41 protein-coding genes (1 of these 41 cut by a window edge) are annotated in these 46,118 nt (G+C 71.2%); 25 read left to right on the forward strand and 16 right to left on the reverse strand.

All coding sequences use genetic code 11. From position 1 onward, the window contains the following. Both M8J74_RS01100 and M8J74_RS01105 read right to left on the reverse strand, forming a co-directional pair. Nucleotides 1-167, reverse strand: the 5' portion of a protein-coding gene (locus M8J74_RS01100; protein WP_249834572.1) for a hypothetical protein. 349 nt of this gene lie to the left of the window's left edge; only the first 167 of its 516 coding nucleotides appear in the window; the start codon lies at nucleotides 165-167; the stop codon falls past the left edge of the window. Between the two features lie 184 nt (nucleotides 168-351). Then, nucleotides 352-2,010, reverse strand: a complete 1,659-nt coding sequence (locus tag M8J74_RS01105; RefSeq protein ID WP_249834573.1) for an FAD-dependent oxidoreductase — start codon at nucleotides 2,008-2,010, stop codon at nucleotides 352-354. Between the two features lie 192 nt (nucleotides 2,011-2,202). On the opposite strand from M8J74_RS01105, the gene M8J74_RS01110 reads away from it, so the two are divergent. Next, nucleotides 2,203-2,349 (forward strand): hypothetical protein, encoded by a 147-nt coding sequence (locus M8J74_RS01110; RefSeq protein WP_249834574.1) that lies wholly within the window; start codon nucleotides 2,203-2,205, stop codon nucleotides 2,347-2,349. Between the two features lie 108 nt (nucleotides 2,350-2,457). After that, nucleotides 2,458-4,629, forward strand: coding sequence for a DEAD/DEAH box helicase (locus M8J74_RS01115; RefSeq protein ID WP_249834575.1), 2,172 nt, complete (start codon nucleotides 2,458-2,460; stop codon nucleotides 4,627-4,629). A gap of 3 nt (nucleotides 4,630-4,632) precedes the next feature. Here the strand turns inward: M8J74_RS01115 and M8J74_RS01120 are convergent, their stop codons facing one another. Further along, entirely contained in the window at nucleotides 4,633-5,547 is a 915-nt protein-coding gene (locus M8J74_RS01120; RefSeq protein WP_249834576.1) for an SMP-30/gluconolactonase/LRE family protein, read from the reverse strand. Nucleotides 5,548-5,675: 128 nt separating this feature from the next. Here M8J74_RS01120 and M8J74_RS01125 point away from each other — a divergent pair, with 128 nt between their 5' ends. Then, nucleotides 5,676-6,116, forward strand: a complete 441-nt coding sequence (locus tag M8J74_RS01125) for a MarR family winged helix-turn-helix transcriptional regulator (protein WP_249834577.1) — start codon at nucleotides 5,676-5,678, stop codon at nucleotides 6,114-6,116. Nucleotides 6,117-6,119: 3 nt separating this feature from the next. Here the strand turns inward: M8J74_RS01125 and M8J74_RS01130 are convergent, their stop codons facing one another. Further along, nucleotides 6,120-7,334, reverse strand: a complete 1,215-nt coding sequence (locus tag M8J74_RS01130; protein WP_249834578.1) for a serpin family protein — start codon at nucleotides 7,332-7,334, stop codon at nucleotides 6,120-6,122. A gap of 144 nt (nucleotides 7,335-7,478) precedes the next feature. On the opposite strand from M8J74_RS01130, the gene M8J74_RS01135 reads away from it, so the two are divergent. From M8J74_RS01135 to M8J74_RS01160, 6 genes are all read left to right on the forward strand, one after another. Beyond that, nucleotides 7,479-8,639: a DUF4190 domain-containing protein gene (locus M8J74_RS01135; protein WP_249834579.1), complete on the forward strand. Its 1,161-nt coding sequence runs from the start codon at nucleotides 7,479-7,481 to the stop codon at nucleotides 8,637-8,639. Nucleotides 8,640-8,786: 147 nt separating this feature from the next. After that, complete coding sequence (locus M8J74_RS01140; protein WP_058923447.1) at nucleotides 8,787-9,539, forward strand: GntR family transcriptional regulator; 753 nt, start codon at nucleotides 8,787-8,789, stop codon at nucleotides 9,537-9,539. A 303-nt stretch (nucleotides 9,540-9,842) separates the two neighbouring features. Further along, the gene (locus tag M8J74_RS01145) at nucleotides 9,843-10,043 is read left to right on the forward strand and encodes an SPOR domain-containing protein (RefSeq protein ID WP_249834580.1); all 201 of its coding nucleotides are present in this window, start codon (nucleotides 9,843-9,845) and stop codon (nucleotides 10,041-10,043) included. 25 nt (nucleotides 10,044-10,068) lie between these two features. Beyond that, complete coding sequence (locus tag M8J74_RS01150; RefSeq protein ID WP_249834581.1) at nucleotides 10,069-10,461, forward strand: (deoxy)nucleoside triphosphate pyrophosphohydrolase; 393 nt, start codon at nucleotides 10,069-10,071, stop codon at nucleotides 10,459-10,461. A gap of 128 nt (nucleotides 10,462-10,589) precedes the next feature. Beyond that, nucleotides 10,590-10,997 carry an ATP-binding protein gene (locus M8J74_RS01155; protein ID WP_249834582.1) on the forward strand — a complete coding sequence of 136 codons (408 nt, stop codon included), beginning with the start codon at nucleotides 10,590-10,592 and terminating at the stop codon, nucleotides 10,995-10,997. A gap of 258 nt (nucleotides 10,998-11,255) precedes the next feature. Continuing rightward, nucleotides 11,256-13,949, forward strand: coding sequence for a SpoIIE family protein phosphatase (locus tag M8J74_RS01160; protein WP_249834583.1), 2,694 nt, complete (start codon nucleotides 11,256-11,258; stop codon nucleotides 13,947-13,949). Between the two features lie 76 nt (nucleotides 13,950-14,025). On the opposite strand, the gene M8J74_RS01165 is transcribed toward M8J74_RS01160, so the two are convergent. Next, nucleotides 14,026-15,411 (reverse strand): hypothetical protein, encoded by a 1,386-nt coding sequence (locus M8J74_RS01165; RefSeq protein ID WP_249834584.1) that lies wholly within the window; start codon nucleotides 15,409-15,411, stop codon nucleotides 14,026-14,028. Nucleotides 15,412-15,505: 94 nt separating this feature from the next. Here M8J74_RS01165 and M8J74_RS01170 point away from each other — a divergent pair, with 94 nt between their 5' ends. Next, entirely contained in the window at nucleotides 15,506-16,600 is a 1,095-nt protein-coding gene (locus M8J74_RS01170) for a glycoside hydrolase family 18 protein (protein WP_249834585.1), read from the forward strand. Continuing rightward, nucleotides 16,597-17,592, forward strand: coding sequence for a phosphotransferase family protein (locus tag M8J74_RS01175; RefSeq protein WP_249834586.1), 996 nt, complete (start codon nucleotides 16,597-16,599; stop codon nucleotides 17,590-17,592). The genes M8J74_RS01170 and M8J74_RS01175 overlap by 4 nt, the downstream gene beginning before the upstream one ends. On the opposite strand, the gene M8J74_RS01180 is transcribed toward M8J74_RS01175, so the two are convergent. Genes M8J74_RS01180 through M8J74_RS01195 form a run of 4 tightly spaced genes read right to left on the reverse strand, consistent with a single transcriptional unit; the run spans nucleotide 17,567 to nucleotide 21,458 of the window. Further along, a complete protein-coding gene (locus M8J74_RS01180; RefSeq protein ID WP_249834587.1) occupies nucleotides 17,567-18,343 on the reverse strand; it encodes a succinate dehydrogenase/fumarate reductase iron-sulfur subunit in 777 nt (258 codons plus the stop codon). The genes M8J74_RS01175 and M8J74_RS01180 overlap by 26 nt on opposite strands. After that, entirely contained in the window at nucleotides 18,340-20,283 is a 1,944-nt protein-coding gene (locus M8J74_RS01185; RefSeq protein WP_249834588.1) for a fumarate reductase/succinate dehydrogenase flavoprotein subunit, read from the reverse strand. The genes M8J74_RS01180 and M8J74_RS01185 overlap by 4 nt, the downstream gene beginning before the upstream one ends. A gap of 23 nt (nucleotides 20,284-20,306) precedes the next feature. Further along, on the reverse strand, nucleotides 20,307-21,128 hold the full coding sequence (sdhC, locus tag M8J74_RS01190) for a succinate dehydrogenase subunit SdhC (RefSeq protein ID WP_249834589.1): 822 nt from the start codon (nucleotides 21,126-21,128) through the stop codon (nucleotides 20,307-20,309). Between the two features lie 33 nt (nucleotides 21,129-21,161). Then, a complete protein-coding gene (locus M8J74_RS01195; RefSeq protein ID WP_058923438.1) occupies nucleotides 21,162-21,458 on the reverse strand; it encodes an Rv0250c family protein in 297 nt (98 codons plus the stop codon). A gap of 336 nt (nucleotides 21,459-21,794) precedes the next feature. Here M8J74_RS01195 and M8J74_RS01200 point away from each other — a divergent pair, with 336 nt between their 5' ends. The 9 genes from M8J74_RS01200 to M8J74_RS01240 all read left to right on the forward strand — a co-directional run bounded on the left by M8J74_RS01200 (nucleotide 21,795) and on the right by M8J74_RS01240 (nucleotide 33,893). Next, nucleotides 21,795-23,987: an ABC transporter family substrate-binding protein gene (locus M8J74_RS01200; RefSeq protein WP_249834590.1), complete on the forward strand. Its 2,193-nt coding sequence runs from the start codon at nucleotides 21,795-21,797 to the stop codon at nucleotides 23,985-23,987. A 125-nt stretch (nucleotides 23,988-24,112) separates the two neighbouring features. After that, entirely contained in the window at nucleotides 24,113-24,736 is a 624-nt protein-coding gene (locus M8J74_RS01205; protein WP_249834591.1) for a hypothetical protein, read from the forward strand. Nucleotides 24,737-24,877: 141 nt separating this feature from the next. Beyond that, complete coding sequence (typA, locus tag M8J74_RS01210) at nucleotides 24,878-26,785, forward strand: translational GTPase TypA (protein ID WP_058928198.1); 1,908 nt, start codon at nucleotides 24,878-24,880, stop codon at nucleotides 26,783-26,785. 642 nt (nucleotides 26,786-27,427) lie between these two features. Next, nucleotides 27,428-29,053, forward strand: a complete 1,626-nt coding sequence (locus M8J74_RS01215; RefSeq protein ID WP_249834592.1) for a peptide ABC transporter substrate-binding protein — start codon at nucleotides 27,428-27,430, stop codon at nucleotides 29,051-29,053. A gap of 138 nt (nucleotides 29,054-29,191) precedes the next feature. Then, on the forward strand, nucleotides 29,192-30,124 hold the full coding sequence (locus tag M8J74_RS01220; RefSeq protein WP_058923435.1) for an ABC transporter permease: 933 nt from the start codon (nucleotides 29,192-29,194) through the stop codon (nucleotides 30,122-30,124). Then, nucleotides 30,117-31,067, forward strand: a complete 951-nt coding sequence (locus M8J74_RS01225) for an ABC transporter permease (RefSeq protein WP_249834593.1) — start codon at nucleotides 30,117-30,119, stop codon at nucleotides 31,065-31,067. Before M8J74_RS01220 ends, M8J74_RS01225 begins: the two co-directional genes overlap by 8 nt. 11 nt (nucleotides 31,068-31,078) lie before the next feature. Further along, on the forward strand, nucleotides 31,079-32,128 hold the full coding sequence (locus M8J74_RS01230; RefSeq protein ID WP_249834594.1) for an ABC transporter ATP-binding protein: 1,050 nt from the start codon (nucleotides 31,079-31,081) through the stop codon (nucleotides 32,126-32,128). After that, nucleotides 32,121-33,266 carry an ABC transporter ATP-binding protein gene (locus M8J74_RS01235; RefSeq protein WP_249834595.1) on the forward strand — a complete coding sequence of 382 codons (1,146 nt, stop codon included), beginning with the start codon at nucleotides 32,121-32,123 and terminating at the stop codon, nucleotides 33,264-33,266. The genes M8J74_RS01230 and M8J74_RS01235 overlap by 8 nt, the downstream gene beginning before the upstream one ends. Before the next feature lie 237 nt (nucleotides 33,267-33,503). Then, the gene (locus M8J74_RS01240; RefSeq protein ID WP_249834596.1) at nucleotides 33,504-33,893 is read left to right on the forward strand and encodes a VOC family protein; all 390 of its coding nucleotides are present in this window, start codon (nucleotides 33,504-33,506) and stop codon (nucleotides 33,891-33,893) included. Here the strand turns inward: M8J74_RS01240 and M8J74_RS01245 are convergent. The 7 genes from M8J74_RS01245 to M8J74_RS01275 form a co-directional block, all read right to left on the reverse strand. Then, the gene (locus M8J74_RS01245; protein WP_249834597.1) at nucleotides 33,886-34,875 is read right to left on the reverse strand and encodes an ABC transporter ATP-binding protein; all 990 of its coding nucleotides are present in this window, start codon (nucleotides 34,873-34,875) and stop codon (nucleotides 33,886-33,888) included. The two genes, M8J74_RS01240 and M8J74_RS01245, sit on opposite strands and share 8 nt — an antisense overlap. Continuing rightward, a complete protein-coding gene (locus M8J74_RS01250) occupies nucleotides 34,872-35,870 on the reverse strand; it encodes an ABC transporter ATP-binding protein (protein WP_249834598.1) in 999 nt (332 codons plus the stop codon). The genes M8J74_RS01245 and M8J74_RS01250 overlap by 4 nt, the downstream gene beginning before the upstream one ends. Beyond that, nucleotides 35,867-36,778 carry an ABC transporter permease gene (locus tag M8J74_RS01255; protein WP_249834599.1) on the reverse strand — a complete coding sequence of 304 codons (912 nt, stop codon included), beginning with the start codon at nucleotides 36,776-36,778 and terminating at the stop codon, nucleotides 35,867-35,869. Before M8J74_RS01255 ends, M8J74_RS01250 begins: the two co-directional genes overlap by 4 nt. After that, the gene (locus M8J74_RS01260) at nucleotides 36,775-37,806 is read right to left on the reverse strand and encodes an ABC transporter permease (protein WP_058923427.1); all 1,032 of its coding nucleotides are present in this window, start codon (nucleotides 37,804-37,806) and stop codon (nucleotides 36,775-36,777) included. Before M8J74_RS01260 ends, M8J74_RS01255 begins: the two co-directional genes overlap by 4 nt. 7 nt (nucleotides 37,807-37,813) lie before the next feature. Then, a complete protein-coding gene (locus M8J74_RS01265; protein WP_249834600.1) occupies nucleotides 37,814-39,685 on the reverse strand; it encodes an ABC transporter substrate-binding protein in 1,872 nt (623 codons plus the stop codon). 228 nt (nucleotides 39,686-39,913) lie between these two features. Continuing rightward, a complete protein-coding gene (locus tag M8J74_RS01270; RefSeq protein WP_249834601.1) occupies nucleotides 39,914-40,654 on the reverse strand; it encodes a class I SAM-dependent DNA methyltransferase in 741 nt (246 codons plus the stop codon). 97 nt (nucleotides 40,655-40,751) lie between these two features. Then, nucleotides 40,752-41,045: an amidohydrolase family protein gene (locus tag M8J74_RS01275; protein WP_249834602.1), complete on the reverse strand. Its 294-nt coding sequence runs from the start codon at nucleotides 41,043-41,045 to the stop codon at nucleotides 40,752-40,754. Nucleotides 41,046-41,159: 114 nt separating this feature from the next. On the opposite strand from M8J74_RS01275, the gene M8J74_RS01280 reads away from it, so the two are divergent. From M8J74_RS01280 to M8J74_RS01300, 5 genes are all read left to right on the forward strand, one after another. Further along, the gene (locus M8J74_RS01280) at nucleotides 41,160-42,797 is read left to right on the forward strand and encodes a peptide ABC transporter substrate-binding protein (RefSeq protein WP_249834603.1); all 1,638 of its coding nucleotides are present in this window, start codon (nucleotides 41,160-41,162) and stop codon (nucleotides 42,795-42,797) included. A gap of 6 nt (nucleotides 42,798-42,803) precedes the next feature. Further along, a complete protein-coding gene (locus M8J74_RS01285) occupies nucleotides 42,804-43,727 on the forward strand; it encodes an ABC transporter permease (RefSeq protein WP_249834604.1) in 924 nt (307 codons plus the stop codon). Further along, the gene (locus M8J74_RS01290) at nucleotides 43,720-44,700 is read left to right on the forward strand and encodes an ABC transporter permease (RefSeq protein ID WP_249834605.1); all 981 of its coding nucleotides are present in this window, start codon (nucleotides 43,720-43,722) and stop codon (nucleotides 44,698-44,700) included. The genes M8J74_RS01285 and M8J74_RS01290 overlap by 8 nt, the downstream gene beginning before the upstream one ends. 9 nt (nucleotides 44,701-44,709) lie before the next feature. Further along, nucleotides 44,710-45,684 (forward strand): ABC transporter ATP-binding protein, encoded by a 975-nt coding sequence (locus M8J74_RS01295; protein ID WP_249834606.1) that lies wholly within the window; start codon nucleotides 44,710-44,712, stop codon nucleotides 45,682-45,684. Beyond that, nucleotides 45,677-46,118 (forward strand): ATP-binding cassette domain-containing protein (locus tag M8J74_RS01300; protein WP_249834607.1); only part of this gene is annotated, 442 nt, incomplete at its 3' end. The genes M8J74_RS01295 and M8J74_RS01300, both read left to right, overlap by 8 nt.

The following is a 46,118-nucleotide window of genomic DNA, read 5'->3' on the forward strand; positions in this document are numbered from 1 at the left end:
TCGTGCTCCTTGCCGGTGGAGGAGGACGAGTCGTGCTCCTTGCCGGTGGAGGAGGACGACGAGCTGTCCGGACTCCAGCCGCCGTCGGCCGCGTAGGCGCCGGGGGCGGTGATCGCCAGGACGGCCGAGGCCGCCGCGGTGGCCAGGAGCATGCGAGCAGAGCGCATAGGTGGTTTTCCTTCCGTCGTGGCCTGGGCAGCTGGCGTGGTGTCAGCTGAGGTGACCCGGCCCCGACGTGAACCACCGTCAGCGCGGTGGCGCTCGGCCACCACTCAAGACGATCACGCGGGTGAACGGCATGGGCCGGCCGGGCGGTGTCGCACCGCCCGGCCGGCCCTTTTTGCCCCGAGCTCAGGTCAGTGCCGTCACCGCCGTCAGGACATGACGCAGCGTCGACTCGGCGTCGTCCACCGGTCCCGCCGAGCGCCAGGCCACGAACCCGTCGGGGCGGACCAGTACGGCGCCCCCGTGCTCCGTGCCGTGGCACTGCGCCCAGTCCGCGCCCTCCTCGGGCACCAGCTCGGCCTCGGGCCCGGTGCCCACGCGGTACGACACGAGGGGGGCGGGCGTCCGCGCGGCGAGCCGTACGGCCGCCTCGTGCCAGCCGCCCGGCTCACCGGCCCCGCTCAGCAGGACCAGGGACTTCTCGTACAGGTCGAGGGTGGAGATCCGCTCGCCGTGGTGACGCAGCCACATGTGCGGGGCGCGGCTGCCGGGTTCACCCGTCAGGACGAGGCCCTCCGGGACGACCGGGGCGGCGGGCTCGGTGCCGACGACGGCGCCCTGCGGATAGCGGTAGCCGAGGGCCACGTTCAGGATGCCCCGCTGGGGGCCGCCGGCGCCCGCCCCGGGCGGCGGCGCGAAACCGGGGTGGCTGTGCTCGGCCGACCGCGCGGCGGCCCGGGCGCTGGTCGCCTCCGCCACCGGCCGCCGCTCGGCGTCGTACGTCTCCAGCAGCCCCTCGCCCGCCCAGCCGCCGAGCACCGCGGCCAGCTTCCACGCGAGGTTGTGCGCGTCCTGGATACCGGTGTTGGAGCCGAACGCGCCGGTGGGGGACATCTCGTGGGCCGAGTCGCCGGCCAGGAAGACGCGGCCCGAGCGGTAGCTGCGGGCGACGCGCTGGGCGGCGTGCCAGGGCGCCCGCCCGGTGATCTCCACGTCCAGGTCCGCCACGCCGACGGCGCGCCGGATGTGGTCGACGCACCGCTCGTCGGTGAACTCCTCCAGGGATTCGCCGTGTTCGGGGTGCCAGGGCGCGTGGAAGACCCAGTTCTCGACGTTGTCCACCGGCAGCAGCGCCCCGTCCGCCTCCGGGTTGGTCAGGTAGCAGACGATGAAGCGGCGCTCGCCCACCACCTCGGCCAGCCGGCGGGAGCGGAAGGTGACGCTGACGTTGTGGAACAGGTCGCCCGGGCCGCTCTGGCCGATGCCGAGCTGTTCGCGGACCGGACTGCGCGGGCCGTCGGCGGCGACCAGATAGTCGGCGTGGACGGTCGTGTGCTCGCCGGTCTCGCGGCTCTTGACCACGGCGGTCACGCCGTCCGGACCGGCGTCGAAGGACATCATCTCGGTGGCGAACCGCAGATCGCCGCCGAGGCGCCGGGCGTGCTCCAGCAGGACCGGCTCCAGGTCGTTCTGGCTGCACAGGCACCAGCCGCTGGGGCTGAACCGGGCCAGGCCGCCGCCCGGGTCGATCTGCCGGAACAGCCACTCGCCCGCGTCGCCGACCAGGGTCGGCGTCTGCAGGATGCCGTGGTTGCCGGCCAGGGTCGCCGCCGCCCGGTGGATCGCCGGCTCGACGCCGGCCACCCGGAACAGCTCCATCGTGCGGACGTTGTTGCCGCGGCCGCGCGGGTGGATCGAGGTGCCGGCGTGCCGCTCGACCAGCGTGTGCTCCACCCCCAGCCGTCCGAGGAACACAGACGTCGACAGACCGACCAGGGAACCGCCGACGATCAGGACCGGCGTCCTGTGGACGCGGGCACCCGTGTGTTGCGCTTCTTCGTTCATCACTCGCCTCCGGCGCGTCGTCTCCACCGACTCGGCCGTGTTGGGGTCGGCCCTCCATCCATGCCCCGCACAACTGACAACGGGTCAGATTTCACCCGTCCGCAGGCGCGCACGCCGGGCCGGCGCGCGCTCCCCGCACCACCGGCCGGTGGTCCCGCGATCTTCGGGGTTCCGTGGGCAACGCTTGCCCAAGTGGGTTGTCCGGTAACGGTGTTCAGGCGGCGCGGGTGCGACCCGACCCAGGGGGCCGACGAGGACGGCGTCCGCACCGGCGGCATCGTCGAGATCGCCGTGGTCGCCGTGGTCGGCAGGGCCTTCCTTGTGCCGCGCCGGAGTTGATCGCACGGCCCGGGCTCCCCTGCCTCCCGGGCCGCCTGCGCCGTCGGAGTCCGGTGCGAGGATGTGGGCACCTGGGACGGGCGGAGCGGGAGGGGTGGCGCGGTGGGCGTGGGGGAGGAGCCGGCGGCGCCCGTGGGGCGGCGGGCCAGGGAGGTCTGCGAGCGGGGCACGCGGCTGTACGAGGCGGCGCGTGCCGTACTCGACGATCACGCCCGCGCCCTGGAGGCGGTGCGCTCCGCCCTGGCGCCGCTGAAGGACGAACTGGTCGCCCGGGAGCTGGAGTCCATCCCGGTGGCCCGGCTGAAGGACGCCACCGAGGGCAGGCTGCGGCTGGCGGCCGTGGAGGCGGCCGGGTTCACGACGGTGCGGGCGGTGCACGAGGCGAGCCGGTACGAACTGCGCCGGGTCCCCGGGGTCGGCGCCCAGACCGCCGACCAGGCCCTCGCCGCCGCCCACCAGATCGCGGCGGCCGTCGCGGAGACCGTCTCCGTCCGCATCGACGTCGACCGCCCCGAACCCCGCACCACCGCCCTGGTCGTCGCGCTGCACCGGCTCGTCGAGGCCGGACCGGAACTGCGCAGGGCCGTCGACACCGCCGGTCGACTGGAGGGCGAGCTCGCCGAGTTGCTGCCCGCCGCCCGCCCCGCCACCGGCCGGCTCCGCCTGGCACTCGCCGGCCGGTCCCGCAGGGAGGCCGCCCTCGCCGCGACGACCCGGCTGTCCGCGCTGGCGGCCGAGGCGGAGTCGGCGGGCACCGGCCTGGAACTGGCGCAGGCCTCGACCGACCTGCTGCGCGGACCGGCCTCCGAGATCGAGGCCTGGGTCGACTTCGAGCTGCGCTCCGCGGAGTACTACAGCCAACTCGCCGAGGTCTCCGCCCACCGCACGGACGAGGCGGCCGCCGAGGGCTTCCTGCCCTCGGAGGTGGCCGAGCGGGTCCGCGCCCAGCCGCTCGACGACACCCACCGCCGGGTCTCCCTGCGCGGCTACCAGTCCTTCGGTGCCCGCTTCGCCCTCGCCCAGCGGCGCGTCGTCCTCGGCGACGAGATGGGCCTGGGCAAGACGGTCCAGGCCATCGCCGCGCTCGCCCACCTCGCGGCCGAGGGGCACACCCACTTCCTGGTGGTGTGCCCGGCGAGCGTGCTGATCAACTGGACGCGCGAGATCCGCTCCCGCAGCACCCTGCGGCCGGTGCCCGTGCACGGCCCGGACCGGCGGGACGCGTACGCCGAGTGGCGCGAGCGCGGCGGCGTCGCCCTGACCACCTTCGACCTGCTGCACACCCTGCCCGCGCCGGACGGCGACGGGCCCGGGATGCTCGTCGTGGACGAGGCGCACTACGTCAAGAACCCCGACACCCGCCGCGCCAGGTCGATCGCCGCCTGGACGGGAACCTGCGAGCGCGTGCTGTTCCTCACCGGGACCCCGATGGAGAACCGCGTCGAGGAGTTCCGCACGCTCGTCCGCCAACTGCGGCCCGAACTGCTCCCCGGCATCCGCGACAGCGACGCGGTCGCCGGCCCGCACGCCTTCCGCAGAGCCGTCGCCCCCGCCTATCTGCGCCGCAACCAGCAGGACGTGCTCACCGAGCTGCCCGCCGTCCTCCACGTGGACGAGTGGGAGGCGTTCGGCGCGGCCGACGAGGACGCCTACCGCGCGGCGGTCGCCGCGGGGAACTTCATGGCGATGCGCCGGGCCGCCTACGCCGCCCCGGAGAAGTCCGCGAAGCTGCAGCGGCTGCGCGAACTCGTCGCGGACGCGGCGGCGAACGGCCTGAAGGTGGTCGTGTTCTCGTACTTCCGCGACGTGCTCGCGGCGGTCGGGTCGGCCCTGGACGGCACGGCCCTCGGCCCGATCGCGGGCAACGTGCCCGCCGCCCGCCGTCAGCGCCTGGTCGACGACTTCACGGCGGCCGACGGCCACGCGGTGCTGCTCGCGCAGATCGAGGCGGGCGGCACCGGCCTCAACCTCCAGGCGGCCTCCGTGGTGATCCTGTGCGAACCGCAGGTCAAGCCGACCCTGGAGCACCAGGCCGTGGCCCGCGCCCACCGCATGGGCCAGGTCCGCCCGGTCCAGGTGCACCGCCTGCTGTCCCCCGACAGCGTCGACGAACGCCTCCTGCGCATCCTGAACGACAAGAGCCGTCTGTTCGACGCCTACGCCCGCCGCAGCGACACCGCCGACGCCACCCCGGACGCGATCGACGTCTCGGACGCCGACATCGCCCGCCGGATCGTGGAGGAGGAGCAGCGCAGACTGGCGGCCGAACCGGCCGGCTGACCGTCAGATCCCGTCCACCCAGGCCACGGTGAACGGCTCGTCGGGCACGCCCGGACCCATCGGGCCGCCCTTGTCGAACTGCGACCGTACGACCAGCAGCCGGCCGTGGAGACGGGCGAGCGTGGTCGGGATCTGCAGCGCGGAGTCGCTGAACCGCCGCTCCAGCCGGGCCGAGGAGCCGTCCCGGGCCAGCCGCCACCGGCTGAGGGCGTCGACGGCGTTGTGCGCGGCCCACAGGGTGCCGTGCGTCAGCTCCAGGCCGTCACCGTGGGTCAGGTCGCCGCCGGTCATGCCGACGACGAACAGGTACCGGCCCGACGGATCGACCACGATCCCGTTGAGGAACAGGCCGTCCGGGGCCGCCACGCCGCTCAGGTCGTAGGCGGCGTCCAGCGTCGCGCCGCCGCGGCGGGCGCGGGCGAGGTCGGCCGGGGTGACGCGGTAGACCACGGGGCGGGAGCTGTCGGTGAGGTAGGCGGTGCCGTCCGGCCCGATCGCCAGGTCGTTGACGAAGGACGGGGCGTCGCCGGGGACGGTGAGCCGGGCGAGCGGTGTGCGGCCGGGCAGGTCGTACACGTCCACCCCGGCCGTGGAGTCGACGACCCACAGCCGCCCGGCCCGGTCGACCTTCAGGCCGTTGGCGGTGGTGCGGCCGTCGGCGCCGGCCGCGAGGAAGACCTCGGCGGCGCGGCTGCCGCGCGCGGCCCGGTACACCGCGCCGGTCGTGTACGAGCCGACGTACGCGTCGCCGGTGCGCGGGTCGAGTGCGATGCCCTCGGGATAGGCGCGGTCGTCGGGGAGCGTGAACGCCGTGGAGATCCGCGGCGCGGCGGCCGCCCGGGCCGGGCCCGCCACGGTGACGGCCAGCGCCGCGGTCGCGGTGGTCAGAAAGGTACGGCGATGGATCGAACGGGACACGTCGGTGCCTCTCACTTCGGATACTCACTACCTTCAGCGCACGAATCTAAGTTAGAGCTCTAATGCTCGTCAATGCATTAATCACACAGCGTGATCTCATCGCAGAAAGAGGCCGTTACCATGCGCAGATGACGTCCATGCCCGTGTCCGAGCGCCTCGGCTCCCACATCAAGCGGGCCGAACAGGCTCTCAGCGCGACGAAGGCCGCCGTCCTGAGACCCGCGGGCGTGACCGTCGCCCAGTACTCGGCGCTGCTGCACCTCTCCGAGAACCCCGGCATCTCGGCGGCGGCCCTGGCCCGCCTGTGCGGAGTCACCCCGCCGACGATGAACACCGTCCTGAACAACCTCCAGGACCGCGCCCTCATCGAGCGCACCCCGCACGAGTGGCACAGGAACGTGCTGGAGACCCGTCTCACCGACGCGGGCCGCGCGGTCATGGCCGACGCCGACGCCCGCGCCGTACGCGTGGAGCGGGCGCTCGCGGCCGAGTTCACGGACGAGGAACGCGCCGCCCTGGCGGGCCTGTTGGGGCGGTGCGTGGAGCTCCTGGAGAGGGAGCGGCCCTAGACCCTAGCGATACTCCTCGATGTCCTCCGGGTCCTCCTCCGGATACGGCTCCGGGTCCGTCACCCACCCGGCCGCCAGGACCAGCCGTGAGTGGCGGTGCAGCGCGAGGAAGCCGAAGGGGCGGTCGTAGACGGCCTCGACGACGGTGGTCGCCCAGCGGAGCCGCGGCATCGCGCCGCCCGGCATGCCGAAGGCCGTCACCGCCGCCGCCTCGAAGCCACGGGCGTGGAAGCGGGCCATCGCCGACTGCCGGGCCGACGCGACGAACAGCGGGTAGGCGCTGACACCCGGGAAGGGACCGGGCTCGCCGTCCTGCGTCGCCGTAGCCAGGCCGAACACCTCGGGCCGCTCCAGCAGATCGTGCTCGGCCGTCAGCTCGAACGCCACGGTCTCCACGTCCAGCGACGGGGGATCGGGCGTGGCGGACCGCTCCTTCACCACGCGCAGCCCGGGCCCGGCCTCCCCGTACGGCAGCGCCGGCCCCGGCAGCACCGGACACCTGCGTGCCAGCACGTCCACGCCCGCCGCGAGGACCTGACCGGGTGTCATCCGCTCCTCCCCGAGCAGCAGATGGACGTCGACGGCGTTGTCGCCCAGCACCTTCAGCTCGGTGACGTGCCCCCAGCGCGTGTCGGCCACGCCGATCCGGTCCAGCACCTCGGTGCGCCGGCACAGCCCCAGCAGCGTCCGCCCGAACCACGGACCCGCCGCAGGCTCCGTCACGATCTCGGTGAACGGGCGCAGCCAGCGGGTCCGCAGCGCCAGCGCGCTCGCCAGCACCAGTTCGGTGTCCTCGTACAGCGCCACCGGCATCCGCTCGATCAGCCCGCCCGTCCGCTCGGCCGCCCACGCGTCCAGCGCCGCCTTGTCGGCCACCAGGTCGGCCGTGAGCACGCCGTGCGCCCCGACGGGCAGCCCCGCCTCCCAGCTTTCCCGCAGCTCCAGAGTCCGCCGGGTCCACAGCCCGAGCGCGCTGTCGACCCCGCGCATCGCCCCGAGCGCCCCGAGCAACTCCCGTGCCGCCGCGCCCGCTTGCCCGTCGGGCACGCCCAGCGCCTCCACCAGCTCCGTCCGGGCCGTACCCCCGGCCCCGTCGGCCAGCAGGCCGAGCAGCGGCCACACCCCCGCCGCCGAGAACACCGTGCCGGCCGGCGCCACCGCCGCCCACCGCGCGGTCAGGTCGTTGACCGCCCGGATCGTCCGATTCGTGATCCGCATTCCACCCCCGCCGGCCCCGCGCTTACCATGCGCCCAGCCGTACACCGCTCCCGCCACCGCTCCCGCAAGGCCGGTCGCCGCGTACGTCTCCGCACCCCTCCGCGCAGCTCCGGCCGCGCCGCCCGAACCAGGAGCACGGTACCCGTGTCCATACCGCCGCCCCCGGGGCCCCATCAGCCCCAGGAGCCCCGCACCCCCGCGCAGCCGCCGTACCCGTACCAGCCCTGGGGTCAGGGCTACAGCCCGTACAACCGCCCCGCTCCGGTCAACTCCCTCGCCATCGCCTCCCTGGTGCTGGGCATCGTGTGCTGCGTCCCCGCCCTCGGGCTGCTGTTCGGCCTGATCGCGCTCGGGCAGATCCGCAGGAAGGGCGAGCGGGGCAAGGGCATGGCGATCGCCGGGTCGGTCCTGTCGTCGGCCGGACTCGCCCTGTGGGTCCTGGTCCTGGCCACCAACGGCATCTCCTCGTTCTGGTCCGGCTTCAAGGAGGCGGCGCACGACCGCGGCAGCGCCTACACCCTCACCAAGGGCGAATGCTTCGACGCGCCGGACGGCTCCCTGGAGGGGGTGGCCTACGACGTCGACAAGGTGCCCTGCGCCGGACAGCACGACGGCGAGGTCTTCGCGGCCTTCAAGATGCCCGGGCCCGCCGCCTACCCCGGCGACGAGAAGGTCACCGACGTCGCCGACACCCGCTGCTACGCGCTGCGCTACTCCTACGCCATGGACGTGTGGGCCGTGCCCGACGACGTCGACGTGTACTACCTCACCCCGACCCGGGAGAGCTGGCGCTACGGCGACCGGGAGGTCACCTGCGTGTTCGGCAACACCGAGGACGGCGGGAGCCTGACCGGCTCGCTGCGCAACGACGGGCGGTCGCTGGACGCCGACCAGATCGCCTATCTGAAGGCCGTCGACATCGAGAACAAGGCCCTCGACACCCAGCCCGTGGACGACCCCGACGACGACCTGCGGGCGAGCACGGACTGGGCCGTGCGGATGGCGGGGGCGCTCGCCGAGGAGTCGCGCCTGCTGCGCGCCCACACCTGGCCGGCCGATGCCAGGGGCCCGGTCACGGCCGTCGCCAAGGAGGTGGAGACCATCCGCGAGCAGTGGACCCGGGCCGCCGCGGCGACCGACGCGGACGGCTTCTACACCGCCTACGACCGGATCATGGTGCTGTCGGCCCCCGGCAGGTCGGTCACCGCCCGCAAGGCTCTGGGCCTCGCCACCACCCCGCCCTCGGACGGGGCGGGCGACGGCGGTCGGGACGGCGGGGGAGACGCTTCCGAGCTCGAGGTGTGAACGCGGCTATAGCGGGGAGAAAGTGCCTGCGTAAAGCCCTCACCCGATACATGTCATCACATCGAGTGATTCCCTGGCCTTTGCTTGCACGGCGGAACCCACGGTTGCCAGGCTGTTGCTGTCTGTACAACCTGATGGGAGTGGCCAGTGACTTTCGGTGAGCAGCCGGCGTACTTGCGTGTCGCGGGTGATCTCCGCCAGAAGATCGTCAACGGTTCACTGCCACCGCACACCCGTCTCCCCTCCCAGGCGAGAATCCGCGAGGAGTACGGCGTCTCGGACACCGTCGCCCTGGAGGCGCGCAAGGTGCTGATGGCCGAGGGCCTGGTGGAGGGCCGCTCGGGCTCGGGCACGTACGTCCGCGAGCGGCCCGTGCCCCGCAGCATCGCCCGCTCCGGCTTCCGTCCGTCGGGCGGGGCGACGCCCTTCCGGCAGGAGCAGGCCGACGGCGAGTCGCGCGGCACCTGGGAGTCCCGCAGCGAGCAGACCGAGGCCGGGGGCGCGATCGCCGAGCGGCTGGCCATCAAGCCCGGCGACCGGGTGATGTGCACCCGGTACGTCTTCCGGGAGGCCGGCGAGGCGATGATGCTCTCCACCTCCTGGGAACCCCTCGCGGTCACCGGCCGCACCCCGGTGATGCTGCCCGAGGAGGGCCCGCTCGGCGGCATGGGCGTCGTCGAGCGCATGGCGGCGATCGACGTGATCGTGGACAACGTCACCGAGGAGGTCGGCGCCCGCCCCGGCCTCGCCGAGGAACTCCTCGCGCTCGGCGGCGTCCCCGGCCATGTCGTCCTCGTCGTCCAGCGGACCTTCTACGCCTCGGGCCGCCCCGTCGAGACCGCCGACGTGGTCGTCCCGGCCGACCGCTACCGGGTCGCGTACCACCTCCCGGTGAAGTAGCGCACACCTTTACGGCTGTTACCGCCGGAAGCACCCCCTCGGGGACCCTCTCCGGCGGCGCTCACGACCGCCCGCACGCCGGTGGAATCTGGCCGTTCTCGCAGGTGGTCCCGTACCTGCCCGGAATGCCCCTGACCGGATGCGTCGCCCCGCACGGACGGCGCATCCGGCGTCGCGCGCCCCCTTCGGTCTGGCCGGTTGCGTACCTCTTTGTGAAAAGCCGTATTCGCTGCGTGAAGCGAAGGCGTAGGCTCGGGCATATGCGGATTGCGGTTTCCTTAGCGGGCGGGGCGGTGGAGCGCGGTGAACGACGGCACGATCACTCTTCCCTGGCTCGTCATACGACAGGACGACAACGGCAATCGCTACCGAGTGGGCCGGTACGCGACCCGCGCCGAGGCCCAGAAGATCGCGGACAGCCTCGACGACCGCGGCCACAAACAGCTCTACTGGGTCGAGCGGATCGGCCAGAACGGCCAGCACGGAGCGAGCACGGTGAACTGATCGCCGGTGCCGTAGGCTCCCGCGCATGACGGATCGGATCGTGGTGGTGGGCGCGGCCCTGCTCGACGGCCCCCGCCTCCTGGCCGCCCGCCGCAGCGCACCCGCCGCCCTCGCCGGGCGCTGGGAACTCCCCGGCGGCAAGGTGGAGCCGGGCGAGACGCCCGACGCGGCCCTGGTGCGGGAACTGCGCGAGGAACTGGGCGTGGACGCACAGGCCCTGGCGCGCGTACCGGGCGAGTGGCCGCTGAAGCCGCCGTACGTCCTCCAGGTCTGGACGGCCCGTCTCGCCCCCGGCTCCCCGGCACCCGAGCCGCTCCAGGACCACGACGCACTGCGCTGGCTCGGCCCGGACGAGATCTGGGACGTCGACTGGCTCGACCAGGACGTGGAGGCCGTCCGCGAGGTGACCGGCGGCTGAGCCGCACACCACCGCTACGCCGTTCGTGCCACCGTGCGCCCCGCGGGACGGTACTCGCTCCTCGATATCGGGTATGTGCCCATTAACCCCAAGAAAACCTGACATGGGGTGAGCGTCCGGCCCGGGAAGTGATCGGCGTGATCGACACCGAAGGCGCCTGCGCCGAGTGGAGCTTTCCCGCCCGGCCCGGCGCGGTCAGAACCGCCCGCAGCGCCGTCCGCGGCCAACTGCACACCTGGGACCTGGACACCCTGGGCGACCTCGCGGCCCTGCTGGTCAGCGAACTCGTCACCAACTCCCTGCGGCACGCCACCGGCCCCATCGGGGTCCGCCTCGTCCGGCCCGCGGCCCTGCCCGGCGTGCTCCTGGTCGAGGTCTCCGACCCGCTCCCGGACCTGCCCCGCGAGCGCGTCGCCCGCCCCGAGGACGAGAGCGGCCGGGGACTGCAACTGGTCGCTCACTCGTCCCGCCGCTGGGGTACCCGGCCCGGAGGCGCGGGCAAGACGGTGTGGTTCGAGCTGGCGGTGCCCGGATGAGGGTCCCGACGCCGTACGCGGCCGCCCGGGGTGCCGACCGCGGGACCGGGGCCTCGCGGACCGGTGGCGGAGAGTGTGGTTCGACGCCGTGTCCGCTGGTTAGAAGACTGGAAGTGTTGTCACGGCCGGGACCGAAAACCGCCGGGAACGTGCTGTGATCGTGAACACCGTGTTGCGCGGCGCCGTAGTGCTGGATACTGCGGGCAGCCGCCCCCGGTGACCGGTACCGGGCGCGGTGAGCTGGAGGGGACGGTTCGCGTGAGCGAGATACCAGCGAAGGCCACGGAGTCCGAGGACCCGTCGGACGGCGCGAGGAGGAGTGCCGCGGGCGATCCCGCGGCGGACACGTCCCGCGCGTCGACGGACGGGCCCGAGCTGTCGTCGTCACACAGGGCGACCCGAGACACCGGTCTCGGTGACGAACCCTCCGCCGACGCCATGTGGCAGAGCAGCCCGCCCGGCTCGATCTACGACTACATCAAGGTCGCCTCCTTCTCCATCGGCCCCGACGGCCTCGTCGACCAGTGGAGCCTGCGCGCCGAGCAGCTCTTCGGCATCCCCGCCCGGCGCGCCCTCGGCATGGACCCCATCGAGGCGTTCGTCGACCCCGACCTGCGCGAGCAGGGCCAGCGCAAGATGGCCGAGATCCTCGACGGCCGGGAGTGGACCGGCGTGGTCCCCTTCCGGGCACCCGGGACGGCCGGGGAGGGCGAGAAGGAGGGCCTGGCCGAGGTCTACGTCATGCCGACGCGGACCGAGGAGGGCGAGAAGGCCGCCGTCTGCATCGTCGTCGACGTGCGCACCCTGCGCAGCATCGAGACCGACCTCGCCGCCTCGCAGTCGATTTTCGGTCAATCCCCTTTCGGTTTCCTGCTGATCGACCCCGATCTGCGGATCCGCCGCGCCAACCAGCAGTTCGCCCAGACCTTCGGCGGCGCCTACGGCAGCTCGCCCGAGGCCCACCGCGGCCGCGGCGTCCACGACTACCTGCGCAGCCCGGAGGCCGAACGCGTCGCCGCGACCCTGCGCCGGGTCCTGGAGACCGGCGACTCCATCACGGACATGCACGTCACGGGCTTCCTGCCGGGCTCGGAGGAACGCCGGCACTGGTCGGTCAACCTCTACCGGGTGCACAGCGGCTCCGGACGCCCCATCGGCATCGCCTGGCTCGGCATCGACATCACCTCCCGTCGCGCCGCCGCCCGGGAGGCGGCCGCCGCACGGCGCAATCTCGCCCTGCTGAACGAGGCCGGCGCCCGCATCGGCAACTCCCTCGACCTGGAGACCACGGCCCGCGAACTCCTCGACGTCGTCGTCCCCGGCTTCTGCGACCTCGCCACGGTCGACCTCTACCAGGGCCTGCTGGCCGGCGACGAGACCCCGCCGGGCCTCGCCGACGGCAGCGCCCAGCTGCGCCGGGTCGCCTTCGCCAGCGCGGTCTCCGACGCCCCCTTCATCGGCTCCGGACCGCCCGTCGCGGTCGGCGCCGTCCACCACTACCCCTTCAACTCGCCCTGCGCGGACGCCCTGCGCACCGCCCGCCCCCAGCTGGTGCCCGCCGAGGAGGGCGGCCTCGTCCAGTCCACGCTGGCCGTCCCGATGGTCGCCCACGACACCGTCGTGGGACTCGTGCAGTTCGCCCGGACCAAGGGCAGCGAGCCCTTCGGCGACCGGGACCGCGATCTGGCGGTGGAGCTGGCGGCGCGTGCCGCGGTCTGCATCGACAACGCCCGCCTGTACCGCCGCGAGCACGAACGGGCCCTGATACTGCAGCGCTCCCTGCTCCCACCGGGCGACCCGGTCGCCGCCGGCCTGGACATCGCCTGCCGCTACCTGCCGGGCAACTCCTCCGCCGACCGCCCCAGCGAGGTCGGCGGCGACTGGTTCGACGTCATCGAACTGCCCGGCCACCGCACGGCCCTGGTCGTCGGCGACGTCATGGGCCGCGGACTGCGCGCCGCGGTGGCCATGGGCGAACTCCGCTCCGCGGTCCGCACGCTCGCCCTCCTCGACCTCGAACCGGCCGAGGTGCTCAGCGCGCTGGACGAGATCGCGCGGGGCCTCGGCGCTCCGGGCGGGGTCCAGCAGGCCACCCGCGCGGCCCGGCGCCCCCGCGAGGCCGACCTCTCCGAGGTGTACCTGGCGACCTGCGTCTACGCGGTCTACGACTCGGTGACGCGCCGCTGCACGTTCGCCAACGCCGGGCATCTGCCGCCGGTGCTCGTCGAGCCGGGCGAGGACGCTCTGATGCTGGACGTGCCGCCCGGGATGCCACTGGGCGTGGGCGGGGAGCCCTTCGAGGAGGTGGAGGTCGAACTCCCCGAAGGCGCCCTGCTCGCGCTCTACACGGATGGACTGGTCGAAAGCCGCGATCACCCCCTCGACGAGGGCCTCCAGGCGTTCGTCGGCGCGCTCACCGATCCCACCCGCCCCCTGGAGGACGTCTGCGACCACGTCCTCAACACCCTCGACACCCACCACGGCGAGGACGACATCGCCCTGCTGATGGCCCGCGTCCAGGGCCTGCCGACCGACTCGGTCGGCGACTGGACGCTGCCGCGCGAGCCGCGCAGTGTCGGGCGGGCACGGGAGTACGCGCGCGGACAGCTGCTGTCGTGGGACCTGGAGCCCCTCGTCGACACCACGGAACTGCTGGTCAGCGAGCTGGTGACGAACGCCCTGCGGTACGGCGAGGGGGAGATCCGGCTGCGGCTGCTGCTCGACAGGACCCTGGTGTGCGAGGTCTGGGACTCCGGCCTGGTGCAGCCGCGCCGCCGGCGCGCCCGGGACACGGACGAGGGCGGCCGCGGGCTGCAGCTGGTGGGACTGCTGAGCGCGGCCTGGGGCTCGCGGCGGACCCCGCGGGGCAAGACGGTGTGGTTCGAACTGCCGTTGCCCGACGGGGAGACGGGGCTGGCGGACCCGGCGGAGGCGTTGCTGAGCCTGTTCTGAGGCGCGGTTCCGGCGCGGTTCCGGTGCCCTGGCGCGTGCGGGTTCGTCGTGGCCGGTCGCGCCGTTCCCCGCGCCCCTAACGGGGCGCCTGAGGCGACCGGCTGATGTCCTGTTCCGCCAATTCCAGGGCCCGGACGGCCAGGGGGTCGGCCGCCGGGTCCTCGGAGAGGAGCAGGCGGCGGGCCTCCGCCAGACGGGTGCGGGCCTCGGCGCCCACCTGTCCCCGGTGCGTGGCGACGAAGTCGTCCGCGGTGGTGACGGAGTGCCGCGCGACCAGCCGCGCGGCGGCCGACAGCACACCGTCCCGGGGCGGACCGGCCGCCCGCACGATGCGCCGCAGGGCGTCCAGCGGGTCGTACGGCCCGGCGATCAGGTCCTCCCGCACACCGGTCAGGACCCGGTCGGCCGCGGGGTCCCGCCTCCCGGCGAGGGCCGCCTCGGCGCCCGTCAGCGCCGCCGGGACCAGGGACGCGGCCGCCGTCAGGGCCGCGGCGAGGCGGTCGACGCCGGCGACGAGCGAGGCGGCCAGGGCGATGTCCTCCTCGGCGGCACGCAGATGCCGCGCGGCCTGCTCCGCCTCTCCCAGGTCGGAGCTCTGCCGGGCCTGGTTGAGGACGGTCGTGGCGGACACCAGCCGGTCCTTGGCCCGTTCCACATGGCCGGCGACGGAGGCGGTCGCGGTGCGCCCGTAGCGGCCGGTGAGGTCGGCGACGGTCGCCCCGGCCGCCGCGATACTGCCGGTGAGGTCCCGGAAGCGGGCCTCCGCGACCTCCAGCGCCGGCCCCAGCCCGTCGCCCTCCAGAGCGCGCAGCCGGTCCAGCGCCTCCCGCCGCGCGTCCAGCCGCCGCACCGCCTCCGCGCACCGCCCGACGATCCCGGCGAGCAGGTGCCGCCGGGCCGTGTCGTCGCCCGGCACCCCGTCGTCGTACCGCTGCCGCATCCGGAACGCGGCGGCGAGCTCCGCCTCGGCGCCCTCCAGGGCCTGCGCGAAGGGGGCGACGGCCTCGGCGCCCGCCCGTTCTTCGGCGAAGTCGAGTTCCTCCCCGTCCGCCCGGACCCGGTCGTCCGTCTCGGCCAGCAACGCGCGGGTGCGTCCGTCGAGTTCGGCGAGGTCGGGCAGGGCGGCGGGCACGAGCCGGCCCCCGGCGGGTTCCGCGCGGGTCCGGCCGTGGCGGGCGCGCCGCACGACGACGTATCCGGCGAGTATCCCCGCCGCCCCGACGACGGCCAGCGGCAGCAACAGATAGGTGGCCGACGTCTCGTCCCGCGCGGCGTCGCTCGCGCTCGCGGCCGGCGGATGCGCACGGGTGTCCGGAACCGGGGCGCCGGTATTGATCGTCATTCCCGGCAACACCAGCCACACCACCCCGGCCAGTCCGCCCACCAGGGTGTGCACGATCCGCACGGATATGTGGGACGGCGAGGCCCGCCGCGGCCGCCCCCGGATCAAGGATGACGTCATCTTTCGGAGCGTATGGGCAGGAATGCGGGCCCGCGACCGGTGTGCGTCCGGGGTGGGGGAGGGTGCGGCGCACGGGGAGGGCGAGGGGAGACGGATGGACACCGCGGAACGCACGGAGAACACCGGCGAGGAGGCCACCGGACGACGCCGCTGGAACCGCGGGCTCCGGCTGCCGCGGTGGTCCCGCCGGGCCCGTCGGGTCCGGCGGATCACGCTCGGTGTCCTCCTCGCCGTGCTCCTCCCGCTGCTGGCCGCCGAGGTCACCCTCCGCGTGAACTACACGGGCGACCCCGCCGAGGGCACCCGCACCCGCGACCGCGACGCGCTCTGGCTCGGCCACGCCTGGGTCGACGGGCGCAGGACCGACGCGGACGTCACCGCCCTCGTCCACCGGCTGCGGGACACCGGCGTCCGCGACCTGTACGTCCACGCCGGCCCCCTGGAACACGACGGGACGCTGCCGAAGTCGGCCTACCCGAAGGCCCGTTGGCTGATCGACAACCTGCGGCACAAGGCGCCGCACGTGCGCGTGCAGGCCTGGCTGGGCGACGAGGTGGCCCCCGAGAAGCCGTACGCGATGCATCTGGAGCGCCCGGCGACCCGCGCGGCCGTCGTCGCCTCCACCCGGCAGATCCTGGCCGCCGGATTCGCCGGCGCGCACTTCGACCTGGAGCCCCTGCACTCCGGCGACCGCGACTACCTCGCCCTGCTGGACTCCCTGCACCGCGTCACCCGCGCCCACGGCGCCGTGCTCTCCGTCGCCGCCCACCAGATCGACCCGCTGCCCGGCTTCCACTCCTTCTGGGGGACGGTCACCGGCCACCCCAAGTGGTGGTCGCAGGCGTACTTCGGGCAGGTCGCGCGCCGCGTCGACCAGATCGCCGTGATGTCGTACGACACCATGCAGCCGATGCCGAGCCTGTACGGCGGCTATGTCGCCCAGCAGACCTCGCTGGCCCTGGAGGCCACCCCGGACTCCACCGACCTCCTGATGGGCCTGCCCTTCTACCACGAGAACCGCTTCGGCCACTGGGCGCGTGCCGAGACCGTCCCCGCCGCCGTCCGCGGCGTCCGCCTCGGCCTGTCCCGCACGGACGCCGACCGCCCCGCCTTCGGAGTCGCCCTCTACGTCGACTTCGCGGCGACGGAGGCGGACTGGACGGCGTACCGGAGAGACTGGGTCCGGTGAGCCGTACCCGACAGCACCTGACCCCCGCCGACCTCACCCCTCTCACCCGCGCCGCCCTCGGCCCGTCCCGGACCCCCGTCGCCGTGACCCGGCTGCGCGGCGGCAGCAAGAAGGGCGCCTACCGGCTCCACCTCGACGACGGCTCCACCGCCGTCGCCTACGTGTGGTCCCCCGACGAGGACTACTGGGACGCCGGCCCGCCCGACCCGCGCGACCCCTTCTCCCACGGCACCGGCCTCGGCCTGTTCACCGCGGCGCACGACCGGCTGGCCGGTGCCGGCGTGCGCACGCCCCGGCTCCGGTACGCCGACGCCACCCGCGCCCACCTGCCCGCGGACGCGGCCGTCGTGGAGGACGTCACCGGCGGCAGCCTGGAGGAGGCCCTGCGGCACGATACGCGGACGGCGGCCACGGCCCTGCGGCGCCTGGCGGACACGCTCGCCGTCCTGGACGCCCAGCGGGGCCCGGCCTTCGGCAAGGTCGCGCTCGTCGACAACGGCGGCGTCTCGTACGGCGATTCGTGCGAGCGGCGGGTCCTGGACGGCGCCCTGCGCAGCGTCGAGGAGGCCGCCCTGCGCGAACCGCGGGTGGCCGCCGTACGGGCCGAGTTCGCGGATTTCCTGCGGACCCTCGCCGCCGAGGTCGGCCCCCGCACCCGTCACAGCCTCGTCCACGGCGAACTGGGGCCCGACCACGTCCTGTTGACCGCCGACGGCCATCCGGCGCTCATCGACATCGAGGGCCTGCTCTACTTCGACGCGGAGTGGGAGCACGTCTTCCTCGAACTGCGCTTCGGCCCCCACTACGACCTGCTGCGCACCCCGGACCTGGACCCCGCCCGTCTGCGCCTGTACCGCCTGGCCATGCATCTCGGCCTGGTCTCGGGGCCGTTGACCCTGATCGAGGGTGACTTCCCCGAGCCCGAAGTGATGCGGGGGATCGCCGAGTTCAATCTCGGGCGGGCCCTCAGTCTGCTGCGGACCGCCTCCTGATCTTCGAGCCCAGCCACACCAGCGGGTCGTACTTGCGGTCCACGGCCCGCTCCTTCAGGGGGATCAGCGCGTTGTCCGTGATCCTGATGCCCTCCGGGCACACCTCCGTGCAGCACTTGGTGATGTTGCAGTAGCCGAGGCCGTGGTCGTCCTGGGCGGTCTTCTTGCGGTCGAGGCCGGTCTCGGCGGCCGCGTCCAGCGGGTGCATGTCCAGCTCGGCGGCGCGCATGAGGAAGCGCGGGCCGGCGTAGGCCGGCTTGTTCTCCTCGTGGTCGCGCACGACATGGCAGACGTCCTGGCACAGGAAGCACTCGATGCACTTGCGGAACTCCTGCGAGCGGTCCACGTCCTCCTGCATCATCCGGTACTCGCCGGGACCGAGATCGGCGGGCGGCACGAAGGCCGGGACCTCCCGGGCCTTCTGGTAGTTGAAGCCGACGTCGGTCACCAGGTCCCGGACCACCGGGAAGGCGCGCAGCGGGGTGACGGTGACCGTCTCCTGAGGCGTGAACACCGACATCCGGGTCATGCACATCAGCCGCGGCCGCCCGTTGATCTCCGCCGAGCAGGAACCGCACTTGCCCGCCTTGCAGTTCCAGCGGACCGCCAGGTCGGGCGCCTGCGTGGCCTGGAGGCGGTGGATGATGTCGAGGACCACCTCACCGTCGTTGACCTCGACCTCGAAGTCCTTCAGGCCGCCGCCCTTGACATCGCCCCGCCACACCTTGAAGCGGGCCTTGTAGCTGCTCACTCGTACAGCTCCTCTTCGGCGAGGTACTTGACCAGCTCTTCCTTGTCGAAGAGGGCGAGCAGGTCGGCGCGGATGGGTTCGGTGGTCTCGCGGGTGAGCTCGATCTGGCCGCGGACGGGGTCGGTCGCGGCCAGCCCGCCCGTCGGGTCGGTCAGCCGGCACAGCAGGTTGATGTTGCGCCACTTGCGGTCCATCGCCCCGAAGTCCTCGCGGGTGTGGCCGCCGCGCGACTCGGTGCGCTCCAGTGCCGCCCGTGCCACGCACTCGCTGACCAGCAGCATGTTGCGCAGGTCCAGGGCGAGGTGCCAGCCGGGGTTGAACTGCCGGTGCCCCTCGACGCCGGCCCTGCGGGCCCGTACCCGAAGGTCGGCGAGCTTCTCCAGGGCCTGCTCCATCTCGCCCTCGCGGCGGATGATGCCGACCAGGTCGTTCATGGTCTGCTGGAGTTCCTGGTGCAGGGTGTACGGGTTCTCCGGCGGCCTGCCGTCGTCCTCGCCCGGCGCCGGGCCCTCCGCGGAGAACGGCCGCAGCGCCTCCGCCGCCGCCGTGTCCACCTGCACGTCGTCCACCGGCGGGCGCGCTCCGGTCAGTCCCGTCGCGTACTCGGCGGCGTGCCAGCCGGCCCGGCGTCCGAAGACCAGCAGGTCGGACAGGGAGTTGCCGCCCAGGCGGTTGGAGCCGTGCATGCCGCCCGCGACCTCGCCGGCCGCGAACAGCCCCGGCACTCCGCGCGCCGCCGCCGAGTCGGAGTCGACGGCGATGCCGCCCATCACGTAGTGGCAGGTCGGCCCGACCTCCATCGCCTCCGCCGTGATGTCGACGTCCGCCAGCTCCTTGAACTGGTGGTACATCGACGGCAGCCGGCGCCGGATGACCTCGGCGGGCATACGGGTGGACACGTCCAGGAAGACTCCGCCGTGCGGCGAGCCGCGGCCGGCCTTCACCTCGGCGTTGATCGCCCGCGCCACCTCGTCACGCGGCAGCAGCTCCGGGGGCCGCCGGTTGTTGTCCGGGTCCTCGTACCAGCGGTCGCCCTCCTCCTCCGACTCGGCGTACTTCTCCTTGAAGACGTCGGGGACGTAGTCGAACATGAACCGCTTGCCCTCGGAGTTCCTGAGCACCCCGCCGTCACCGCGGACCGACTCGGTGACGAGGATGCCCTTCACCGACGGCGGCCAGACCATGCCCGTCGGGTGGAACTGCACGAACTCCATGTTCAGCAGGGGCGCGCCCGCCAGCAGCGCCAGCGCGTGGCCGTCGCCGGTGTACTCCCAGGAGTTCGACGTGACCTTGAAGGACTTGCCGATGCCACCGGTGGCGATCACCACGGCGGGCGCTTCGAGGACGAAGAAACGGCCGGTCTCGCGCTCGTAGGCGAACACCCCGGAGACGCGCGAGCCGTCCTTGAGGATCCGGGTGACCGTGCACTCCTGGAAGACCTTCAGCCGCGACTCGTAGTCACCGGTCTCCTTCTTGTCCTCCTGCTGCAGGGAGACGATCTTCTGCTGGAGGGTCCGGATCAGCTCCAGGCCCGTCCGGTCGCCGACGTGCGCCAGGCGCGGGTACTCGTGGCCGCCGAAGTTGCGCTGGGAGATCTTTCCCTCCTTCGTGCGGTCGAAGAGGGCGCCCCAGGTCTCCAGCTCCCAGACCCGCTGCGGCGCCTCCTGCGCGTGCAGCTCGGCCATCCGCCACTGATTGAGGAACTTGCCGCCGCGCATGGTGTCGCGGAAGTGGACCTGCCAGTTGTCGTGCGGATTGGCGTTGGCCATCGCCGCCGCGATGCCGCCCTCGGCCATCACCGTGTGCGCCTTGCCGAACAGCGACTTGCAGATCACGGCCGTACGGGCGCCTCGCTCGCGCGCCTCGATGGCGGCCCGGAGGCCCGCGCCCCCGGCGCCGACCACGACGACGTCCCACTCCTGGCGGTCGACCACGGACATCAGTTAGGCCCCACTCATCTCAGTCAGAAGAAGCGCGGATCGTCGAAGACGCCGGACGCGAGCAGATAGACGTAGAAGTCGGCGAGCGCCACGCTCACCAACGACGCCCAGGCGAGCAGCATGTGCCGGGCGTTGAGCTTCCCGACGAACTGCCACGCCTTGTAGCGCACGGGGTGTTTGGAGAAGTGCTTGAGCTTGCCGCCGACGATGTGCCGGCAGGAGTGGCAGGAGATCGTGTACGTCCAGATCAGCACGATGTTGATCAGGAAGACGACCGTCCCGAGGCCCATGTGGCCCCAGTTCTCGTCCGTGTCGCGGAAGGACAGCACGGTGTCGTAGGTCAGCACGCCGGCGACCAGGATCGCCGCGTAGAAGAAGTACCGGTGGATGTTCTGCAGGATCAGCGGGAAGCGGGTCTCGCCGGTGTACTTCTTGTGCGGCTCGGCGACCGCGCAGGCCGGGGGCGAGGCCCAGAAGCCCCGGTAGTAGGCCTTGCGGTAGTAGTAGCAGGTCAGGCGGAAGCCCAGCGGGAAGATCAGGATGATGATCGCCGGGGAGATCGCCCACCAGCTGCCGAAGAGGTCGGCGTTGGGGCCCGAGGGCATGTTCTTGCAGTTCTCCGCCAGACACGGCGAGTAGAACGGCGAGACGTACGGCGCCGAGTAGTAGTCCGCGTTCGCGAAGGCCCGCAATGTCGAGTACACGATGAAGGCGAGCAGACCGGCCGCGGTGGCGGCGGGGGCCAGCCACCAGCGGTCGGTGCGCAGGTGCGGGGCGTCGATCGCGGCGCGCGTACCGGTGCGTACGCCGCCGCTGTTCAGATGTGGTTCCGTACCAGTGGCCAATTCATGACTCCGGTCGGTTTCGGGGGGCGCTGCTCAGCGGCGGTGTTCGGGCCCGTGGTGCGCGCCGAGACCCTCGTCGTCGCAGTCCGTCCACTGAGTGTCGTCGTACGGCTGGTCGGGGATCGTGACGAGCTCGGGCTTGCGGGGGGCGGTCTGGAGCGTCGCCGACGCGCGCAGCAGCGCGACGCTCTCGCGCAGGTGGTCCGCGTCGGCGCGGACGCGGCGTATGTCCAGGCCGCCGCTGCCCAGCTGCTGCTCGAGGCGGCCCACCGACCGGCTCAGGTCGTCGAGGCAGCGCTGGACGGACGTCAGGTCGTCTTGCACGGACATGACGTGACCTCACTTCCTTGGGCCTTGCGGGCCTCAGGTGGCAACGTTCATGCGCCTGCGAGTGTTGCGCGTCACACCTGTCGGTGGGAAGGGATGTGCAGCGATTGGCGGATTGCACGCCTCCAGTGCACGCCCGCAGGCGCTTCTTGTGCGCCGGGATGCGCGTTGCGCCCATCGGGTGGCCTTGAACCGCCCCGTCGCCGTGTCGCCCCCGGCAGGCGAACCCTTTCCTCTTCAGTGGGGCCGTACATCTGATCAACACCAAAATACCGCCAAATGTGATCAGAAGCCTTATCCGTGGCTTGGGCGGGAGCGGCTCCCCGGAGGTAACCAGAGATGTCCCACGACGGCGTCGGACCGCGCGCAGTGATGCGATCGGTCGCCTTCCTCACCGCGGGCGCCCTCGCGGTGCCCCTGCTCGCCGGATGCGGTTCCGACGACAAGGCGGGCAAGCCGCTCGCCGGACCGGAGATCGCACCCGCCGCCCGCGCCCTGATCGCCGACGGCGGCACCCTGCGCTGGGCCGTCGACGACGTGCCGGAAACCCTCAACACCTTCCAGGCGGACGCCGACGCCGTCACCGGCCGGATCGCCCAGGCCGTGCTGCCGTCCATGTACCGGCAGGACGCGGCCGGCCGCCCGGTCCGCAACGCCGACTACCTGGAGTCCGCCAAGGTCGTCGACACCGAGCCCAAGCAGGTCGTGCTGTACAAGCTGAACCAGCAGGCGGTGTGGAGCGACGGCCGCGAGATCGGCGCCGCCGACTTCGCCGCCCAGTGGCGCGCCCTGTCCGGCAAGGACGGCGCCTACTGGACCGCCCGCAACGCCGGCTACGACCGCATCGAGAAGGTCGAGCGCGGCGCGAACGACCTCCAGGTCAAGGTCACCTTCGCCCGGCCGTACGCCGACTGGCAGTCGCTGTTCTCGCCGCTGTACCCGAAGGACGTCATGGGCACCCCCGACTCCTTCAACGACGGGGCGCGCCGCACGCTCAAGGTCACCGCGGGGCCGTTCGCCGTCAAGAAGGTCGACCGCAAGGACGACAAGGTCACCCTCACGCGCAACCCGCGCTGGTGGGGGCACCCCGCCAAGCTCTCCGAGATCGACCTCGAGGCCGTACCGCTCGACAAGCGCGCCGACGCGCTGGCCGCCGGGAAGATCGACCTGGCCGAGATCGCCCCCGCCGACGCCGAACGCATCGACCTCGCGGCCCGGGCCAAGGGCACTGGCACCCCGCTGCAGGGCTCCTCCCCGCTGCTCGGCCCCGGCGGCGGGCGCCTCTCCGCCAAGTCGCTGCGCTCCTGGACGCGGGCCCACGAGGACGAACTGTCCGGCAGCCGGCTGCGCGCCCTGAAGAAGCGGCTCAAGCAGCTCGAGCGGTACGAGAAGCAGGCGAACCTGCGCGGCTTCGAGGTCCGCAAGTCCCTGGAGCCCGCCTACACCCAGCTCGCCCTCAACGGCTCCACGGGCCCCCTCGCCGACGAACGCGTCCGCCGCGCCGTGGCCCGCGCCCTGGACCGCAAGGCCCTCGCCGAGACCGTCCTCAAACCGCTCGGGCTGCCCGCCCAGCCGGTCGGCAGCCACCTCGCGCTGGCCGGGCAGGCCGCCTACGCCGACGGCAGCGGCGCCATCGGCGGCCAGGACACCGAGGAGGCGCAGGCCCTGCTCGCCGACGCCGGCTGGGTGCGCGGCGGCCCCGTGAAGCCCGGCAAGAAGGGCGACAAGGCCGCGGGCGCCCCGGGGAAGAAGGCCCGGGACACGTCCGGGGACGACGACGGCACCTACATCGTCGGCGAGGACGACAAGGGCGACGACCGCAAGGACCGCGGCGGCGAGGACGGAACCAGGCACCTCGCCGACGGCAAGCAGTACGGCGACGGGCACCTGCGGCAGGGCGGGGCGGCCGGCGCCTACGCTCCCAAGGGCACGGCCGCCCCGGCGGGCGCGTCGTCCGGGCTGCTCGCCAAGGACGGCAAGCCGCTCGCGCTGCGCTTCGTGATCCCCTCCGGGCCCGGCTCCGAGACCCTGCGCACCGTCGCCGACCGCATCGCCCGCATGCTGGCGCGGGTCGGTATCCGCACCGACGTCAGCAAGGTCTCCGACGACAGCTACTTCAAGGACCACATCGCCAGCGGCGAGTACGACCTCGCGCTGTACTCGTGGCCCGCCTCCGCCTTCCCCGCGACCGACGCCCGGCCCATCTACGCCAAGCCGGTCCCGGCCGCCGACGGCTCGCTGAACGTCGAGCAGAACTACACCCGCGTCGGCACCGACCAGGTCGACCAGCTCTTCGACCAGGCGGCGGGCACGCTGGACAGCGGCGAGAACCACGCCCTGATCCGCAAGGCCGACTCCCGCATCTGGGCGGCGGCCGGCTCCCTCCCCCTCTACCAGCGCCCCCAGCTGACGGCGGCCCGCAAGACCCTCGTCAACACCGGCGCCTTCGGTTTCCAGACACCGCTCTACGAGGACATGGGCTTCCTGAAGAAGGGAGCGAAGCCGTCGGCGAGCGCGTCCCCGAAGGGCTGAGGGGGCGGTAGCTCAGGGCTTGCTCAAATCGGTTGTCGTGTCCGTCCGGCGCCCGCAGCATGAGACCACCAATGGATCATGCGGCGGGCGCCGGACGTCCGCGTACGGGGGAACGGGGACAGGACGTGCGGGGTATCACACGGGGGACCTGGGCGGCGGGGCTGGTCGCGGTGACGCTGACTGCGGGGCTGACCGGCTGCACCGGCGGCGGGAGCACGAAGGGCGAGGGGGCGAAGGCCTGCTCGAACGGCACGTACACCTGGTCGGGCGTCCGGCACACCGAGCGGCTGACCGCGCTCGCCGCCCCCGTCTCCTTCGCCAAGAGGACGAGCTCCTACCGGGCTCACCTCGAACCCGTGGGGGACACCATGCACCGGCCCACGGTTGCCGGCGCGCCCGCAGGTGTCGGCGCGGCCGGAGTGATCAAGGCGCTGGGCGCACATCTGAAGGTGAGCGAACCCCTTGCCGGGCCTTCCGAGACGGCCGAGGCCAGAGACAACCACTACTTCGAGGCGGCCACCGGTGACCTGAAGGGCGCCTACTACTCCTGGTCGTGGGTCGGTCTGGTGGACGCCGACTTCACCTACACCTGCGGGGGCGACGCGCCGGTCAAGGGCCATGTCCGTACCTGGGACAGGAGCGGCAGCGGCTTCATGTCCTGCTCCGACGGCCCCGCGGACCGGGCCTCCGGACGGACGGCCGCCCGCCAGACGTGCCCGGACGGATCCAGGGCCGCGAAGGGCGCCTGACACCCCGCCCGGCGGCCCGCGGAGGCCCCTCACCCCGACGCCCCGTACCATGGGGTGAGGCCGTGGCGTGTCCAGCCCGGCAGGGTCCGCGTATCACCGACGTACGTGCTGGCCTTCCTCACACTCCAGGAGTACGCCTTCATGGCCACGCGCCACGACATCCGTAACGTCGCCATCGTCGCCCACGTCGACCACGGCAAGACGACCATCGTCGACGGAATGCTGAAGCAGGCCGGTGCCTTCGCCGCCCACCAGCTCGACTCGGTCGACGACCGCATGATGGACTCGAACGACCTGGAGCGTGAGAAGGGCATCACGATCCTCGCCAAGAACACGGCGGTGAAGTACCACCCGAAGGACGGGGGGGACGTCATCACCATCAACATCATCGACACCCCCGGCCACGCCGACTTCGGTGGTGAGGTCGAGCGCGGTCTGTCGATGGTCGACGGCGTGGTGCTCCTGGTGGACGCCTCCGAGGGCCCGCTGCCGCAGACCCGCTTCGTGCTGCGCAAGGCGCTCCAGCAGCGTCTGCCCGTCATCCTGTGCATCAACAAGACGGACCGCCCGGACTCCCGCATCGACGAGGTCGTCAACGAGACCTACGACCTCTTCCTCGACCTGGACGCGGACGAGGAGCAGATCGAGTTCCCGATCGTCTACGCCTGCGGCCGTGACGGCATCGCCTCGCTGACCAAGCCGGACAACGGCACCGTGCCGGCCGACTCCACCAGCCTGGAGCCGTTCTTCTCCACGATCCTGCAGCACATCCCGGCCCCCACCTACGACGAGGAGGCCCCGCTCCAGGCGCACGTCACCAACCTGGACGCCGACAACTTCCTCGGCCGTATCGCGCTGCTGCGCGTCGAGCAGGGCGAGCTGCGCAAGGGCCAGACCGTCGCCTGGATCAAGCGGGACGGCTCCATCGCCAACGTCCGCATCTCCGAGCTGATGATGACCGAGGCGCTGACCCGCAAGCCGGCCGAGAAGGCCGGCCCCGGTGACATCTGCGCCGTCGCCGGTATCCCGGACATCATGATCGGCGAGACGCTGGCCGACCCGGAGAACCCGATCCCGCTGCCGCTGATCACGGTCGACGAGCCCGCGATCTCCATGACCATCGGCACCAACACCTCGCCGCTGGTCGGCCGTGGCGGCACCGGCAAGGGCGCCGACAACAAGGCGGCCGTCAAGGACCGCAAGGTGACCGCCCGTCAGGTCAAGGACCGGCTGGACCGCGAGCTGATCGGTAACGTCAGCCTGCGCGTGCTGGAGACCGAGCGCCCCGACGCCTGGGAGGTCCAGGGCCGCGGCGAGCTGGCGCTGGCCATCCTCGTGGAGACCATGCGCCGGGAGGGCTACGAGCTGACGGTCGGCAAGCCGCAGGTCGTGACGAAGGACGTGGACGGCAAGGTCTACGAGCCCGTCGAGCGCATGACCGTCGACGTGCCCGAGGAGCACATGGGCGCGGTCACGCAGCTCATGGGCGTCCGCAAGGGCCGGATGGACAACATGTCCAACCACGGTTCGGGCTGGGTGCGCATGGAGTTCGTCGTGCCCTCGCGCGGACTCATCGGCTTCCGGACGGAGTTCCTGACCCAGACCCGCGGCACCGGCATCGGCCACTCCATCCACGAGGGCTTCGAGCCCTGGTTCGGCACCCTGCAGACCCGTAACAACGGCTCCCTGGTCGCCGACCGCGCCGGTGCCGTCACGGCGTTCGCCATGACGAACCTTCAGGAGCGCGGTGTGCTGTTCGTCGAGCCCGGCACCGAGGTGTACGAGGGCATGATCGTCGGCGAGAACTCCCGCGCCGACGACATGGACGTCAACATCACCAAGGAGAAGAAGCTCACCAACATGCGGTCCTCGACGGCCGACGTGGCCGAGTCGATCGTGCCGCCGCGCAAGCTGTCGCTGGAGCAGTCCCTGGAGTTCTGCCGCGACGACGAGTGCGTCGAGGTGACCCCGGAGGCCGTGCGTATCCGCAAGGTGAACCTGGACGCCCGCGAGCGCGCCCGCGCGGCCAGCAGGGCCAAGCACGGCTGATTCGGGCCGTCGTAGGACGAGGCCGGGCGCTCCGCGAGGCGGGGCGCCCGGCCTCGCGTGGTGACGGGGGCGGCGCGGCCGGGACGGCGGTCCGGCAGGGGCGGCGGCGCCGCAGGGATAGGGAAAACCCTACTTCTGGTTCCGGATCGGCCAAACGTGGAAGAGGCCGCACTACCCTGCTGGCAGTGTGGTCCTTTGCTCCTCCTGTGAGTGCCGTTCAACGGCACTGCGGCGCAGGCCGGTTGGCCGAAAGCCGCTCGGGCGGAGGAGCTGTCGGCGCTCATACACAGCAGCCGCGGATCCGCAAGCGAATTTTCATGCCCTCCGCGTCCGGTATACGGACATGCGGGTCCGATAGGTGTGTAACAAGTCCGTTTCGCAGGGATCTTTCGGCAAACCCTTTGTCCGGATTTTGGAAGATGTACGCGTCAGGTGTGATCGAACCGAGACCTTGTGGGTGTGGTTCGGCCACGGCCCATGGCAGATAGTTAGGCGCGTAGAGCTCGGATCAACGGGTCACGCGCTGCAGGCGGCGCCGACTCACGAGCGCGGGGGACACCTGACCGTTTCAGGCACCGGTGACGGTGACGTGTCATGTGTCCCTCCATGCGGTGAACCAATGGACTCATGAGGAGGAGCCCCATGCGTGGTGCCAAGAGCGCCAAGTGGGTTGCGATAGCTGCGGTTGTGGCGCTGGGGGCCACTGCGTGTGGCGGTGGTGGCGACAGCAAGGGCGACAGCAAGGCCGCGGTCGACCCGAACGGGATTTTCTCGGTCGAGTCCGGTGAGCCGCAGAACCCGCTGCAGCCGGCCAACACCATGGAGTCCTACGGCAGCCTCGTCGTCAAGTCGCTGTTCTCGCAGCTGGTCAGCTACGACTCCGCGGGCAAGATCGTCATGGTCAACGCCCAGTCGGTGGACAGCAAGGACAACAAGACCTTCACGGTCAAGCTGAAGGCGGGCTGGAAGTTCCACGACGGCACCCCCGTCACCGCCACGTCGTACGTCAAGGCGTGGAACTGGGCCGCGAACCCGGCCAACAAGCAGACCAACAGCTTCTGGTTCTCCGACATCCAGGGCTACGACCAGGTCGCGCCGGCCAAGGGCAAGCCCAAGGCCACGGAGATGTCCGGCCTGAAGGTCGTCGACGACAACACCTTCACCATCACGCTGTCGAAGCCCATGCCGTACTTCGTGTACAAGCTCGGCTACGAGGTCTTCTCGCCGCTGCCGGAGTCCTTCTACAAGGACCCGAAGGCCGCGGGCGAGAAGCCGATCGGCAACGGCCCGTACAAGTTCGTCAGCTGGCAGCACAAGAAGCAGATCCAGGTCGCGAAGTACGCCGACTACAAGGGTCCCGACGCGGCCAAGAACGGCGGCGTGATCTTCAAGAACTACGCCAGCCCCGAGACGGCGTACGAGGACCTGAAGTCCGGCAACGTCGACGTCCTCACCCAGATCGCCCCGAAGGACCTGCCGGTCTACAAGCAGGACCTCGGCAGCCGCGCGATCGACCAGTCGTTCTCCGCGATCCAGACGATCGCCGTGGCGTACTACACCAAGCAGTGGAAGAACATCGACCCCAAGGTCATCCAGGGCCTGTCGATGGCGATCGACCGCAACACCATCACCAAGACCGTCCTGAACAACACCCGTGAGCCCGCCACCGGCTGGGTCGCCAAGGGTGTCCTGGGCTACAAGCCGAACGTCGCGGGTGACGTCACCACGTACAACCCGACGAAGGCCAAGCAGCTCATCAAGGAAGGCGGCGGCGTTCCGGGCAACAAGATCTCCATCCAGTTCAACGCCGACGGCGGTCACAAGGACTGGGTCGACGCGGTCTGCAACTCCATCACCAACGCGACCGGCGTCAAGTGCGTCGGCGACTCCAAGGCCGACTTCCAGGCCGACCTGAACGCGCGTGACGCGCACCAGGTCAAGTCGCTGTACCGCTCCGGCTGGGTGCTGGACTACCCGTTCATCGCCAACTTCATCCGTGACCTCTACGGCACGAAGTCGGACGGCAACCAGGGCGGCTTCTCCAACAAGAAGATCGACGACGAGATCGCCGCCGCCGACAGCGCCGGCACGCTGGAGGAGTCGGAGCAGAAGTACCAGGAGATCGAGGCCCAGCTCAAGGACTCGATGCCGAGCATTCCGCTCTGGTACTACAAGGTCAACGCGGGCTACTCCGAGAAGGTCAGCGGCGTCAAGTTCAACCAGGCCGGCGACCCGATCCTGGAAAGCGTTCAGGTCACCAAGAAGTAACCACAAGCCCGTATCCGGGGCGCGGAGGAGTCGCGCCCCGGCAACGGCCGTGGCTGGGGGGCCCTTTCCGCACGCATCATTCAACGGTGCGCGGGGAAAGGGCCCGTCGGCTGCCGCTGTGACTGACATGGAGGCACGATGGGGCGCTACGTCGCACGACGACTGCTCCAGATGATCCCGGTGTTCCTCGGGACAACCCTGCTGATCTTCCTCATGGTCTACGCCCTGCCCGGTGACCCCGTGCGCGGGTTGTTCGGGGACAAGGGCGGCAGCCCACAGGTGATCGCCCAGCTGAGACACCAGTACGGCCTGGACCAGCCGATCTGGATGCAGTACTGGCATTACATGAAGAACATGATCCTGCACGCCGACTTCGGCACGCAGATCGCGAGTGGCCGTCCGGTCACCGACGTGCTCGGCGACGCCTTCCCCGTCACCCTCCGTCTGGCCGCTCTCGCGTTCATCATCGAGATGGTGTTCGGCATCGCGCTCGGCATCGTCGCGGGCCTGCGCGCCGGGCGCCTCACGGACAACGCCATCCTGCTGTTCACGCTGCTGCTGATCTCGGTGCCGGTGTTCGTCCTCGGTTACATCCTCAAGGTGATCTTCGCCTTCGACCTGAACTGGCTGCCACCGAACGTCAACGACTCGACGAACGTGAACGAGTTGCTGATGCCCGCGATCGTGCTGGCGACCGCGTCACTGGCGTACGTGACCCGGCTCACCCGTACCTCGATCGCCGAGAACCTGCGTGCCGACTACATCCGCACGGCCATCGCCAAGGGTCTGCCGAGGCGACGCGTCGTGGGCGTGCACCTGATGCGCAACTCCCTGATCCCGGTGGTCACTTACCTGGGTACCGACATCGGTGCACTCATGGGCGGCGCAGTCGTCACCGAAGGCCTGTTCAACATCCAGGGCATCGGCGGCACGATCGCTCAGTCGATCGTGCGCCGCGAGGGCACGACCCTGGTGGGACTCGTGACCATCCTGGTTCTCGTGTACCTCCTCGCCAACCTGCTCGTCGACCTGCTTTACGCGGTCCTTGACCCGAGGATTCGCTATGCCTGACGTGACCAAGACCGTGCCCGAGGCCGCCGCCGAGGACGCCGCCGTCGCGGCGGCCGGCGGGACGCTGCCCGAGCCGAAGCCGGAGAAGACCCGCAGCCTGTGGGGCGACGCCTGGCAGGACCTGCGCCGCAGCTGGATCTTCATCGTCTCGGCGGGACTCATCCTCCTGCTGCTGACGATCACCTTCTTCCCCGGCTGGTTCACCGGCGCCGACCCCACCCACGGCGACCTGGCCAAGCACTTCCTGCAGAAGCCGAAGATGGGCAAGTTCTTCGACCCGGACTGGCTGGGCTACGACCAGCAGGGCCGCAGCGTCTACGCCCGTGTCATCTACGGTGCCCGCGCCTCCATCGCGGTCGGCTTCGGCACCACCATGGCGGTGACGCTCGTGGGCGGCCTGGTCGGCATGATCGCCGGCTACTTCGGCGGGCTCGTCGACTCGATCCTGTCCCGGCTGACCGACGTGTTCTTCGGCATCCCGTTCCTGCTCGGCACCATGGTCGTGCTCAACTCCTTCCAGGACCGCACGACCTGGGTCGTCATCGGCGCCCTGAGCTTCTTCGGCTGGACGCAGATAGCCCGCGTGATGCGCGGCGCGGTGATCACCACCAAGCAGGCCGACTACGTGCACGCCGCCCAGGCGCTGGGCGCGAGCACGCCGCGCATCCTGTTCCGGCACATCCTGCCGAACACCCTGGCCCCGGTGATCGTCGTGGCCACCATCTCGCTCGGCGTCTACATCTCCGCCGAGGCGACCCTGTCGTACCTGGGCCTCGGCCTGAACGGCGTGTCGTGGGGCAACGACATCTCCGACGGCGGCAACCAGATCCGAGTGGCGCAGTGGATCATGCTGTACCCGTCGATCATGCTCATCATCACCGTGTTGGCGTTCATCATGCTCGGTGAGGCCGTCCGCAACGCCCTCGACCCGAAGATGCGCTGAGGGAGGCGTACGTGACCATCATCGAAGAAGTTTCCGTGCCCTCGCCGCGCGACGGCGACGGCGGCCCGCTCCTCGAAGTGCGTGACCTGCACGTCGAGTTCCACACCCGCGAGGGCGTGGTCAAGGCCGTCAACGGCGTCAACTACAGCGTGGCCGCCGGCGAGACGCTCGCCGTCCTCGGCGAGTCGGGCTCCGGCAAGTCGGTGACCGCGCAGGCCATCATGGGCATCCTCGACATGCCCCCGGCGAAGATCCCGCAGGGCGAGATCCGCTTCCGGGGCGAGGACATGCTCCGGATGTCCGGTGAGGACCGCCGCAAGATCCGCGGCCGGCGCATCGCCATGATCTTCCAGGACGCGCTCAGCTCGCTGAACCCGGTGCTCTCCGTCGGCTACCAGCTCGGCGAGATGTTCCGCGTCCACCACGGCATGTCCAAGAAGGACGCCAAGGCCAAGGCGATCGAGCTGATGGACCGGGTGAAGATCCCGGCCGCCGCGGCGCGGGTGAACGACTACCCGCACCAGTTCTCCGGCGGTATGCGCCAGCGCATCATGATCGCCATGGCGCTGGCCCTGGAGCCCGAGCTGATCATCGCCGACGAGCCGACCACGGCTCTCGACGTCACCGTCCAGGCCCAGGTGATGGACCTGCTGGCGGACCTGCAGCGCGAGTACAACATGGGCCTGATCCTCATCACCCACGACCTCGGCGTGGTCGCCGACGTCGCGGACAAGATCGCCGTGATGTACGCGGGCCGGATCGTCGAGACGGCCCCCGTCCACGAGCTGTACAAGCGGCCCGCGCACCCCTACACGCGCGGTCTGCTGGACTCGATCCCGCGCCTGGACCAGAAGGGCCAGGAGCTGTACGCGATCAAGGGTCTGCCGCCCAACCTGCTGCGCATCCCCACCGGTTGCGCCTTCAACCCGCGCTGCCCCAAGGCGCAGGACATCTGCCGCACGGACATCCCTCCGCTGCTGCCGGTGACCGAGCAGGACGGCGCGGAGCTGCCGGGCCGTGCCTCGGCCTGCCACTTCTGGAAGGAGACGCTCCATGGCTGAGCTCAGCAAGAACGACGAGCCGCAGGACGCCACTCCGAACGTGTCCGAGGTGGACGTGGTGGACGCCCACTCCGAGGCGGAGTCCGTCGCCGCCATCGAGGCGCCCGTCGAGCGGGGCGAGCCGATCCTGCAGGTGCGTGGCCTGGTCAAGCACTTCCCGCTGACCCAGGGCATCCTGTTCAAGAAGCAGGTCGGCGCGGTCAAGGCCGTCGACGGCGTCTCCTTCGACCTGCACCAGGGCGAGACCCTGGGCATCGTCGGCGAGTCCGGCTGCGGCAAGTCGACGGTGGCCAAGCTCCTGATGAACCTGGAGCGGGCGACGGCCGGCGAGATCTTCTACAAGGGCCAGGACATCACCAAGCTGTCCGGGCGCGCGCTGAAGGCGGTCCGCCGCAACATCCAGATGGTGTTCCAGGACCCCTACACCTCGCTCAACCCCCGTATGACGGTGGGCGACATCATCGGCGAGCCCTTCGACATCCACCCCGAGGTGGCCCCGAAGGGCGACCGGCGGCGCAGGGTGCAGGAGCTGCTGGACGTCGTCGGCCTCAACCCCGAGTACATCAACCGCTACCCGCACCAGTTCTCGGGCGGTCAGCGCCAGCGCATCGGCATCGCCCGCGGTCTGGCGCTCAACCCCGAGATCATCATCTGCGACGAGCCGGTCTCGGCCCTGGACGTCTCCGTCCAGGCCCAGGTCATCAACCTGATGGAGCGACTGCAGGACGAGTTCAACCTGTCCTACATCTTCATCGCGCACGACCTGTCGATCGTCCGGCACATCTCGGACCGCGTGGGCGTGATGTACCTCGGCAAGATGGCCGAGATCGGCACCGACGAGCAGATCTACGACCACCCGACGCACCCCTACACCCAGGCGCTGCTGTCGGCGGTCCCCGTGCCGGACCCGGAGGCCCGCGAGAGCCGCGAGCGGATCATCCTGACCGGTGACGTGCCGTCCCCGGCCAACCCGCCCTCCGGCTGCCGTTTCCGCACCCGCTGCTGGAAGGCCCAGGACAAGTGCGCCGAGGAGGTCCCGCTGCTCGCGATCCCGGAGCGCTTCAAGGACACCGACTCCCCGGCGGCCCACGAGTCGGCCTGCCACTTCGCGGAGGAGAAGGACGTCGTCCACGCGTAGCCTGCGGCGGCTGAGCAGTTGTCCCCGGTACCCGCTGTTGTGGGGTGCCGGGGACTTGCGTTTCCGGACGCGGGTTGTCGTGCGGGTGCGGGGCGGTTGTGGCCGGTCGCGCAGTTCCCCGCGCCCCTGGGGCGTTTGCGGCGCCCGGTGTGGTGGGGTGCGGGGGCGTTGTGGCTGGTCGCGCAGTTCCCCGCGCCCCTTGGTGGGTGCAGTGCTGTCTTTTGAGGGGGTAGGCGCGTGTTGCATCACGTCGAGTTGTGGGTGCCGGATCTGGGGCGGGCCGTGGGGGAGTGGGGGTGGTTGCTGGGGCGGCTCGGGTGGACGCCGTACCAGGAGTGGGAGCGGGGGAGGAGTTGGCGGGAGGGCGGCACCTATCTGGTGGTCGAGGAGTCCGTCGCCATGAGCGGCACCGACCACGACCGGATGCGGCCCGGGCTCAACCACCTCGCCTTCCACGCCGGTTCGCGCGGCGACGTCGACGCGTTGGCCGAGGCCGCGCCCGGCCACGGCTGGCAGCCCCTCTTCGCCGCGCGCTACCCGTACGCCGGCGGGCCCGGCCACTACGCCGCCTACCTCGTCAACTCCGACGGGTTCGAGGTCGAGTTGGTCGCGGGTGAGGCTACGTAGTCACCCGTGTCCGGGCCCAGTGGCAGGCCACCTGGGTTTCGTCCGTGCCGGTCAGGATGGCGAGGTCCTGGGTGCGGCAGGCGTCCGCGACCCCGGCGCGGTCCGCCTCGCCGCCCGCCAGGATCTGGCAGCGGGCGTGGAAGCGGCAGCCGGAGGGGATGCGGGAGGGGTCGGGGGGTTCGCCGGTCAGGACCACCGGGTCGCCGGGGGCCTCCGGGAGGACCGACAGCAGGGCCTGGGTGTACGGGTGCCGGGGCGCCGTCAGGACCTGCTCCACCGTGCCCGTCTCCACGATCCGCCCCAGGTACATCACCGCCACCCGGTCCGCGACGTTCCACGCCAGACCCAGGTCGTGCGTGACCACCAGCGCGGACAGGCCCAGTTCGGTGCGCAGACGCAGCAGCAGGGCGAGGATCTCGCCGCGTACGGAGGCGTCCAGGGAGGCCACCGGCTCGTCGGCGACGATGAGTTCGGGCTGCAGGACCAACGCGCCCGCGATGACGACCCGTTGGCGCTGCCCGCCGGAGAGCTCGTGCGGGTAGCGCAGGAAGAAGCGCTCGGGCGGGCGGAGTCCCGCGCGGGACAGGGCCTCTGCCACGGCCGCCCGCTCGTCGCCGCCGTGCCCGTGGATGCGCAGGCCCTCGGCCACCGCCTCGTACACCGTGTGCCGCGGGTTCAGCGAGCCGCTGGGGTCCTGCAGGACCAGCTGGACGCGCCGGCGGTAGGCCTTCAGCGCCCGGGAGGAGTACTCCAGCGGCTTGCCGTCGAAGCGGACGCTGCCCGAGGACGGCTCGACCAGCCCGAGCAGCGAGCGCGCCAGCGTCGTCTTGCCGCAGCCCGACTCACCGACCAGCGCCACGATCTCCCCGGCGCCGATGTCGAGCTCCACGCCGTCCACCGCCCGGGCGGGCGCGGCGCCGTGGCGGCCGGGGAAGGTCACGTGCAGGTCCCGCGCGCTCAGCAGCGGCGCCGCAGTCGTCATGTCGTGCTCCTCACGTCCTGCGCCGGACCGGCCGGCGGCGGAACCGCCGCCCCGACGTGCACACACGCCGCCCGCCGCCCGGGTCCGGCCTCCCGCAGCGGCTGGTCCAGCACGGCGCACTCGTCCAGGGCGACCGGGCAGCGCGGGTGGAAGGCGCAGCCGGACGGCAGGTCCGTCGGGTCGGGCGGGTCACCGGCGAGCCCCCGCGGGGCGAACCGGGACGCCGGGTCGCCGATGCGCGGGAACGCCGACGACAGGGCCCTGCCGTACGGGTGCAGCGCGTCCTCGTAGACCGTCCGCGCGGGCCCCTCCTCGACCACCCGGCCCGCGTACATCACGGCCAGCCGGTCGCAGGTGTCGGCGAGGACCGCCAGATCGTGGCTGATCATGATCAGGCCCAGCTCCTGCTCGGACACGAGCTGTTCGATGAGCCGCAGGATCTGCGCCTGGATCATCACGTCCAGGGCGGTGGTCGGCTCGTCGGCGATCACGAGCCGCGGGTCGCAGGCCAGCGCCATGGCGATCATGACGCGCTGCCGCTGGCCGCCGGAGAGCTCGTGCGGATACGCCCGCGCCCGCGCGGCCGGCAGACCCACCTGCTCCAGCAGCTCACCGGCCCGCCGCTTGGCGGCCGCCGGGGGCGCGCCGCCGTGCAGCAGGATCGGCTCGGCGATCTGGTCGCCGAGGCGGTGCACGGGGTTGAGCGAGTGCATGGCGCCCTGGAAGACGATCGAGGCGCCGGCCCAGCGCACCGCGCGCACCTGTCCCCAGCGCATCGTCAGGACGTCCTCCCCGTCGAGCAGGACCTCACCGCCGACCTTCGTGCCGGCCGGCAGCAGCCGCAGCAGGGCCAGCGCCAGCGTGGACTTGCCGCAGCCCGACTCGCCGGCGATCCCGAGCTTGCGGCCCGCCTCCAGGGACAGGTCCACACCCCGTACCGCCTCGGCCCCGCCCGGATACGTCACGGTCAGGCCCCGCACGTCCAGCAGCGTCAACGGGCCACCCCCAGCCTGGGATTGAGCACGGACTCCACCGCCCGCCCGCACAGCGTGAACGCCAGCGCCACCAGCGCGATGGCGATGCCCGGCGGCACCAGGTACCACCAGTCGCCCGCGCTGACCGCGCCCGCCTCGCGCGCGTCCTGCAGCAGCCCGCCCCACGAGATCACCGTCGGATCGCCGAGCCCGAGGAAGGCGAGCGTGGCCTCGGCGAGGACGGAGGAGGAGATCATCAGGGTCGTCTGGGCGAGGACCAGCGGCATCACGTTGGGCAGCACGTGCCGGCTCATGATGTGCCAGTGCCCGCCGCCGAGCGCCTTGGCCCGTTCGATGTACGGCCGCGACTCCACCGCCAGGGTCTGGGCGCGCACCAGCCGGGCCGTCGTCGGCCAGGAGGTGACGCCGATCGCGAGGATCACCGTGCCGAGCGAGCGGGTCATCACGGTGGCCAGCGCGATGGCGAGCACCAGCGCCGGCATCACCAGGAACCAGTCCGTGATCCGCATCAGCACCGTCGCGTACGCGCCCTTGAAGTGCCCGGCGGTGACCCCGACGACGGTGCCGATCACCACCGACAGCACGGCCGCGAGCAGCCCCACCAGCAGCGACACCCGTGACCCCCACACCACCAGCCCCAGCACGCTGCGCCCGAACCGGTCGGTGCCCAGCGGGAAGTCGAGGCTCGGCGCCTCCAGCGGAGCGCCGGGGGCGTCGGTCACGCCGGCCACGCCGGAGCCGACGGTCAGCGGCGCGGTCAGTGCCATCAGGGCGAACAGCACGAGCGCGGCCAGGCCGATCATCCCGGCGCGGTGGGTGCGGTAGCTGCGCCAGAACCGGGCGGCGGACTGCCGGCGGCGCTGCCGGGCGAGCCGGCCCGGGGTCGCCGGCGCCGCGTCGGCCGTCATCGGCCCACCCGGGGGTCGAGCAGCGGATACAGCAGGTCGGCCAATGTGTTCATGACGATCACCGCCGAGGCGAAGAAGAGGAACAGGCCCTGCACGAGCGGCAGGTCGGGCACGCTCAGCGCCTGGTAGAACAGGCCGCCCAGGCCCGGCCAGGAGAAGACGGTCTCGACCAGGATGACGCCCGCGACGGTCCGGCCGAGATTGACGAAGACGAGGGTGACCGTGGGCAGCAGCGCGTTCGGCACGGCGTGCCGGCGGCGCACCAGGTCGTCCCTGAGTCCCTTGGCGCGGGCGGTCGTCAGGTAGTCGCTGCCCATCTCGTCCAGCAGCGCCGAGCGGGTGACGAGCAGCGTCTGGCCGTACTCGACCGCGACCAGGGTGATCACCGGCAGGACCAGGTGGTGGGCGACGTCGAGGACGTAGGCGAAGCCCTCCTTGCCGCCGGACTCCATGCCGCCGGTCGGGAACAGCCCGGGGATCGGGCCGAGGCCCACCGCGAACACGATGATCATCAGCAGGCCGAGCCAGAAGGACGGCACGGAGTAGAGGGTGAGCGCCAGGCCGGTGTTGAGCTTGTCGCCGAGCTTCCCGTGCCGCCAGGCCGAGCGGGTGCCGAGGAACATGCCGAGCGCGGTGTAGAGCACGAAGGCGGTGCCGGTCAGCAGCAGCGTGTTCGGCAGCGCCTCCGTGATCTTGTCGATGACCGGGGCGCGGAACTGGTACGACGTGCCCAGGTCACCGGTGAGCGCCTTGCGGCAGTAGTCGGTGAACTGCTCCCACATCGGCAGGTCGAGCCCGAACTCCCGCCGGTACTCGGCGAGTTGTGCCGCCGAGACCGGCCGGCCGCCCGTCATGGTCTTCACCGGGTCGCCCGGGATCAGCCGGAACAGGAAGAACCCGGTGACCAGGACGGCCAGCAGCGAGACGGCGGCGCCGCCCGCCTTCCCGGCCACGTACCGGGGGTAGGCGGTGCCGGTACGGGGCCGTCTCGCCCGGGCGACGGGCGCGGTGACTGCGTCGGAGACCATGAACCACCTATTCGCGGTCGTCGGCGGTCGTACGGCGGCGCATCGCGAAGAACACCCCGGCGGCGGCGAGGACCACGACCCCCGCGACGACGCCGACGATCACCCCGGTCGAGGAACCCCCGGAGGAGGAACCGGAGTCCGCCGGCACGGCCGACCACCAGCTCCAGTAGCCGTCCTGGCCGTAGATGTTGCCGGCCGCCTTCGGCATCGTCGTGATCGACTTGATCTGGTCGGTGCGGTAGGCCTCGACGGCGTTCGGGTACGCCATGACGTTCATGTACCCCAGGTCGTACAGCCGCGACTCCATCTGCTTGACGATGTCGGCCCGTTTGGCGGAGTCGTACTCGGCGAGCTGCCTGGCGTACAGGTCGTCGTAGGTCTTGTCGCAGATGAAGTTGTCGGTCGCGCCGGTGTCCTTCGGGGTGGCCGGCAGGGCGCCGCAGGTGTGGATCGACAGCACGAAGTCGGGGTCGGGGTTGACCGACCAGCCGTCGAAGGCGAGGTCGTACTTCCCGGCGAGCCAGGGGTCGGTGACGTTGTCCAGGCAGTCCAGCGTCATGCCGATGCCGAGCTTGCCCCACCACTCCTTGAGGTACTGGCCGACCGCCTTGTCGTTGGGGTCTGTGGCGTGGCACAGGACGCGGTAGTTCAGCGGCTTGCCGTTCTTGCCGACCCGTTTACCGGCCGCGTTCTTCTTGTAGCCCGCCTGGTCGAGGAGTTGGGCGGCCTTGGCGGGGTCGTAGGAGAGGTCCTGGCTCGCGGAGGGCTTCCAGAAGTACGTCGAGAAGCGGGGCGGGATGTAGCCCTGGCCCTCGACGGCGTGGCCCTGGAACACCTTGTCGATGACGGCCTTGCGGTCGACCGCCATGAACAGGGCGTTGCGCACCCGCTGGTCCAGCAGGGACGGATCGCCGTCGCCGAACTTCTGGCCGTTGCGCGCCTTCGCGCCCGGGTTGGTGGCCAGGGCGTAGAAGCGGCGGCCCGGGCCCTCGTTGACGTGGATGTCCTTCTGGCCCTTGAGGGACGCGGCCTGGGCGGGCGTGAGGGCGGGCTGGCCCGCGACGAAGGAGACCTCGCCCTTGCGCAGGGCGGCCACCGCGGCGTCCTGGTCCTTGTAGTACTTGAAGACCAGCTCGTCGAACTTCGGCGCCCCGCGCCAGAAGTCCTTGTTGGCCTTCAGCCGGACGTAGCTGTCCGCCTTGTAGTCGGTGAGCACGAACGGGCCGTCGCCGACGATCGGGAAGGACTTGTCGTTGTTGAACTTCGAGAAGTCCTTGACGCTCTTCCAGATGTGCTGGGGCACGATCGGCACGTCGAGCGCGGTCATCGTCGCCTGCGGCTTCTTGAGCTTGATGACCAGCTGGGTGGGGCTCGGGGCGGACACCGAACGGAAGTTGGCGACGAAGCTGCCGTTCGCCGTGGCCGCCGCCTCGTCCGTCATCATCTTGTCGAACGTCCAGGCCGCGTCCTTCGCGGTCACCTTCTCCCCGTCCGACCACGTGGCGTCGGAGCGGATGGTGTACGTCCAGGTGAGCTTGTCGGCGGACGGCTTCCAGCTGGTGGCGAGGCCCGGCACGGGGTGCGCGTCCCCGGGGTCGTAGTCGGTGAGGTACTCGTACGTCAGCCGCAGGATGCTCGTGCTGAGCAGCCGTACCGCGAGGAAGGGGCTGAGCGAGTCGACGCTCTGGGCGACCGCCACGGTGAGCGTCTTCTTGCCCTCGGCCGCCTGGGCGCGCTGGGGCGCCGGGTTGAGCGGGGTCGCGAGGCCTGCCGAGACGGTCAGGGCGACGGCGCCGGCGGCCGCGACGAGCCGGGCCGTGCGGTGCCGTGGGCTTCTCGGGTGTGAACGCCGTGTGCCGTGCTGGTCTTGTGGGCTCATGAATCGTGACCTCGCGTCATCGCTCGCACAGGGAGGGCTTGTTCGGACTTCCGGACCGGGTTTCGCCTGGTGACGCCAGCTGGGTGATGAGTGTGTCTATCAGCGGGTGTCTGCGCCCGTCAACGGCCCGCCAAACCTGATGTGGCCTGCGGAAACGGCGAGTTGATGTTCGATGTGGCCAATATTGGTCGAGACCGGTGAAGGGGTCCTGGTGGGGGGCTGACGCCGTCAGCGGACGGATTCGGCCACCGTGATGATCTCGTGACTGTCTGCCCGGAGAGGCCCGCGTTCCCAGTCGCCGAACTGTTCCGTCACGCGAAGCCCCGCCCGGCCCAGCGAGCGTGCCAGGGCGTCGGCGGCCAGAAAGCGCCGGGTGGAGCGGCAGGTCTGCGGGCGGGGCCAGGGGCCGCCCGCGAACGTCGTCGTGAAGGTCACCCGTTCGCCCCCGGCGGCCCCCTCCACCTCGCGCCACACCCGTACGGCACGGCCGTCCGGGCCGACGACCCGGCGCACGTGCTCCGGCGTCCACCGCGACCAGGCGCGCGCCGCCGGATTCCGGGTGCCGAACACGAACCGCCCGCCCGGGGCCAGGGCGGCGCGCACGCTGCTCAGCGCCCGCCGCAACTCGTCTTCCCCTACGAGAACTTGGAAGGTGTGCCCGGTCATCACGACCAGCTCGAACTCGCCGCCCCACGCCCGCGACCCCAGATCCCCGAGCACCCATTCGACCCCGGGTTCCCGCCGCCGTGCCTGGACGAGCAGCGCGGCCGCCGGATCCAGCCCCGTCAGCCGCCCCCGATGCCCCGCCGCACGGGCCCGCGCGAGCAGCCGGCCGGTGCCGCAGCCCGCGTCGAGCACCGATCCGGCGGACATCGCCAGGCCCAGACAGAACTCGTCGCCCGGTCCCCACGGGTGGAGGGCGTCGTAGAGGGAGGCGAGGGAAAGATCGGCGAACGATCGGTCGACCACGCGCAGGAGTGTGTCACAGGTCACCGAACGCACGGACGTGAACAACCGTCTTCTTGCCTTGTCCGGCACTCCCTCTTGCCTTACCCGGCCGCGCCGGTCAGCGCACGACCCGCCCCCGCAGCACGATCCGTCCCGGATACCGCAGCACCCCGGGCTGGCGGCGCGGATCGGTGCCGTGCGCGGCGAACGCCTCGGGATCGAACGCCGTCTCGTCCGCCGATCGGGTGCCCGGATGGGTGTGCACGTCGACCAGGCCGGGGAGCAGGAACCCTCCGTCGGCCACGGTGTCGGCCGGTCGGGACGGGCGGTCGAAGGTGATCCGGTCGCCGAGCGTCCACAGGTCCCGGACCGACCCGTCCGGCAGCACGGTCCCGCGCAGGTGAAGGGCCATGGGGGCGAAGGGTATCGGCCGCCGTCCTGCGAATGGGCGCGTCGGAGGTGCGGGGTGGCCGTTATTGATCACATATTGGCCGATAACGGACCGGCATTCCTGAGGAGGCACTCCATGCGCGGAGCCACGCACGCCAAGTGGGCCGCATGCGCGACGGCGGTCGCACTCGCCGCGACGGCCTGCGGAGGCGGTGGGAGCGACAGCGGAAGCGGCAGCGGGTCCGGCAGCGGAGTGCTCAGCTCGTCCTGGGGCGACCCCCAGAACCCCTTGGAACCGGCCAACACCAACGAGGTGCAGGGCGGCAAGGTCCTCGACATGATCTTCCGCGGGCTGAAGCGGTACGACCCCAAGACGGGCGCCGCCCAGGACATGCTCGCCGAGAGCATCGACACCAAGGACTCGCAGAACTTCACGATCACCGTCAAGAGCGGCTGGAAGTTCAGCAATGGAGAGGCCGTCAACGCCAAGTCCTTCGTCGACGCCTGGAACTACGGCGCCAGCCTGAAGAACAACCAGAAGAACGCGTACTTCTTCGGCTACATCGAGGGCTACGACAAGACGCACCCGGACACCGGCAATCAGACCGCGGACACCCTCTCCGGCCTCAAGGTCACCGGCGACCGCACCTTCACCGTCAAGCTCACGCAGAAGTTCTCGACCTTCCCCGACACCCTGGGCTACGCGGCCTACTCCCCGCTGCCCCAGGCGTTCTTCACCGACCACGCCAACTGGATCAAGAAGCCGGTCGGCAACGGCCCGTACACCGTGCAGTCGTACACCAAGGGCTCCAAGATGTCCCTGCGCAAGTGGGACGCCTACCCCGGCAGCGACAAGGCGCAGAACGGCGGCGTCGACCTCAAGGTCTACACCGACAACAACACCGCCTACACCGACCTGATGGCCGGCAACCTCGACCTCGTCGACGACATCCCCGCCGCGCAGCTGAAGAACGTCAAGAACGACCTCGGCAGCCGCTACCTCAACACGCCCGCCGGCATCATCCAGACGCTCGCCTTCCCGTACTACGACAAGAACTGGAACACCAGCGGCTCGGTGAAGGTCCGCAAGGGCCTGTCCATGGCGATCAACCGCCAGCAGATCACCGAGACGATCTTCCAGAAGACCCGCACCCCCGCCACCGACTGGACCTCGCCCGTCCTCGGCACCAAGGGCGGCTTCCAGGACGGCCTGTGCGGGGACGGCTGCACCTACAACCCGAGCGAGGCCAAGAAGCTCGTCCAGGAGGGCGGCGGCCTCCCCGGCGGCCAGGTCAAGATCACATACAACGCGGACACCGGCTCGCACAAGGAGTGGGTGGACGCCGTGTGCAACTCCATCAACAACGCCCTCGGCAACAACAAGGCCTGCGTCGGCAACCCGGTCGGCACCTTCGCGGACTTCCGCAACCAGATCGGGCAGCACAAGATGACCGGGCCGTTCCGGGCCGGCTGGCAGATGGACTACCCGCTCATCCAGAACTTCCTGCAGCCGCTCTACTACACCAACGCCTCCTCCAACGACGGCCAGTGGTCCAACAAGGACTTCGACAGTCTCGTCAACCAGGCCAACGCCGAGACCGACACCGCCAAGGCGATCGGCCTCTTCCAGAACGCCGAGAAGGTCGTCCGCGACAACATGGCCGCCATCCCGCTGTGGTACCAGAACGGCAGCGCCGGCTGGTCCGACCGCCTGTCGAACGTGGCCCTCAACCCGTTCAGCGTCCCGGTGTACAACGAGATCAAGGTCGGCTGAGCCCCCATGGGCAGGTACGTGGTCCGGCGTCTGCTCCAGATGATCCCGGTGTTCATCGGGGCCACGCTGCTGATCTTCCTGATGGTGAACGTGATGGGCGACCCCATCGCGGGCCTGTGCGGCGAGCGGCAGTGCGACCCGGCCACGGCCGCCCAGCTGAAGAAGGAGTTCGGCCTCGACAAGCCCGTGTGGCAGCAGTACCTGACCTACATGGGGAACGTCTTCACCGGCGACTTCGGCACCGCCTTCAACGGGCAGAAGGTCACCGAGCTGATGGCGAGCGCGTTCCCCGTCACCATCCGGCTGACGATCGTCGCGATCTTCTTCGAGATCGTCATCGGCATCACCCTGGGCGTCGTCACGGGCCTGAAGCGGGGCCGCCCCGTCGACACCTCCGTCCTCCTGCTCACCCTCGTCGTCATCTCCGTGCCCACCTTCGTCACCGGCCTGCTGCTGCAACTGCTGCTCGGCGTCGAGTGGGGCTGGATCAAACCGTCGGTCTCCCCGGAGGCACCCTTCAGCGAGCTGATCGTGCCGGGCCTGGTCCTCGCCTCGGTCTCCCTCGCCTACGTCACCCGGCTGACCCGCACCTCCATCGCGGAGAACCGCCGCTCCGACTACGTCCGCACCGCCGTCGCCAAGGGCCTGCCTAGGCAGCGGGTGATCGTCCGCCACCTGCTGCGCAACTCCCTGATCCCCGTGGTCACCTTCATCGGCACCGACATCGGCGCGCTGATGGGCGGCGCGATCGTCACCGAGCGGATCTTCAACATCCACGGCGTCGGCTACCAGCTCTACCAGGGCATCCTGCGGCAGAACACCCAGACCGTCGTCGGCTTCGTCACCGTCCTCGTGCTCGTCTTCCTGGTCGCCAACCTGCTCGTCGACCTGCTGTACGCCGTACTCGATCCGAGGATCCGCTATGCCTGAGCAGCCGTACGAACAGGAGGGCGCCATCGCCGGCACCGGCATGGGCGGCGCGATGGACCTCGCGACGAGCGAGGCGACGACGCTCGAGAAGACACCCGGCGGACCGGAGGGCACCGGCCCGGCCGGCAAGCCCCGCTCGCTCTGGTCGGACGCCTGGCGCGACCTGCGCCGCAACCCCGTCTTCATCATCGCGGGCGTCGTCATCCTCTTCCTGGTCTTCATCTCCCTGTGGCCCTCGTCCATCACCTGGATGAGCCCGCTCACCTGCGACCTCGCCAAGGCCCAGCAGGGCTCCCAGCCCGGCCACCCCTTCGGCTTCGACGGCCAGGGCTGCGACGTCTACACCCGCACCGTCTACGGCACCCGTACGTCCGTCACGGTCGGCGTCTGCGCCACGCTCGGGGTCGCCATCCTCGGCTCGGTGCTGGGCGGCCTCGCGGGCTACTTCGGCGGCGCGTGGGACTCGTTCCTCTCCCGCATCACCGACATCTTCTTCGCGATCCCGGTCGTGCTGGGCGGTCTGGTCCTGCTGTCGGTGGTGACCAGCAACACCGTCTGGCCGGTCGTCGGCTTCATCGTGCTGCTGGGGTGGCCGCAGATCGCCCGCATCGGCCGCGGCTCCGTCATCACCGCCAAGCACAACGACTACGTCCACGCCGCCCGCTCCCTCGGCGCCTCCAACTCCCGCATCCTGCTGCGGCACATCGCGCCCAACGCGGTCGCCCCGGTGATCGTCGTCGCCACCATCGCGCTCGGCACCTACATCGCCCTGGAGGCCACCCTGTCCTTCCTCGGCGTCGGCCTGAAGCCCCCGAACGTCAGCTGGGGCATCGACATCTCCGCCGCGTCCCCCTACATCCGCAACGCCCCGCACATGCTCCTGTGGCCGGCCGGCGCCCTCGCCCTCACCGTCCTCGCCTTCATCATGCTCGGCGACGCGGTCCGCGACGCCCTCGACCCGAAGCTGAGGTGAGCCGTCGTCATGCTGCTCGAAGTGCGTGATCTGCACGTGGAGTTCCACACCCGGGACGGGGTCGCCAAGGCCGTCAACGGCGTCGACTACAGCGTGGACGCGGGCCAGACGCTCGCCGTCCTCGGGGAGTCCGGGTCCGGCAAGTCGGTCACCGCGCAGGCCGTGATGGGCATCCTCGACATCCCGCCCGGGAAGATCACCGGCGGCGAGATCCTCTTCCAGGGCCGGGACCTGCTCGGGCTCAAGGAGGAGGAGCGCAGGAAGGTCCGCGGCGCCGAGATGGCGATGATCTTCCAGGACGCCTTGTCGTCCCTGAACCCCGTCCTCACCGTGGGCGACCAGCTCGGCGAGATGTTCATCGTGCACCGCGGGATGTCGAAGAAGGACGCCAGGGCCAAGGCGGTCGAGCTGATGGACCGGGTCCGTATCCCGGCCGCGGCGGCGCGGGTCGGGGACTATCCGCACCAGTTCTCCGGCGGTATGCGCCAGCGCATCATGATCGCGATGGCGCTCGCCCTGGAGCCGGCCCTCATCATCGCCGACGAGCCCACCACCGCCCTCGACGTCACCGTCCAGGCCCAGGTCATGGACCTGCTGGCGGACCTGCAGCGCGAGTACAACATGGGCCTGATCCTCATCACCCACGACCTCGGCGTGGTCGCCGACGTCGCCGACAAAATCGCCGTGATGTACGCGGGCCGGATCGTCGAGTCGGCCCCGGTGCACGACATCTACAAGGCCCCCGCCCACCCCTACACCCGCGGGCTCCTCGACTCCATCCCGCGCCTGGACCAGAAGGGCCAGGAGCTGTACGCGATCAAGGGCCTGCCGCCCAACCTGATGCACATCCCGCCGGGCTGCGCCTTCAACCCCCGCTGCCCGATGGCCCAGGACGTGTGCCGCACCGACGAACCGCCCCTGTACGAGGTCGACGAGGACCGGGGCAGCGCCTGCCACTTCTGGAGGGAGTGCCTCGATGGCTGACCGAGCCGAGCCCATCCTCGAAGTGAGCGGACTGGTCAAGCACTATCCGCTGACGCGGGGCATCGTGATCAAGAAGCAGATCGGTGCGGTCAGGGCGGTCGACGGCGTGGACTTCACGCTGCACAAGGGCGAGACCCTCGGCATCGTCGGGGAGTCCGGCTGCGGCAAGTCGACCGTCGCCAAGATGCTCGTCAACCTTGAACGGCCGACCCAAGGGGTGATCCGGTACAAGGGCGAGGACATCGGCAAGCTGTCCGCCAGGGCCCTGAAGTCCGTCCGCCGCAACATCCAGATGGTCTTCCAGGACCCCTACACCTCCCTCAACCCCCGTATGACGGTGGGCGACATCATCGGGGAGCCGTACGAGATCCACCCCGAGGTGGCCCCCAAGGGCGACCGGCGCAAGAAGGTCCAGGAGCTGCTGGACGTCGTCG

Origin of the sequence: Streptomyces panaciradicis (assembly GCF_023516615.1) — a bacterium.
GTDB lineage: Bacteria > Actinomycetota > Actinomycetes > Streptomycetales > Streptomycetaceae > Streptomyces > Streptomyces panaciradicis.

What these genes read in the sequence shown, in the direction of transcription:
- M8J74_RS01105 (WP_249834573.1), bottom strand. Translation starts at nt 2,010, where the DNA reads ATGAACGAAGAAGCGCAACACACGGGTGCCCGCGTCCACAGGACGCCG.
- M8J74_RS01125 (WP_249834577.1), top strand. Translation starts at nt 5,676, where the DNA reads ATGACGTCCATGCCCGTGTCCGAGCGCCTCGGCTCCCACATCAAGCGG.
- M8J74_RS01130 (WP_249834578.1), bottom strand. Translation starts at nt 7,334, where the DNA reads ATGCGGATCACGAATCGGACGATCCGGGCGGTCAACGACCTGACCGCG.
- M8J74_RS01150 (WP_249834581.1), top strand. Translation starts at nt 10,069, where the DNA reads ATGACGGATCGGATCGTGGTGGTGGGCGCGGCCCTGCTCGACGGCCCC.
- M8J74_RS01165 (WP_249834584.1), bottom strand. Translation starts at nt 15,411, where the DNA reads ATGACGTCATCCTTGATCCGGGGGCGGCCGCGGCGGGCCTCGCCGTCC.
- M8J74_RS01170 (WP_249834585.1), top strand. Translation starts at nt 15,506, where the DNA reads ATGGACACCGCGGAACGCACGGAGAACACCGGCGAGGAGGCCACCGGA.
- M8J74_RS01185 (WP_249834588.1), bottom strand. Translation starts at nt 20,283, where the DNA reads ATGTCCGTGGTCGACCGCCAGGAGTGGGACGTCGTCGTGGTCGGCGCC.
- M8J74_RS01195 (WP_058923438.1), bottom strand. Translation starts at nt 21,458, where the DNA reads ATGTCCGTGCAAGACGACCTGACGTCCGTCCAGCGCTGCCTCGACGAC.
- M8J74_RS01200 (WP_249834590.1), top strand. Translation starts at nt 21,795, where the DNA reads ATGTCCCACGACGGCGTCGGACCGCGCGCAGTGATGCGATCGGTCGCC.
- typA (WP_058928198.1), top strand. Translation starts at nt 24,878, where the DNA reads ATGGCCACGCGCCACGACATCCGTAACGTCGCCATCGTCGCCCACGTC.
- M8J74_RS01215 (WP_249834592.1), top strand. Translation starts at nt 27,428, where the DNA reads ATGCGTGGTGCCAAGAGCGCCAAGTGGGTTGCGATAGCTGCGGTTGTG.
- M8J74_RS01220 (WP_058923435.1), top strand. Translation starts at nt 29,192, where the DNA reads ATGGGGCGCTACGTCGCACGACGACTGCTCCAGATGATCCCGGTGTTC.
- M8J74_RS01225 (WP_249834593.1), top strand. Translation starts at nt 30,117, where the DNA reads ATGCCTGACGTGACCAAGACCGTGCCCGAGGCCGCCGCCGAGGACGCC.
- M8J74_RS01235 (WP_249834595.1), top strand. Translation starts at nt 32,121, where the DNA reads ATGGCTGAGCTCAGCAAGAACGACGAGCCGCAGGACGCCACTCCGAAC.
- M8J74_RS01245 (WP_249834597.1), bottom strand. Translation starts at nt 34,875, where the DNA reads ATGACGACTGCGGCGCCGCTGCTGAGCGCGCGGGACCTGCACGTGACC.
- M8J74_RS01255 (WP_249834599.1), bottom strand. Translation starts at nt 36,778, where the DNA reads ATGACGGCCGACGCGGCGCCGGCGACCCCGGGCCGGCTCGCCCGGCAG.
- M8J74_RS01260 (WP_058923427.1), bottom strand. Translation starts at nt 37,806, where the DNA reads ATGGTCTCCGACGCAGTCACCGCGCCCGTCGCCCGGGCGAGACGGCCC.
- M8J74_RS01265 (WP_249834600.1), bottom strand. Translation starts at nt 39,685, where the DNA reads ATGAGCCCACAAGACCAGCACGGCACACGGCGTTCACACCCGAGAAGC.
- M8J74_RS01275 (WP_249834602.1), bottom strand. Translation starts at nt 41,045, where the DNA reads ATGGCCCTTCACCTGCGCGGGACCGTGCTGCCGGACGGGTCGGTCCGG.
- M8J74_RS01280 (WP_249834603.1), top strand. Translation starts at nt 41,160, where the DNA reads ATGCGCGGAGCCACGCACGCCAAGTGGGCCGCATGCGCGACGGCGGTC.
- M8J74_RS01285 (WP_249834604.1), top strand. Translation starts at nt 42,804, where the DNA reads ATGGGCAGGTACGTGGTCCGGCGTCTGCTCCAGATGATCCCGGTGTTC.
- M8J74_RS01290 (WP_249834605.1), top strand. Translation starts at nt 43,720, where the DNA reads ATGCCTGAGCAGCCGTACGAACAGGAGGGCGCCATCGCCGGCACCGGC.
- M8J74_RS01295 (WP_249834606.1), top strand. Translation starts at nt 44,710, where the DNA reads ATGCTGCTCGAAGTGCGTGATCTGCACGTGGAGTTCCACACCCGGGAC.